The sequence below is a fragment of the Mycobacterium rhizamassiliense genome, assembly GCF_900157375.1.
Lineage (GTDB): Bacteria > Actinomycetota > Actinomycetes > Mycobacteriales > Mycobacteriaceae > Mycobacterium > Mycobacterium rhizamassiliense.
This window is the reverse complement of the sequence record NZ_LT721901.1, coordinates 993,694-1,051,364: the sequence shown is the minus strand read 5'-3', so window position 1 is coordinate 1,051,364 and position 57,671 is coordinate 993,694. Positions and strand designations below refer to the sequence as shown.

At 68.7% G+C, this 57,671-nt stretch carries 45 protein-coding genes and 1 pseudogene (2 of these 46 only partly in view); 28 read left to right on the top strand and 18 right to left on the bottom strand.

The features are described 5' to 3' along the window. From MRAB57_RS05250 to rfbA, 9 genes are all read left to right on the top strand, one after another. Positions 1-251 carry the 3' end of a VldE C-terminal domain-containing protein gene (locus MRAB57_RS05250; RefSeq protein WP_077086620.1) on the top strand. The gene continues 397 nt to the left of window position 1, outside the view, so 251 of the gene's 648 nt are visible here — the last part of the coding sequence; its start codon lies off the left edge, out of view; it ends in the stop codon at positions 249-251. Positions 252-292: 41 nt separating this feature from the next. After that, a complete protein-coding gene (gene dcd / locus MRAB57_RS05245; protein WP_077086619.1) occupies positions 293-865 on the top strand; it encodes a dCTP deaminase in 573 nt (190 codons plus the stop codon). A 132-nt stretch (positions 866-997) separates the two neighbouring features. Continuing rightward, entirely contained in the window at positions 998-2,920 is a 1,923-nt protein-coding gene (locus MRAB57_RS28740; RefSeq protein WP_245836064.1) for a DUF7159 family protein, read from the top strand. A 275-nt stretch (positions 2,921-3,195) separates the two neighbouring features. After that, a complete protein-coding gene (locus MRAB57_RS05230) occupies positions 3,196-4,575 on the top strand; it encodes a DUF7159 family protein (RefSeq protein ID WP_245835837.1) in 1,380 nt (459 codons plus the stop codon). 237 nt (positions 4,576-4,812) lie between these two features. Then, positions 4,813-6,324 (top strand): DUF7159 family protein, encoded by a 1,512-nt coding sequence (locus MRAB57_RS05225; RefSeq protein ID WP_077086617.1) that lies wholly within the window; start codon positions 4,813-4,815, stop codon positions 6,322-6,324. 97 nt (positions 6,325-6,421) lie between these two features. Next, positions 6,422-7,747: a UDP-glucose dehydrogenase family protein gene (locus tag MRAB57_RS05220; RefSeq protein ID WP_077086616.1), complete on the top strand. Its 1,326-nt coding sequence runs from the start codon at positions 6,422-6,424 to the stop codon at positions 7,745-7,747. A 24-nt stretch (positions 7,748-7,771) separates the two neighbouring features. Then, positions 7,772-8,527 (top strand): maleylpyruvate isomerase family mycothiol-dependent enzyme, encoded by a 756-nt coding sequence (locus MRAB57_RS05215; RefSeq protein ID WP_077086615.1) that lies wholly within the window; start codon positions 7,772-7,774, stop codon positions 8,525-8,527. A gap of 46 nt (positions 8,528-8,573) precedes the next feature. Next, positions 8,574-8,924 (top strand): nuclear transport factor 2 family protein, encoded by a 351-nt coding sequence (locus MRAB57_RS05210; protein WP_077086614.1) that lies wholly within the window; start codon positions 8,574-8,576, stop codon positions 8,922-8,924. A 19-nt stretch (positions 8,925-8,943) separates the two neighbouring features. After that, the gene (gene rfbA, locus MRAB57_RS05205; RefSeq protein WP_077086613.1) at positions 8,944-9,810 is read left to right on the top strand and encodes a glucose-1-phosphate thymidylyltransferase RfbA; all 867 of its coding nucleotides are present in this window, start codon (positions 8,944-8,946) and stop codon (positions 9,808-9,810) included. On the opposite strand, the gene MRAB57_RS05200 is transcribed toward rfbA, so the two are convergent. The 4 genes and pseudogenes from MRAB57_RS05200 to iniR all read right to left on the bottom strand — a co-directional run bounded on the left by MRAB57_RS05200 (position 9,761) and on the right by iniR (position 17,998). Continuing rightward, the gene (locus MRAB57_RS05200; protein ID WP_077090400.1) at positions 9,761-11,032 is read right to left on the bottom strand and encodes a YibE/F family protein; all 1,272 of its coding nucleotides are present in this window, start codon (positions 11,030-11,032) and stop codon (positions 9,761-9,763) included. The two genes, rfbA and MRAB57_RS05200, sit on opposite strands and share 50 nt — an antisense overlap. A gap of 31 nt (positions 11,033-11,063) precedes the next feature. Then, a pseudogene (locus MRAB57_RS05195) lies at positions 11,064-12,358 on the bottom strand (pyridoxal phosphate-dependent aminotransferase). Between the two features lie 24 nt (positions 12,359-12,382). Continuing rightward, entirely contained in the window at positions 12,383-15,478 is a 3,096-nt protein-coding gene (locus MRAB57_RS05190) for a 4Fe-4S dicluster domain-containing protein (protein WP_077086611.1), read from the bottom strand. A 102-nt stretch (positions 15,479-15,580) separates the two neighbouring features. Then, positions 15,581-17,998 (bottom strand): isoniazid response ATPase/transcriptional regulator IniR, encoded by a 2,418-nt coding sequence (gene iniR / locus MRAB57_RS05185; RefSeq protein WP_077086610.1) that lies wholly within the window; start codon positions 17,996-17,998, stop codon positions 15,581-15,583. A 190-nt stretch (positions 17,999-18,188) separates the two neighbouring features. Here iniR and MRAB57_RS05180 point away from each other — a divergent pair, with 190 nt between their 5' ends. The 4 genes from MRAB57_RS05180 (at position 18,189) to iniC (ending at position 24,660) form a co-directional block, all read left to right on the top strand. Further along, positions 18,189-18,737 carry an Rv0340 family IniB-related protein gene (locus MRAB57_RS05180; protein ID WP_077086609.1) on the top strand — a complete coding sequence of 183 codons (549 nt, stop codon included), beginning with the start codon at positions 18,189-18,191 and terminating at the stop codon, positions 18,735-18,737. A 238-nt stretch (positions 18,738-18,975) separates the two neighbouring features. Further along, the gene (locus tag MRAB57_RS28900) at positions 18,976-21,207 is read left to right on the top strand and encodes an IniB N-terminal domain-containing protein (protein ID WP_077086608.1); all 2,232 of its coding nucleotides are present in this window, start codon (positions 18,976-18,978) and stop codon (positions 21,205-21,207) included. Between the two features lie 97 nt (positions 21,208-21,304). Continuing rightward, on the top strand, positions 21,305-23,146 hold the full coding sequence (locus tag MRAB57_RS05155) for a dynamin-like GTPase family protein (RefSeq protein WP_077090399.1): 1,842 nt from the start codon (positions 21,305-21,307) through the stop codon (positions 23,144-23,146). Then, a complete protein-coding gene (iniC, locus tag MRAB57_RS05150; protein ID WP_077086607.1) occupies positions 23,143-24,660 on the top strand; it encodes an isoniazid-induced dynamin-like GTPase IniC in 1,518 nt (505 codons plus the stop codon). Before MRAB57_RS05155 ends, iniC begins: the two co-directional genes overlap by 4 nt. On the opposite strand, the gene MRAB57_RS05145 is transcribed toward iniC, so the two are convergent. The 6 genes from MRAB57_RS05145 to MRAB57_RS05120 form a co-directional block, all read right to left on the bottom strand. Next, positions 24,657-26,330, bottom strand: a complete 1,674-nt coding sequence (locus tag MRAB57_RS05145) for an Hsp70 family protein (protein ID WP_077086606.1) — start codon at positions 26,328-26,330, stop codon at positions 24,657-24,659. The genes iniC and MRAB57_RS05145 overlap by 4 nt on opposite strands. 55 nt (positions 26,331-26,385) lie before the next feature. After that, positions 26,386-26,847, bottom strand: a complete 462-nt coding sequence (locus MRAB57_RS05140; RefSeq protein ID WP_077086605.1) for a hypothetical protein — start codon at positions 26,845-26,847, stop codon at positions 26,386-26,388. Between the two features lie 97 nt (positions 26,848-26,944). Then, complete coding sequence (locus MRAB57_RS28735; protein ID WP_077086604.1) at positions 26,945-27,445, bottom strand: hypothetical protein; 501 nt, start codon at positions 27,443-27,445, stop codon at positions 26,945-26,947. Positions 27,446-27,473: 28 nt separating this feature from the next. Then, entirely contained in the window at positions 27,474-28,061 is a 588-nt protein-coding gene (locus tag MRAB57_RS05130; protein ID WP_077086603.1) for a superantigen-like protein SSL4, read from the bottom strand. 104 nt (positions 28,062-28,165) lie between these two features. Continuing rightward, positions 28,166-29,116: an amidohydrolase family protein gene (locus tag MRAB57_RS05125; protein ID WP_077086602.1), complete on the bottom strand. Its 951-nt coding sequence runs from the start codon at positions 29,114-29,116 to the stop codon at positions 28,166-28,168. 7 nt (positions 29,117-29,123) lie between these two features. Then, positions 29,124-30,614 carry an aldehyde dehydrogenase family protein gene (locus MRAB57_RS05120; protein ID WP_077086601.1) on the bottom strand — a complete coding sequence of 497 codons (1,491 nt, stop codon included), beginning with the start codon at positions 30,612-30,614 and terminating at the stop codon, positions 29,124-29,126. 86 nt (positions 30,615-30,700) lie between these two features. On the opposite strand from MRAB57_RS05120, the gene MRAB57_RS05115 reads away from it, so the two are divergent. Continuing rightward, a complete protein-coding gene (locus MRAB57_RS05115; RefSeq protein WP_077086600.1) occupies positions 30,701-31,642 on the top strand; it encodes a LysR family transcriptional regulator in 942 nt (313 codons plus the stop codon). Here MRAB57_RS05115 and MRAB57_RS05110 read toward each other — a convergent pair. Further along, complete coding sequence (locus tag MRAB57_RS05110) at positions 31,596-32,738, bottom strand: sulfotransferase family protein (RefSeq protein ID WP_077086599.1); 1,143 nt, start codon at positions 32,736-32,738, stop codon at positions 31,596-31,598. The two genes, MRAB57_RS05115 and MRAB57_RS05110, sit on opposite strands and share 47 nt — an antisense overlap. Then, positions 32,735-34,114 (bottom strand): cytochrome P450, encoded by a 1,380-nt coding sequence (locus MRAB57_RS05105; protein WP_077086598.1) that lies wholly within the window; start codon positions 34,112-34,114, stop codon positions 32,735-32,737. The genes MRAB57_RS05110 and MRAB57_RS05105 overlap by 4 nt, the downstream gene beginning before the upstream one ends. Positions 34,115-34,451: 337 nt before the next feature. Between MRAB57_RS05105 and dnaK the strand changes: the two genes are divergently transcribed. From dnaK to MRAB57_RS05075, 6 genes are all read left to right on the top strand, one after another. Beyond that, the gene (gene dnaK / locus MRAB57_RS05100; protein ID WP_077086597.1) at positions 34,452-36,314 is read left to right on the top strand and encodes a molecular chaperone DnaK; all 1,863 of its coding nucleotides are present in this window, start codon (positions 34,452-34,454) and stop codon (positions 36,312-36,314) included. Next, a complete protein-coding gene (gene grpE / locus MRAB57_RS05095; RefSeq protein ID WP_077086596.1) occupies positions 36,311-36,964 on the top strand; it encodes a nucleotide exchange factor GrpE in 654 nt (217 codons plus the stop codon). The genes dnaK and grpE overlap by 4 nt, the downstream gene beginning before the upstream one ends. Before the next feature lie 68 nt (positions 36,965-37,032). Further along, positions 37,033-38,214: a molecular chaperone DnaJ gene (dnaJ, locus tag MRAB57_RS05090; RefSeq protein WP_077086595.1), complete on the top strand. Its 1,182-nt coding sequence runs from the start codon at positions 37,033-37,035 to the stop codon at positions 38,212-38,214. Next, a complete protein-coding gene (locus MRAB57_RS05085) occupies positions 38,214-38,600 on the top strand; it encodes a heat shock protein transcriptional repressor HspR (RefSeq protein WP_077086594.1) in 387 nt (128 codons plus the stop codon). The genes dnaJ and MRAB57_RS05085 overlap by 1 nt, the downstream gene beginning before the upstream one ends. 100 nt (positions 38,601-38,700) lie before the next feature. Next, entirely contained in the window at positions 38,701-39,873 is a 1,173-nt protein-coding gene (locus MRAB57_RS05080) for an oxygenase MpaB family protein (RefSeq protein WP_083743307.1), read from the top strand. A gap of 39 nt (positions 39,874-39,912) precedes the next feature. Further along, the gene (locus MRAB57_RS05075; protein ID WP_077086592.1) at positions 39,913-40,755 is read left to right on the top strand and encodes a DUF5995 family protein; all 843 of its coding nucleotides are present in this window, start codon (positions 39,913-39,915) and stop codon (positions 40,753-40,755) included. Between the two features lie 15 nt (positions 40,756-40,770). Here MRAB57_RS05075 and MRAB57_RS05070 read toward each other — a convergent pair whose 3' ends face one another. The 4 genes from MRAB57_RS05070 to MRAB57_RS29060 all read right to left on the bottom strand — a co-directional run bounded on the left by MRAB57_RS05070 (position 40,771) and on the right by MRAB57_RS29060 (position 47,131). Next, a complete protein-coding gene (locus MRAB57_RS05070; RefSeq protein WP_077086591.1) occupies positions 40,771-43,965 on the bottom strand; it encodes an ATP-binding protein in 3,195 nt (1,064 codons plus the stop codon). Positions 43,966-44,067: 102 nt separating this feature from the next. Next, the gene (locus MRAB57_RS05065) at positions 44,068-44,970 is read right to left on the bottom strand and encodes an aldose 1-epimerase (RefSeq protein ID WP_077086590.1); all 903 of its coding nucleotides are present in this window, start codon (positions 44,968-44,970) and stop codon (positions 44,068-44,070) included. Between the two features lie 16 nt (positions 44,971-44,986). Further along, positions 44,987-46,153 carry an FAD-binding oxidoreductase gene (locus MRAB57_RS05060; protein ID WP_077086589.1) on the bottom strand — a complete coding sequence of 389 codons (1,167 nt, stop codon included), beginning with the start codon at positions 46,151-46,153 and terminating at the stop codon, positions 44,987-44,989. 36 nt (positions 46,154-46,189) lie between these two features. Continuing rightward, positions 46,190-47,131, bottom strand: coding sequence for a DUF3060 domain-containing protein (locus MRAB57_RS29060; RefSeq protein ID WP_245835832.1), 942 nt, complete (start codon positions 47,129-47,131; stop codon positions 46,190-46,192). 108 nt (positions 47,132-47,239) lie between these two features. Between MRAB57_RS29060 and clpB the strand changes: the two genes are divergently transcribed. Next, the gene (gene clpB / locus MRAB57_RS05050; protein ID WP_077090397.1) at positions 47,240-49,786 is read left to right on the top strand and encodes an ATP-dependent chaperone ClpB; all 2,547 of its coding nucleotides are present in this window, start codon (positions 47,240-47,242) and stop codon (positions 49,784-49,786) included. A gap of 24 nt (positions 49,787-49,810) precedes the next feature. Here clpB and MRAB57_RS05045 read toward each other — a convergent pair whose 3' ends face one another. Continuing rightward, positions 49,811-50,626, bottom strand: coding sequence for an enoyl-CoA hydratase/isomerase family protein (locus tag MRAB57_RS05045; RefSeq protein WP_077086588.1), 816 nt, complete (start codon positions 50,624-50,626; stop codon positions 49,811-49,813). Between the two features lie 99 nt (positions 50,627-50,725). Here MRAB57_RS05045 and ttfA point away from each other — a divergent pair, with 99 nt between their 5' ends. Genes ttfA through MRAB57_RS29370 form a run of 6 tightly spaced genes read left to right on the top strand, consistent with a single transcriptional unit; the run spans position 50,726 to position 56,228 of the window. Beyond that, positions 50,726-51,571, top strand: coding sequence for a trehalose monomycolate transport factor TtfA (gene ttfA, locus MRAB57_RS05040; RefSeq protein ID WP_077086587.1), 846 nt, complete (start codon positions 50,726-50,728; stop codon positions 51,569-51,571). Positions 51,572-51,617: 46 nt separating this feature from the next. Further along, positions 51,618-52,151, top strand: coding sequence for an orotate phosphoribosyltransferase (gene pyrE / locus MRAB57_RS05035; RefSeq protein WP_077086586.1), 534 nt, complete (start codon positions 51,618-51,620; stop codon positions 52,149-52,151). An 18-nt stretch (positions 52,152-52,169) separates the two neighbouring features. Next, positions 52,170-53,072, top strand: coding sequence for a hypothetical protein (locus MRAB57_RS05030; RefSeq protein ID WP_077086585.1), 903 nt, complete (start codon positions 52,170-52,172; stop codon positions 53,070-53,072). Continuing rightward, a complete protein-coding gene (locus MRAB57_RS05025) occupies positions 53,069-53,713 on the top strand; it encodes a TrmH family RNA methyltransferase (protein WP_077086584.1) in 645 nt (214 codons plus the stop codon). Before MRAB57_RS05030 ends, MRAB57_RS05025 begins: the two co-directional genes overlap by 4 nt. Before the next feature lie 45 nt (positions 53,714-53,758). Further along, positions 53,759-54,859 carry a glycoside hydrolase family 76 protein gene (locus MRAB57_RS05020; RefSeq protein ID WP_077086583.1) on the top strand — a complete coding sequence of 367 codons (1,101 nt, stop codon included), beginning with the start codon at positions 53,759-53,761 and terminating at the stop codon, positions 54,857-54,859. Positions 54,860-54,875: 16 nt separating this feature from the next. Continuing rightward, positions 54,876-56,228 (top strand): 3-oxoacid CoA-transferase, encoded by a 1,353-nt coding sequence (locus tag MRAB57_RS29370; protein ID WP_077086582.1) that lies wholly within the window; start codon positions 54,876-54,878, stop codon positions 56,226-56,228. A gap of 9 nt (positions 56,229-56,237) precedes the next feature. On the opposite strand, the gene MRAB57_RS05010 is transcribed toward MRAB57_RS29370, so the two are convergent. Further along, the gene (locus MRAB57_RS05010) at positions 56,238-56,915 is read right to left on the bottom strand and encodes a DedA family protein (RefSeq protein ID WP_077086581.1); all 678 of its coding nucleotides are present in this window, start codon (positions 56,913-56,915) and stop codon (positions 56,238-56,240) included. 92 nt (positions 56,916-57,007) lie between these two features. Here MRAB57_RS05010 and fbaA point away from each other — a divergent pair, with 92 nt between their 5' ends. Continuing rightward, positions 57,008-57,671 carry the 5' portion of a class II fructose-bisphosphate aldolase gene (fbaA, locus tag MRAB57_RS05005; RefSeq protein ID WP_077086580.1) on the top strand. 371 nt of this gene lie beyond the right edge of the window, so the window shows 664 of its 1,035 coding nt (coding positions 1-664); it begins with the start codon at positions 57,008-57,010; its stop codon lies off the right edge, out of view.

Here is a 57,671-nt window from a genome sequence, read left to right as displayed (position 1 = left end):
CGCTCGGCCTCGCCGTCGACATGATGATTCCGGACCCCGGCAGTGCGCAGGGGATCGCCTTGGGCGACGCGATCGTCGCCTACGTCATGTCGAACGCGAAGCGGTTCGGAATCCAGGACGCGATCTGGCGCGGCGTCTACTACACGCCCGACGGCGCCAAGGCGAGCAGGCTCGGCCACTACGACCACGTCCACGTCACGACGACCGGCGGCGGATACCCCACCGGCCGGGAGACGTATCTCGCCGACTGAAGCCGCGGCGACGCGAACCAGGCAGCGGTTAGGCTCTTCGCGTGCTGCTCTCCGATCGTGACCTCAGGGCCGAAATCACCGCCGGGCGGTTGGGCATCGATCCCTTCGAGGACACCCTGGTGCAGCCGTCCAGCATCGACGTGCGCCTCGACTGCATGTTCCGGGTCTTCAACAACACCCGCTACACCCACATCGACCCCGCCAAGCAGCAGGACGAGCTGACCAGCTTGGTCGAACCCGCCTCGGGGGAGCCCTTTGTCCTGCACCCGGGCGAGTTCGTGCTCGGGTCGACGCTGGAGCTCATCTCGCTGCCCGACGACCTGGCGGGTCGCCTGGAAGGCAAGTCGTCACTGGGCCGCCTGGGCCTGCTGACGCACTCCACGGCCGGCTTCATCGATCCGGGCTTCAGCGGTCACATCACCCTGGAGCTGTCGAACGTCGCCAACCTGCCGATCACGCTGTGGCCTGGCATGAAGATCGGGCAGCTGTGCATCCTGCGCCTGACGAGCGCGGCCGAGCACCCCTACGGCAGCTCGAGCGTCGGCTCGAAGTACCAGGGCCAGCGCGGCCCGACGCCGTCGCGGTCGTACCAAAATTTCATAAGTTCTACATAAGTTGCGGAGCGTGCCCGCGGCGCCTGAATGCGCAATGATTAGTTAGTCGAAAGATTTCCTCCTCGGCCCGAGCTTCGCTCGGTCGCACCGCCTTTGGAGGGGTTGGTTTTGGATATCGTGCTCGGGGTGTCGATGGCACCGGCTTCGGTCCAGATGGTTCTGGTCGAAGGCGAAAACGCCGACGGCGCTTTGGTAGAAGAGGATGGGTTCGCGGTCACCGCGATCGATGACTCGGACCCGACGGCACTGCCGGATCAGGTGATCGCCGCGATCCTGGGTACCCGCGAAGGCGCGACCGAGGCGGGGTTCGAGTTGTCCTCCGTCGGGGTCACGTGGACCGATCAGGTCCAGGCGGCCGTCCTGCGGGACGCGCTGTCCGCCCACCGGCTCGAGAACGTCATGCTGGTCTCGGCGTTCCTGGCGGCGACGGCGTTGGCCCAATCGGTCGGTGGCGCAATGGGTTACGAGCGCACCGCGGTGTTGTTCGTGGAGCCCGACGCCGCGACGCTGGCGATCGTCGAGACCTCCGACGGCTCCATCGTCGACATCTATAAGGAAGCGATCGAAGCGGAGTCCTACGACGACGCGCTCGCGCAGCTCACCGGAATGGTCTACTGGCTCGAAGAGCAGGACTATCCCGCCGGCGGCGTGTTCGTAATCGGCTCGGGTGTCGACATCACCCCGATCAAGCCGGCGCTGGAATCGGCGACCTCATTGCGCGTGAACGTGGCCGAGGAGCCGGCGACGGCGCTGGCCCGTGGCGCGGCCCTGGCCTCGGCCAACGCACCGCTGTTCGCCTCGTCCACCGCAGCGCTGGCGTACGCGCAAGACCCCGGCACCGGCACGGTCGACCCGTACGTCGTGCCCGAATACGTCGTGAATCCCCTTGCGCCCCCTGATGAATCCGCCGACGAGCTCGCCTACAGCCTGGTTTCGGACGAGGACGCGGACGCCCCGACGGTCGTCATCGACACGTCCGAGGGATTCGGTCCCGAGGGCACCCAACGGCGCAGGCCCATCCTGCTGGTCGGCAGCGGGCTGGCGGTGGTTGCCATCAGCGCGGTGGTGGCGCTGGAGATCGCGCTCGCGATCGGCATCCGCACGACGGTGGCTCTGCAGCCCAGCCCGAACCAAAGTCTCATCGTCCCAACGCAACAGGCCCCGGCCGCCCCGCGGGTCGAGGCGTCGGCGCCCACGCCCAAGATCAGTCTGCCGGCCCCGGCGGCGGTGCCCAGGCCGCCGGTCCTCGCGGCGCTGCCCGCGCCGGCTCCCGTCGCGCCTCCGTTGCCCGCGGCGCCGGTGCCGGTGCCGGTGCCGATTGCGCCGATCCTGCCCGTCCCGGTGCCGGTCCATCTGCCCGTTCCCGCGCCGATGATCAGGCCCCCGGTGATCGAGTCCCCGCCGGTGCTTTCGCCCCCGCAGCGTGTGCTGACCGAGCCGCCGCCGGTGCGCATGCCGGAACCTCCGTCGCCGCCCGAAGGCACGGGGACGATTCCGCACTCGCCGCCGCACCAGGTTCCGCCGTCGCAGGGCTGGCCGCCCAATCCCGGTGAGGGTGCGGGGCACACACCGCCGCCCGGCACGGGAGTCGGCGGGTCCAATGGCGGTGCGCCGGGCCATTTCCCGGGTAACGGCCCCGGTGGCATTGCTGGCGAACCCGGTGGCCAGCCACCCCTCGGCGGCGGCCACGGCGGTGGTCCGCTCGGCGGCGGGCCCGCCGGTGGCGCCGTCGGCGGTGGCCATGGTGGTGGCCCGCTCGGTGGCGGTCCCTTCGGCGGTGGTGGGCCCGCGAGTCCGCCCCCGCTCGGCGGTGGTCATGGCGGTGGCCCCTTCGGTGGCGGCCCGCTCGGCGGGGGCCCGATCGGCGGCGGAGGACCGTTCGGTGGCGGTGGCCATGCGGGCGGCGGCCCGATCGGCGGCGGATTGGGCGGCTTCGGCGGCGGCCATGCCGGCGGCGGTCTCGGCGGCTTCGGCGGCGGCGGCCACGCGGGCGGCGGCTTTGGGGGTGGCGGCGGTCACAGCGGCGGCGGCTTCGGCGGCGGCGGGCACCACTAATCGCCTACCGGTGGCGCCACGCCACTGGGTGTTCTCCTCCAATTGGCCTTGTTTACCTGGTGTTTCCCGTCTTTGGTGCTGCGCGAGTAGGGTCGAATCATTGGGGAGGGTCACGGATCTACGGCCGAGTTCGCGCCGCCGTGGCAACAAAACACTGGGATGACCTGGTGGCGCGCTGTCCGCGTGATCGACGGACGTGATGGCGAATTGCAGGGGGTGTTGGCGAGGTGGAAGGCGTCGTACTTGGCGTCTCGACGGGGGCGACACGGCTCCGCATGGTCCTCGTCGAAGGCGAAAGCGCCGACGGCGTCATCGTCGACCAAGACCACTTCGACGTCTCCGGCGGGGCCTCGCCTTCCACCATGCCCAATCAGGTGATCTCCGCCATCCTGGGCACCCGCGAAGGTGCGGTCGAGGGCGGCTATGAGCTGCTGTCCAGCGGGGTCGCCTGCGCCGACCATGTGGAAGCCGCGCAGCTGCGTGACGCGCTGATCGCCCACAAAGTCGAAAACGTCATGCTGGTTTCGGCTTTCATGGCCGCGGCCGCGCTGGCCCAGGCGGTCGGCGACGCGACCAACTACGCGCGCACGGCGTTGCTCTTCGTCGAGCCGTACAGCGCGACGCTGGCGGTGGTCAACACCTCCGACGGGTCGGTCTCCGAGGCGCACCGCCAGCTTCTCTCCGACGACGAGGATCGGGCGGTGGCCGAGCTGGCCCAGATGGTCTCCGGCATCGAATCGCTGGAGACGGTCCCCGACGGCGTGTTCGTCGTCGGTTCCGGCGTGGACGTCCCGATGATCAAGCCAGCCTTGGAAGCCGCGACCTCGCTTCAGCTCTCGGTGCCGCACGAGCCGGAGATGGCCCTCGCCCAGGGCGCGGCGCTGGCGTCGGCGCATGCGCCATTGTTCGTCTCGTCCACGGTCGCGCTGGCCTACGCGCAGGATCCCGGCACCGGCGAGGTTGACCCGTTGGCGTTCGCCGGCCAATGCGTGGGCTACCTGCCCGAATATCAAGGTGCCGCAGCGCTTTCCGCCGACGCCCCGACCGGCGGGATCAACGTTGCCTACAGCGCGGTGCCGGACGAAGACGCCGACGCCCAAACCACGATCGGCTTGGACGAGCGCACGCATCGACGCAAGTCGGTCCTGCTGGTGGGCAGCACGCTGGCGGTGATATTCATCAGTGCGGTTGTGGCCCTTGAGATTGCGCTCGCGATCAGCATTCGGCCCACGGTTGCCTTGCGGCCCAATCCCGACCAAAACATCGTCGCCCCGGCCAATCCCGCGCCGGCTCTGCCGCGGGCCGCGGTACCCGTGCCGCGAGTCCCGGCGCCGAGGCCGCTGGCGGTGCCGCATCCCCTCGCCCCGCCCGCGGTCGCGGCCCCGGTGCCGCTGCCTGCGATTCCGCCGCCGGTGTTCATCCCGTTGCCGCACGCGCCGATGGGCCCGCCCGGATTGCCCGGCGGCCCCGGACCGCGCGGTCCGTTCGGGGGCGGGCCGTTCGGCGGCGGTCCCGGCCCCTTTGGGGGTTCGGGGGCGGGCCGTTCGGCGGCGGTCCCGGCCCCTTTGGGGGCGGCCCGTTCGGTGGTGGGCATGGTCCGCCCGGGTTGCCCGGCGGCCACGGTCCGTTTGGCGGCGGTGGTCATGGCCCCTTAGGCGGCGGACACGGGTTCGGCGGCCTCGGCGGTGGTCATGGCTTCGGTGGGGGCCATGGATTCGGTGGCTTCGGGCACCGCTAGCGGGCGCTGTCGGGCCCGGGCCGGGTCTGCCAGCGGGCGTAAAATTTAAGAAATTGGGGAATACGGGGGGTATTCGAATAGTCCGGCCTGGGGCTGGCGTTTGGGATGAAGACGCTCCCGATCTCACTGGCTAGCGAACGATTGGGGAGGAGCTATGGACACCGTACTTGGTGTTTCGATGGCGCCATCAGCAGTCAGAATGGTGCTGGTTGAAGGGGAAAACGGCGACGGAGCCACCGTCGATGAAGACAACTTCGCCGTCGCCGCCGACGATGACGCTGCAACGATTTCCGCAGCCGACCAGGTGGTCTCGGCGATCCTGGGCACCCAGGAAGGTGCTGCTCAGGGGGGCTACCAGCTGACCTCCACGGGAGTCACCTGGACCGACCCCATCGAGGCCGCCGCGCTGCGTGATGCGCTGGCTGCCCACAAGGTCGAGAACGTGATGTTGGTCTCTGCCTTCCTGGCCGCGGCCGCGCTCGCACAGGCCGTCGGGAACCAGACGAACTACGCCCAGACCGCGCTGCTGTTCATCGAGCCCGATACCGCGACGCTGGCTGTTGTCGACACTTCCGACGGCTCGATCGCCGACGTGCATCGTTTGCCCCTGCCCGCCGACGACGACGCCGCGGTAGCTCAGCTGGCGACCATGGTCTCCGGCGCCGAGTCGATGCAGGCGCGCCCCGACGCCATCTTCGTCGTCGGCTCCGGCATCGACATCCCGCTGATCAAGCCGGCCCTGGAGGCCGCGACCACCCTGCCGGTCACGGCGCCCGAGGAGCCGGAGACCGCGCTCGCCCGGGGTGCGGCCCTGGCTTCGGCCGGCGCACCCCTCTTCTCGTCGTCGACCGCGGCGCGCGCCTACGCCCAAGACCCGGGCACCGGGGCGCTGGACCCGTTCGCGGTCGCCCCGGGCTACTTCGACATCCCGGATTCGGAGGACGGCGCCCTCGCGTACAGCGCGGTCGGCGACGACGCCTTCGCCGAGCCCTACACCGGCTCGCAGACCGCCGCGACCGAGCTCGTCGACGCCGACTACCGCGAGCGAAAGTCGTTCGGGCTGGTCGGGACTGCGCTGGCCGCGATCTTCATCGTCGGCGTCAGCGCGCTGGTCGTCTCGCTCGCGATCGCTATCCGGCCAACGTCCGGGGTCCGGCCTATTCCAGGTCAGAACGTCGTCGCACCCGCTCAAGGGGTGCCGGCCCCCGCGCCCGCGGCGCCCCCGGCGCCCGCCGCTGCTCCGGCACCTGCGCCCGCGGCTGCTCCGGCCCCGGCACCCGCTCCCGAGGCGCCCGTCCCGGCGGCCGCGCCGCCCGCGCCTGCTCCGGTGCCCGTCGCACCCGCGCCCATCCCGGAGGCGCCCATGCCGGCGCCGGTTCCCGCGGCCCCCGTTCCGGCTCCGCCGCCGGTGGCAGCGCCGATTCCGGTGCCGATCCCGCTACCCATACCGCCGATCATCGGCGCGCCGGGTGGCCCGTTCGGGCCCGGCGGCGGCGGTGGCTACCCAGGTGGCGGTCCCGGCCGCGGCGAGTTTCCCGGCGGCCCGGGCCACGGCGGTGGCGGCTTCCCCGGCGGCGGCGGTGGCGGACCGTTCGGTGGTGGCGGCCACGGCGGGTTCGGCGGCCCCTTCGGTGGCGGCGGACACGGAGGGTTTGGACACCGCTAACGATTTGGTGGCAGCAGGGACACCTCGTCACCTCCCGTTTGCCTCCCGCTCAGCGCGGCGATGCAGTTAGCTCATCGCGGCCACCTACACCAGTTGTATGCGATGCACTGTTTTCGGCACCGGCTACCTGGGCGCCACGCACGCAGTCGGCATGGCCGAACTGGGGCACGAGGTCATCGGGGTCGACATCGATCCCGGCAAGGTCGCCAAGCTCGCCGCGGGTGACATCCCGTTTTACGAACCAGGCCTGCGAAAGCTGTTGACCAACAACCTGGCGGCCGGGCGGCTGCGGTTCACCACCGACTACGACATGGCGGCCGACTTCGCCGACGTGCACTTCCTGGGAGTGGGCACGCCGCAGAAGAAGGGTGAATACGGCGCCGACCTGTCGCATGTCCACGCCGTCATCGACAGCCTGGTGCCCAGGCTGAGCAGATCGGCCGTGCTGGTGGGCAAATCGACCGTTCCCGTCGGGACCTCGGCGGAGCTGCGGCAGCGGGCGGCCGCGCTGGCCCCCGCCGGGGTCGACGTCGAAATCGCCTGGAACCCGGAATTTTTGCGCGAGGGCTACGCGGTACACGACACGCTGCACCCCGACCGCATTGTGCTTGGCGTGCAAGATGATTCGGAGCGCGCCGAAGCGGTGGTCCGCGAGCTATACGCGCCGCTGCTCGACGCCGGTGCGCCGCTGCTGGTGACCGACCTGCAAACCGCGGAACTGGTCAAGGTCTCTGCCAATGCCTTTCTGGCGACCAAGATTTCGTTCATCAACGCCATCTCCGAGGTGTGCGAGGCGGCGGATGCCGACGTCACGCTGTTGGCCGACGCGCTGGGATACGACCCCCGGATCGGACGCAAATTCCTCAACGCGGGCTTGGGTTTTGGTGGCGGCTGCCTGCCCAAGGACATCCGCGCGTTCATGGCTCGTGCCGGTGAACTGGGCGCCAACCAGGCGCTGACGTTTCTGCGCGAGGTGGACAGCATCAACATGCGGCGGCGCACCAAGATGGTCGAGCTGGCCACCGCCGCCTGCGGGGGTTCGTTGCTGGGCGCCAACATCGCCGTGCTCGGCGCCGCCTTCAAGCCCGAGTCCGACGACGTCCGCGATTCCCCCGCGCTCAACGTGGCGGGTCAGCTGCAGCTCAACGGCGCGGCCGTCAACGTCTACGACCCGAAGGCCCTGGAAAACGCCCGCCGGCTGTTCCCGACGCTGAACTACGCCGTGTCGGTGACCGAGGCGTGCCAGGGGGCCGACGCCGTCCTGGTGCTCACCGAGTGGAGTGAGTTCACCGAACTCGACCCCGATGACCTGGCCGACGGGGTGCGCGCGCGGGTCGTGGTCGACGGCCGCAACTGCCTGGATGTCGACCGCTGGAAGCAGGCCGGCTGGCAGGTGTTCCGGCTCGGTGCCCGCCGGCCGTAGCGCCCGGGCGGGTAGCCTGACCACGTGGATTACGCGGCCGCATTTCTTGCCGAAAACCGTGCCTTCTCGGAGCTTTTCCACGACGCGGACGGCGCGACACCGGTGCCGACGTGCCCGGGCTGGGGACTCGAGCAGGTGTTCCGCCATGTCGGTCGCGGCGATCGCTGGGCGGCTCAGATCGTCCGCGACCGGCTCGACGAGCCGCTCGATTTCCGCAGCGTCGAGGCGGGCAAGCCGCCGCCGGGCCGGGCCGACGCCATCTCCTGGCTGCACGGCGGGGCGCAGCGTCTGGTGGATGCCGTAGAGCTGTCGGGCGTGGAAACGCCGGTGTGGACGTTCCTCGGCAACCGCCCGGCGAACTGGTGGATCCGGCGCCGGCTGCACGAGACGGCCGTGCACCGGGCCGACGCCGCGCTGGCGCTCGGCACCGATTTCGCGCTGGCCCCCGACGTCGCGGCGGACGCGATCACCGAATTCCTGGAGCGCATCGCGGTCCAGGCCGGCGACAAGGGCGCGGCGCTGCCGCTCGACGACGGCACCACGCTGCACCTGCACGCCACCGATCCGGACCTGGGCGAGGCCGGGGAGTGGACCGTCGCCGTCGACCAGGGGCGCATCGCCTTTGCACACGAGCACGGCAAGGGCAGCGTGGCGCTGCGCGGCGGCGCCACCGAGCTGCTGCTGGTGCTGTCGCGCCGAACCACTGTCGACGACACCGGCGTCGAGGTATTCGGCGACGACGCCGTCTGGCGGAACTGGCTGGAGCGCACGCCCCTGTAGGCAGGAAACGACATGCTGAAAAAGGCCACACGGTAACTTTCAGACCATGACCACTTCGGAGATCGCCACCGTCCTGGCTTGGCACGATGCCCTCAACGCCGCCGACATCGAGACGTTGGCGGCGTTATCCAGCGACGACATCGACCTGGGCGACGCGCACGGGGCCCAGCAGGGTCACCAGGCGCTGCGCCAATGGGCCAGCTCCCCCCGCGAGACCACCGAGCTCGGTCCGATGTATGTGCACGACGGCGTCGTGGTCGTCGAACAGAAGGGCAGCACCAACTCCGCGCTGGCGTTCCGGGTCGTCCACGACCACGTCACCTCGGTGTTCCGTCACCAGGACCTGGCGTCGGCGCTGGCAGCCACCGAACTCACCGAGAGCGACCTCGTTACCTAAGGCTTAGGAGCCACACGCAATGCGCGGAATCATCTTGGCCGGCGGTTCGGGCACCCGCCTGCACCCCATCACCATGGGCATCAGCAAGCAGCTGCTGCCGGTCTACGACAAGCCGATGATCTACTACCCGCTGTCCACCCTGATGATGGCCGGGATCCGCGACATCCTGGTGATCACCACCCCGCACGACGCCGAAGGATTTCAGCGACTGCTGGGCGACGGCTCACAATTCGGCATCAATCTGAGCTACGTCAAGCAGGAGAGTCCCGACGGCCTGGCGCAGGCTTTCATATTGGGCGAGAACCACATCGGTAAAGATCCTGTGGCTTTGGTGTTGGGAGACAACATCTTCTACGGCCCGCGACTGGGTACCAGTCTCGATCGATTTCAAACCATCAGTGGCGGAGCGATTTTCGCCTACTGGGTGGCCAACCCGTCGGCCTACGGTGTCGTCGAATTCAGTCCCGATGGCCTGGCGCTGTCGCTGGAGGAGAAGCCGGCCACGCCGAAGTCCAATTACGCGGTGCCCGGCCTGTACTTCTACGACAACGACGTGATCGAGATCGCCAAGGGCCTCAAGCCGTCGGCGCGCGGCGAGTACGAGATCACCGACGTCAACCGGATCTACCTCAACCGCGGGTGCCTGTCGGTCGAGGTGATGGCTCGCGGCACGGCCTGGCTGGACACCGGCACCTTCGACTCGCTGCTGGACGCCAGCGACTTCGTGCGCACCCTGGAACGCCGGCAAGGCCTGAAAGTCAGTGTGCCCGAGGAGGTCGGGTGGCGGCGCGGCTGGGTCAGCGACGATGGCCTGGCAGAGCGGGCGCAGACCATGGTCAAGTCGGGGTATGGCGGCTACCTGCTGGAGCTGCTGGAACGGGGCTAACTGCACGGGGTTTGGCGAGCACCGCGGCGATCGCCGTCGTCAACGGCACCGATAGCGCCAACCCGATGCCGCCGATCGCCGAGCGGACGATCTCGATGGCCACGCTCTCGCTCATCAACACGTCGCCCAGCGAGCGGTTGGCCACGCTGAACAACAACAGCAGCGGTAGCGAACTGCCGGCGTAGGCCAGGACCAGCGTGTAGACCGTGCTGGCGATATGGTCGCGCCCCACCCGGATCGCGCTGACGAAGATCGCGCGCCGTGACGTGTCGCCGCCCACGCGCGCCAGCTCGAAGACGGTCGACGCCTGCGTGATGGTCACGTCGTTGAGCACACCCAGCGAGCCGATGATGAACCCGGCCAGCAGCAGGCCGCTGATCGACACGCTGCCCAGGTATGCGCTGACGGTGGAGTTCTGTTCGTCGGCCAGGCCGGTCAAATGGGTCAATTCAATTGCGGCCCAGGATAATCCGCCAGCCAATAACAGCGACGACAGGGTTCCCAGCAGGGCGGCGCTGGTGCGCAGGTTGACGCCGTGGGCGAGATAGATCACCGCGTAGAGGATCGCCGCCGACGCCACCAGGGCCACCGGCACCGCGGGCGCGCCGTCGCGCAGGGCCGGCAGCAGGAACACCACCAGCACCCCGAACGCCACCACGATGCCGACCAGCGCCAGCAGCCCACGCCAGCGGGCCACGGCGACGATCACCAGTGCGAAGACGACGGCGATCCCGACCAGCGGCCAGCCGCGCTCGAAGTCGTAGAACGCGTAACTGGTGCCGCCCTCCGGGTCGACCTGCCGGGAGACGCGGATGCGATCACCGACCGCGAATTGCGGCTGGCCGGGCCCGGGGGAGGATTCCAGCAAGGTGTTGGCGCCGGCGTTCGGCCCGGAATCGACGGCGACCAGGGTCTGTATGCAGCGGCCCGAGCCCGGCATCCCCGGCTGCGGCGCGGTGGTCAACACCTGATTGGCCGACGGGCTGCCGCAGTCGCCCAGTGCGCTGGACAGCACGTGCCCGCGCTGGGTGCTGACGGCACCGCCGGCCGCGTTCTGGAACGGCATCGGGATGTCGACGTGCTGCCGGCTCGGCCACAGCAGCGCCGCGCCGGCAATCACGGCCACCCCGATCGCGACCAGCAGCCCGACCACGATCTTGGCGGGCAGCGGTCCCAGCGGGGACGGGCCGGACGACAAGTTGTGCGAGTGCGCGTGGGTCACCCGGTCCACCGTAGAGGCGGTGCCTTGCGGCTTACTGTCGGTAGCTGGTCAGGAAGTTACCCAGCCGGTCGATCGCGGCCGACAGGTCGCGGGCCCAGGGCAGCGTCACGATGCGCAGGTGATCCGGGGCCGGCCAGTTGAAGCCGGTGCCCTGGGTGACCAAGATTTTCTCCTGTAGCAGCAGGTCCAGGACGAGCTGCTCGTCGTCGTCGATGTCGTAGACCTCAGGGTCCAGTCGCGGGAAGGCGTACAGCGCGCCGTCCGGCTTGACGCAGGACACCCCCGGAATCTCGTTGAGTTTGGTCCAGGCGACGTCGCGCTGCTCGAGCAGCCGGCCGCCGGGCAGGACCAGGTCGTCGATGCTCTGGTAGCCGCCCAGGGCGACCTGAATCGCGTGCTGCGCCGGGACGTTCGGGCACAACCGCATGTTGGCCAGCAGGTTGATGCCCTCGATGAAGCTCCCCGCATGCTCCTTGGGGCCGGTGATCGCCAGCCAGCCGGCGCGATAGCCGGCGACGCGGTAGGCCTTGGACAGGCCGTTGAAGGTCAGGCACAACATGTCGGGGGCCAGGCTGGCCACGCTGATGTGCTTGGCCTCGTCGTAGAGGATCTTGTCGTAGATCTCGTCGGCGAGCAGCAGCAGCTGATGCTTGCGCGCCAGTTCGACGATCTGGGTGAGGATTTCGCGGCTGTATACGGCGCCGGTGGGGTTGTTCGGGTTGATCACCACCAGCGCCTTGGTGCGCTCGGTGATCTTGGATTCCATGTCGGCCAGGTCCGGCTGCCAGCCCTGCGTCTCGTCGCACAGGTAGTGCACCGGGGTGCCGCCCGCCAGCGACGTCGACGCCGTCCACAGCGGGTAGTCCGGCGACGGGATCAGCACCTGATCGCCGTTGTCCAGCAGGGCCTGCAGCGTCATCGTGATCAGCTCGGAGACGCCGTTGCCCAGGTACACGTCGTCCACGTCGAACCGTGGGAAGCCGTCCACCAGCTCGTAGCGGGTGACGACCGCGCGGCGGGCCGGCAGGATGCCCTGCGAGTCCGAGTAGCCCTGGGCATACGGCAGCGCCTGGATCATGTCGCGCATGATCACGTCGGGCGCCTCGAAGCCGAACGGCGCCGGGTTACCGATGTTCAGCTTGAGAATCCGATGCCCCTCGGCCTCCAGCCGCGACGCATGCGCGTGCACCGGGCCGCGGATTTCGTACAGGACGTCCTGAAGCTTGGACGACTGCGCGAAGGCGCGCTGCCGGTGATGGCCGGTCAGGTGCGCGGGCACCTGGTGAGTAGTCACGTACCTATGGTGCCATCAGTGTCTACCGAAATTTGCTGGTAGATCCCAATCTGTGATCAACGCTTGCCGGGCGGGCGGGCGCCGCGAGCGATGCCCAGCCCCTTGACCGGCGGTTGCTCCGCGGCCCCGTTGCCTTCGTTTTGCTCTTTGGGCTCCGGCTTTGGCTCTGGCTTGGCCTCGGCCTCTGGCTTGGCTTCGGTTTGCTCCGCGGTCGGAGCCGCGGGGGCTTCGGCCTTTGCTGCGGGGGCGGCCGGAGCCGCGGGGGCGGATTTCTTGGCGCCGGGCCGCTTGGCGCCGGCGGCGATGCCCAGCCCCTTGACGGGCGCGGCGGGCGCCGCGGGCGCGGCCGGTTCGGCGGATTCCTCCGCCTTCGGGGCCTCTGCCGTCTCTGCCTCGGCCTTCGCCTCGGCTGGCGCCGGCTCGGCCTTGGCAGCCGGTGCAGCCTTCTTGGCGCCCGGGCGCTTGGCCCCGGCGGCCATGCCCAGCCCCTTCACCGGGGCTTCGGTAGCCGCCGCCTTGGGGGTCTCGGCCGCTTCCGGCTCGGCCTTGGCCTCTGTCTCGGCCGCGGGAGCCGCCTTGGCCGCGGGAGCCGCCTTCTTGGCGCCGGGTCGCTTGGCCCCCCCCGCAATACCCAGGCCCTTGACCGGCGCCTCGGGCGCCTTGGCCGCCGCGCCGTCCCCGGTCTCTTCGGCCTCTTCGGCCTTGGCGGCAGGTTCGGCCGCTGCTTTCTTGGCGCCCGGCTTCTTGGCGCCGCCGGCGAGACCCAGCCCCTTGACGGGCGCGGCAGCCGCCGCGGGCTTCGCCGGGGCTTCGGGTTCGGCTTCCTCGGCCTCCGCGGGCGCCTCGACGGTCGCGGTCGCGGCGGCCTTGGGCTTGGCCTCCTCGGCCTTGGTGGCCCGCTCCTCGGCCTCCTTGGCGGCCGTTCCCTTCTCGGGCAGGATCGCCTTGTCGTAGTCGAGGGACGCGAGCAGCACCTGGGAGACGTCGAGCACCTCGGCGCTGTGGCCGGCCTCCTCCTGGCGGTCGTTGACCCCGTCGGTGACCATCACCCGGCAGAACGGGCAGGCGGTGGCGATGGTCGTGGCCTTGGTGGCCAGCGCCTCGTCCACGCGCTCGTGGTTGATCCGCTTGCCGATGTGCTCTTCCATCCACATCCGGGCGCCGCCGGCGCCGCAGCAGAAGCTGCGTTCGGCGTGCCGGGGCATCTCGGTGAGCTTGGCCCCGGCGGCGCCGATCAGCTCGCGCGGCGCCTCGTACACCTTGTTGTGCCGGCCCAGGTAGCACGGGTCGTGGTAGGTGATCTCCTGCGAGACCGAGCTGACGGGGACCAGCTTCTTGTCGCGCACCAGCCGGTTGAGCAGCTGCGTGTGGTGCAGCACCGAGTAGTTGCCGCCCAGCTGCCGGTATTCCTTGCCCAGCGTGTTGAAGCAGTGCGGGCAGCTGACGACGATCTTGCGGTCGACGGTCTCCACACCCTCGAACAGCCCGTCCAGCGTCTCGACGGCCTGGGCGGCCAGCTGCTGGAACAGGAACTCGTTGCCCGAGCGGCGGGCCGAGTCGCCGTTGCAGGATTCGCCGGTGCCCAGCACCAGGTACTTCACCCCGGCCACGGCCAACAGTTCGGCGACGGCCTTGGTGGTCTTCTTGGCTTTGTCGTCATAGGCGCCCGCGCAGCCGACCCAGAACAGGTACTCGAAGCCGTCGAAGCTGTCGACGTCCTCGCCGTAGACCGGGACGTCGAAGTCGACCTCGCTGATCCAGTTGGTGCGGTCCCCTGCGTTCTGGCCCCACGGATTGCCCTTGGTCTCAAGGTTTTTGAACAGCGTCGACAGCTCGGTGGGGAACTCCGACTCCATCATCACCTGGTAGCGGCGCATGTCGATGATGTGGTCGATGTGCTCGATGTCCACCGGGCACTGCTCCACGCAGGCGCCGCAGGACACGCAGGACCACAGCACGTCGGGGTCGATGACGCCGCCCTGCTCGGCGGTGCCGACGAGCGGACGGGTGGCCTGCTCAGGTCCGGACCCGGTGATGCGGCCGAACCCGGATTCCGGAACGTGGTGCTCCTCGGCGTGCTTCTCGCCGGTCAGGTCCTCCGAAATCCCGCCCTCCGGCGTGCTTTCCAGGGGAGTTTCCTTGTCGCCCAAGATGTATGGCGCCTTGGCCATCCAGTGGTCGCGCAGGTCCATGATCACGAGCTTGGGCGACAGCGGCTTGCCGGTGTTCCAGGCCGGGCATTGCGACTGGCAGCGCCCGCACTCGGTACAGGTGGCGAAGTCGAGCATGCCCTTCCAGGTGAAGTCCTCGATCTTGCCGCGACCGAAGACGTCGTCGTCGCCCGGATCCTCGAAATCGATTGGCTTGCCGCCGGACTCGACCGGCAGCAGCGGGCCCAGGCCGTCGGGCAGCCGCTTGAACGTGACGTTGATCGGCGCCAGGAAGATGTGCAAGTGCTTGGAGTGCAACACGATCAGCAGGAAGATCAGCGCCACAGCGATGTGGGCGAGCAGCGCGAAGGTCTCGATCCACTCGTTGGCCGTCGTGCCCAGTGGATGCATCAGCGCGCCCATGGCGTGGGAGAAGAAGGCGCCCGAGCCGTAGGGGAAGTTACCGGTGTCCACCGAGGCGCCGCGGACGATTGCGTAAGTGAAGATGACCATCGAGATCATGAACAGGATCAGCCAGGCGCCGCCGGTGTGTGAACCGTAGAAGCGGGATTGGCGGCCGTATTCCTTTGGCTCGCTACGCAACCGGATGATCGCGAACGTGATGATGCCGGCCAGCACGGCCAGGGCGATGAAGTCCTGCAGGAAGCCCAGCGCGTCCCACCGGCCGACGATCGGGATGTGGAAGTTGGGTTGGAACAGGGTGCCGTAGGCCTCGATGTACACCGTGATGAGGATGAAAAAGCCCCACATTGTGAAGAAGTGGGCCAGGCCGGGGATCGACCACTTCAGCAGCTTGCGCTGACCAAACACCTCGGAGACCTGCGCCCAGATCCGGGCGCCGACGTCGTTGGTGCGTCCGCTGACCGGCTGGCCGGACATCACCAATCTGTACAGCCACCAGACGCGTTTGAGTGCCAACAGGACCACGACGGCGGTCAAGCCCAGGCCCAACACCATTCTGATGAGCGTCTGCGTGTCCACAGAAGGTCTCTCCCCAATGCCTCGTCACACAACGAAAATTCATTCGATCTTTGCCCTGCTCATAGTGACATCTGCGCCGCTTTCGGCGCGAGAAAGGCTGCCCTAACTGCCCGGGGCCAGCATGGCCCGCAGCATCGACAGCATTTCCGAGCGCGAGCCGGCGCCCAGCCGCCGCCTAATCCGGGCGACGTGGTGCTCGACGGTCTTGGCCGAGATGAATAGCTGGCCACCGATGTCCCGGTACGGCAACCCCAGCAGCAGCAGCTCGGCGACCTCGCGTTCGCGATCGGACAGCGGCGACCCCGACGGTGGCTGGCGGGGGGCCGTCGGGGCGGCGCCTTGCGGTTCGCCCCCGGGCGGCTCGCCGGGGACCTCGCCCGGGGCAGCCCCCAGCTTGAGGTCGCGGGCCAGTTGCAGCATGGCGCCCGAAACCCGGCCGTCCGACGTCTGCAGCGCGGCCTGACCGGCCAGCCGCGTCGCGTCGGAGGTCAGCCCGACGTGCGACAGCGACCGGGCGGCGGCGATGACTTCGTCGGCGTCGACCTGGTTGCCCAGCACCCGCAGCCAGGTCCGGCCGGCCGCCGACAACGCCCGCGCCATGGTGCTGTCACCCGCCGCCGCGGCCAGGGCCTGCCCGTGCGGCGCGACCGACTCCGGTGAGTTGGCGAGGATGCCCGCGTGCACCCCCGACCAGTGCAGGGGTACCGCCCACAACGTGGGGTTGCCCAGCGATTCCAGCAGGGCGAAGGCCTGCTCCAGGGTGTGGCGCAGCTGGTCGGCCTGGCGCATCCGGGCGGCCGCCACCCACAGCTCGCCGACCGGTAGCAGCGCAAACAGGTCGACGGAGTACTCCGCCAGCACCTCCATGGCTGCGTACCAATGCTTCTGCAGCGCGCCGCTGTCGCCGCTGCGACGCGCGATCGCGGTGTGCAGCGCCGCCGCCCACAGCGCGTCGCGCGGGTGCAGCTCGGCGGCGCCGGCCGCGACGGCGTCCGCACTCGCCGACGGCAGCTGACCGTCGTGCATCTTGATCCAACCGGACAGCAGGGTGTGCCGGGCATCGAAGAGCGGGACGCCGCCGGCCCGCACGGCGCGGCCGATCACGCTGCGCGCCCTGACGGGGTCGCCGCCGTGGATCGCGGCCAGGGTGACCAGCGCGGCCGGGCTGTCCGGCAGGGCGTCCCCCATCGGCTGCTCGGCCGCGATGGCCTGCCCGAGCTTCGCCATCGCCGCCGGATACGGCCGATCCATCGTCAGCAGCAGGCCCTCGGCGAGGCCACGCGAGGTGCGCGCCGCCATCGTCGGCGGGCCGGCGTTGGTCGGCTCGAGGGCGTCGCGGGCGGCGCCCAGATCGCCGGTGGCGACGAAGGTGATGGCCGCGGCCGCGCCGACGACCGCGTCGGGCTGCGGGCCCAGCCAGCCGAACAACTCCGCCGCCTGGTTCGCGTTGCCGTCGTGGGCGGCGACGCTGGCCGCGATGCGCACGGCCGCGGCGCGCTCGGCAGGATCCGCGGAGCCGAGCAGACCGTCGGCCAATGCCGCCGCGGCCGCGCAGCCGCCGGTGAGCGCCAGCGCGTCGGCGACCTGCGCGGTCAGGGCTTGGGCGCCGGCGTCGACCGCGGCCCGATACAGCCTCGCGGCTCGGACGGCGTCGCCACGGGCGGCTGCGGCCTGCCCGGCGAGGATGTCGGCCAGCCGGTCGTCGCGTAGGCCGTGCTCGGCGAGCCGCAGCGCGAGGCCGGGCGTCATGGTCGACATGTCGAGCTGCGACCGCACCAGCGCGGCTTCGATCTCGCGGTGGTGGGCGTTGCCGACGATCTGGGCGAGAGCGTCGTGTAGCAGCCGCAGGAAGGCCGGGCGGTGCGACGGCTCGCTGAGCCCGCTGGCGCGGGCCCGATCGACCAGCTGCCGCGCCTGCGCCGCCGGGACGCCCAGGGCCGCGGCCACGTCGGCCGCCCCCAATTCGGGGGTCAGCGACACGATCAGCAGGGCGTCCACGGTCGGTTCGTCGAGCCGGCGCAACCGCTCGATCAGCGCGAACGTCGCCGCCTGCGCCTGCGCCGGCGCCGCCGCGTCGGCGGTCGCGTGCACCAGGAACGGAAGGCCCGCGGTGCAGTCCAGCAGGTGCTCGGCGACGGGCAGTGGACCGAGCGCGATCCGGGCCCGCTCACGCTCGATGGCGACGGCCAGATCCCGGAGTTGCTCCTGGGGTTCGGCGGCCACGACGACGGTCGCGCCGGGTTCGGCGGCGCGCTCGGCGACCTCCCGCAGCTCGGCCTCGCTCAGCAGGTGGGCGTCGTCGACGACCAGCGCCGCGTCGGGTGGATCGCCGGCCCGGGGCGGGCGCGCCAGGACCGCGAGTCCGGCGCTGCGGAGCGAATCGCGCACGGCGGCGACGACCGTGCTCTTGCCGGCGCCGATACCCCCCGTGATCAGTACCTTCGCCGGGAAGGACGCGGCATTCGCGACGGCGTGAACGGCCTCGCGCGCGCCCGGCAGGGCCTCGGAAGTCGTTGTCACGGGCGCAGCCGGCCGATCATCCCCGTAACGCTACCGTTCCCCTAACGGACCACCCCCTAATGGCGCCGCGAGTCGGGTGGGTTTCGCACCGATCACACGGGCGATCGCAGCCGATAGCATCGTGATAGTTGCCTGGGGTCTCGTCGTTGGACCCGGGCGGGATCGCACCGGGGAAGCAAGGAGGTGTGCGGTGGCAAACTCATTGCTCGATTTCGTGATCTCGCTGGTGCGCGATCCCGATGCCGCGGCGCGCTACGCCGCCAACCCGGCGCAATCGATTGCCGACGCGCACCTCACCGATGTGAGCAGCGCCGATGTGAATAACTTGATCCCTATGGTATCGGATTCGCTGTCCATGTCCGGCCCGGGCGGCAGCGGCGCTGCAACACCCGTCGCCGATCACGGCAATGTGTGGGCAAGCGGCGCCGCCGCGGCCGCACTCGATTCGTTCACGCCGCACGTCGCCCCCGGACCGGCCGGAATGGTCCACCCGCACGGAACCGCGGGCGGCGTGATCAGCCAGCCGCTCACCCCGCCGCCGGCGGGGGCCCCGGCCGAACCCCGTCCGCTGGGCATCGATTGGCACGGGCCATCGACGCAGCTCACCGGCGCGGAGCTGGCTGACCCCGCGCTGGACCACAGCGCGTTACCCCCCAATGATCCGGGCATCTGGGACCATTCGGTTCCCCACCCGCATCCAGCCGACCCCGAGCACCACGATTTCGGGATCCACGGCTAGAGTCCTTTCGCTCATCACGCCCTGACGTGCGCAAATGCCGCTTGTCCGGGTGCCTCAAGGCACCCGTTAGGGCTCCCCGAATATCCCCTAACCCCCTAACGGGGTGCCCCGATCGATCCCGAGGCGGGCCCTATCGGCTGGGGGATCGCGCCCCGATTCCGGGGGGCCTCGGGACCCATAGCGTGGATTTCAGACGCCGGCAGTCCGGCGGGCTTCGAGAACTCGGAGGGAATCAATCATGAACGCGCTGATCCAATACATTCTGGGCCTGTTTACCGATCCGGCGGCCGCGCAAGCATTCGTGTCCGGCCCCAACCAGGCCATGATCGACAACGGCCTGGTGAACGTGGCGCCCGACGAGTTCTCGTCCGCGTTGGCCAGCGCGATGCCGGGCATGGACCTCGGTCCCGGCAACCCGATCGGCGGGCTGCAGCAGGTGCTGACCGACCAGTACGGCTTCGACCCCGGTTACGGCGGATACGACGCGGGCTATGGCGGATACGACGCCGGTTACGGCGGATACGACCCGGGCTATGGGTACGCGTCCAACCCGATCGCGGCGGTGGCCGAGGACGGCGCGGCCCTGGTGGGCGACGCCGGCGCCGGAGTGATCGGCGCGGTGGAGGGCAGCCTCCTGGGTCCGATCGGTGGATTTGGCGGGCAGCCGGGCTGGGGCGGATTCGGACCGGGTACCGGTGACTTCGGCCCCGGTTGGGGTCGGCCAGGCTGGGGTGAGCACCGACCGGGTTGGGGTGACTTCCGGCCCGACTGCGGCCCGGGCACCGGCGAGTGCGGACCCGGCTTCGGGCCGGGCTGGGGTCGGCCGGGCTTCGGTTTCGGCGAGCGTGCGGGTTTCGGCGTTGGCGAGCGTGCCGGGTTCGGTGTTGGCGAGCGGGCTGGCTTTGGCGTTGGTGAGCGGGCTGGCTTTGGTGTTGGTGAGCGCGCCGGGTTCGGTGTTGGAGAGCGTGAGGGCTTCGGTCTCGGTGCCCAAACCGGCTTTGGCGTTGGCGAGCGCGCAGGTTTGGGATTCGGCGAGCGTGCGGGTTTCGGTGTTGGTGAGCACGCCGGTATCGGTGGCGGCGTGGGCCTGCGCGGGGAGGCCGGCGTGGGCGGCGGCGCGGAGTTGGGCGGCCGCGCCGGTATTGGCGCCGGCGCCGGGCTGCACGGCGAGACGGGGATTGGCGGTGGCTTCGGCGCGGGTTCCGGCGGCCGGGCTGGCGTCGGCGTTGGGGGTCACGCGGGCGTCGGCCTAGCGGGCGGGGCCGGTAGCGGCTTCGGCGCAGGGGCCGGCTCCCGGCTTGGCGGCCGTGCCGGGCTGGGCGAGCAGGCCGGCCTGGACGGCGGATTCGGCGGTGGCGCCGCCTTGAGTGCCGGTGGGGGAGCCGGACTCGGCGGCGTCAACCAGGCCGGTTTCGCCGGCCAGGCCGGCGGCGGTTTCGCGGGCCAGGCCGGCGGCGCTTTCGGCGGCCAATCGGGTGCCGGGGCCGCACTCGGCAGCCAAGGCGGCTTCGCGAACGGCGCCGGCCTGAACGGCGCTGCCGGTCTTGGCGGCCAGGCGGCCTTGGGGGCCGGTTTTGCCGGTGGCGGCAATGCCGGCGGGCTGGCTGGTGGCAATGCGGCGCTCGGCGCGAGCGGTCAGGCGGGGTTGATCGCTAGCGAGGGCGCCGCGATGAACGGCGCCGCCACTCCGCATGTGGCGGGCCCGCTCGCCGGTGTCGGTGTCGGCGGTCAAGCCGGCGTCGGTGCCGCGGGCGGTGCCGGCCTGGGCATCGGGAGTGAACGCGGCGCCGCAATGTTGAGTGGCAACACCGCGTTCGGCGGCCATGCGACGGCGCAATCCGGGACCCCGGCCCTCGCGGGCGGGGCCGGCCTGGGCGGTCACGCCGGTGGCGGTGCTGCCGGTGGAGTCGGGCTGGGCGGCCAGGCCGGCGGCGGGGCCGCCGGTGGTGCCGCGGGTGTCGGCGCAGGCGGCGCTGCGCACGGCGGAGGCATCCTCGGTCAGGAGGGCACTGCGTTGGGCGGTGGCGGTTCAGCGGCCGGGGCTGGCGCTATCTCGGGGCCGCACAGCCCGGGTGCGCCGGTCGGACAGGGTCCGACCATTCAAGGTGGCGCGGGTGCCGGGGGCAACGTCGGTGGCCATGTCACGCCGCCGTCGAACCCGGGCCCCGTCATCCAGGGTGGGGCCTCGGGCGGCGCAGCCGGCCACGGCGCCGCTGGCGGACCGGTGATCCACGAGCCAGCACAGCAGTCGCCGGTTCCGGTTCAGCATTCGCCGGCGCCCGTTCAGCATTCGCCCGCTCCGGTTCAGCACGCGCCGGCCCCGGTTCAGCACGCGCCGGCTCCGGTCGAGCACGCGCCGGCCCCTGCGGCGCACACGCCGTCGGTGTTCGAGGGCACGCCGCACGCGCCCGCGCCGGTACACGCACCGGCGCCCGAACCCCACCCGGCCGCCCCGGCGCCGCACCACTGATAGATCGAGGACGCAGCGAGTCGGCGGTGACCTGATGGTCCTCGCCGATTCGCGCGCCTACGGTGATCAGATCGCTGCGAGAAAGTGGAGTAGCACGGTGACTCAACCCAGTGACCCGCGAAAGGTCGGTGTGATCGTCGAGCTGATCGACCACACCATCGCCATCGCCGAACTCAACGACCGCAATGACCTTTCGGAGCGACTGGCCCGGGCCCGCCGCCGCATCACCGATCCGCAGATCCGAGTGGTGATCGCCGGCCAACTCAAACAGGGCAAGAGCCAACTGCTCAACTCGCTGCTGAACCTGCCCGTGGCGCGGGTGGGCGACGACGAGGCCACCGTGGTGGTCACCGTTGTCGGTTACGGCGAACAGCCGTCGGCCCGGCTGATCGTCGCGGCGGGGCGCGACGGTGAATCCGTGGCCGTCGACATCCCGATCGACGACATCAACACCGACCTGCGCCGCGCACCCCAAGCCGGCGGCCGCGAGGTGCTGCGCGTCGAAATCAGTGCGCCCAGCCCGCTTTTGCAGGGCGGGCTGGCGTTCGTCGACACCCCCGGGGTGGGCGGCCACGGTCAGCCACACCTGTCCGCGACCCTTGGGCTGCTGCCCGACGCGGACGCGTTGATCATGGTCAGCGACACCAGCCAGGAGCTGACCGAACCCGAGATGTGGTTCATCCGGCAGGCGCACCGCATCTGCCCCGTCTCGGTGCTGGCCGCCACCAAGACCGACCTCTATCCGCACTGGCGCGACATCGTCAACGCCAATGCCGGACACCTGCAGCGCGCCGGGGTGCCGATGCCGATCGTCGGCGTCTCGTCGCTGTTGCGCAGCCACGCCGTCACGCTCAACGACCAGGAACTCAACGAGGAATCCAACTTTCCGGCGCTCGTCAAATTCCTCAGCGAGAAGGTGCTCTCCCGCCAGACCGACCGGGTACGCGACATGGTTCTCGGTGAAATCCGTTCGGCCGCAGACCAATTGGCGATGTCCGCGGGGTCGGAGCTGGCGGTCGTCAACGATCCGGGGCTGCGTGAACGGCTCACCGAAGAACTGGAGCGACGCAAGCGCGAGGCGCTGGACGCGCTCGAGCAGACCGCGCTGTGGCAGCAGGTGCTCAACGACGGATTCAACGATCTGAGCACCGACGTCGACCACGACATGCGGGCCCGATTCCGTTCTCTCACCGAAGACATCGAGCGCCAGATCGATGCGTGCGACCCGACGCGGCATTGGGCCGAGATCGGCGCCGGCGTGGAAGACGCGGTCGCCACTGCGGTCGGCGACAACTTCGTATGGGCCTACCAACGTGCCGAGGCGCTCGCGGACGACGTGGCGAATTCGTTCGCCGACGCGGGCCTGGATTCGGTGGTGCTGCCCGCGCTGAGCCCACACGAAATGGGCGGCGACTTCGCCGGGCTCAGCTCGCTGTCCGAGCTCGACTCCAAGCCTGCGGGCAAGGGGCAGAAGGTGGTTACCGGCCTGCGCGGTTCCTACGGCGGTGTGGTGATGATCGGCATGCTCTCGTCGGTGGCCGGGCTCGGCCTGTTCAACCCGCTGTCGGTGGGCGCCGGGCTGCTGCTGGGCCGCATGGCCTATAAGGAGGACAAGGAGAACCGCCTGCTGCGGGCGCGCGCCGAGGCGAAGACCAACGTGCGGCGTTTCGTCGACGACGTGTCCTTCGTGGTGGGCAAGGAATCCCGCGACCGGCTCAAGCTCATCCACCGCGCGTTGCGCGACCACTACCGCGACATCGCCAACGAAATCACCCGTTCGCTCAACGAATCGCTGCAATCCACCGTCTCCGCGGCGCACATCGAGGAAGCCGAACGCGACAACACGGTCCGCGAACTCGAGCGGCAGTTGAATATCTTGAGCCAGGTCACCGACAATGTGGACAAACTGACGCCGCAGGTGACCATAGGACGGGTGTGAGCACAAGCGATCGGGTCCGTGCGATTCTGGGCGGCACCATCGAGGCCTATCGTGGCGAGCCGGCATTCCGGCAGCGGCCCGAGGTCTTCTACGAGCTGGACCGCATCGGCGCCCGGCTGAACGAACCGATCCGCATCGCGCTCGCCGGCACGCTCAAGGCCGGGAAGTCCACCCTCGTCAACGCGTTGGTGGGCCAGGACATCGCCCCGACGGACGCCACCGAGGCCACCCGGATCGTGACCTGGTTCCGGCACGGGCCCACCCCGAGGGTCACCGCAAACCATTGGGGCGGAAGGCATTCCAACGTGCCGATCAGTCACAACGGTGGCTTGTCCTTCGACTTCCGCTCGCTCAATCCGGCCGAGGTCGCCGACCTGGACGTGGAATGGCCCGCCGAAGAGCTCGCCGAGACCACGATCATCGACACGCCCGGCACGTCGTCGTTGACCCGCGACGCGTCCGAGCGCACCCTGCGGCTGTTGGTCCCGAGCGACGGCGTGCCACGAGTCGACGCGGTGGTGTTCCTGCTGCGCACGCTCAACGCCGCCGACGTCGCGCTGCTCAAGCAGATCGGCCAGCTCGTCGGCGGGTCGACGGGGGCGCTCGGCATCATCGGGGTGGCCTCGCGCGCCGACGAGATCGGCGCTGGGCGCATCGATGCGATGCTGTCGGCGGCCGATGTGGCGAGGCGCTTCACCGGCGAGATGAATCAAACCGGTATCTGCCAGGCGGTCGTCCCGGTGTCCGGCCTGCTGGCGCTCACCGCGCGCACGTTGCGCCAAAGCGAGTTCATGGCGTTGCAGAAGCTGGCCGGCGCCGACCCCGCCGAACTCAGCAAGGCCATGCTCAGCGTCGATCGCTTCGTGCGGACCAACGACCAGCTACCCGTGGATGCGGCCACGCGCGCCGAATTGCTGGAGCGCTTCGGCATGTTCGGCATCCGGATCTCGATCGCCGTGCTGGCGGCCGGAGTCACCGACGCGGCGGCGCTGGCCGACGAACTGCTGGAGCGCAGCGGGCTGGTGGCGTTGCGCGAGGTCATCGACCAGCAGTTCGCCCAGCGCTCCGACATGCTCAAGGCGCACACCGCGCTGGTGTCGCTGCGCAGGTTTGTCGAGGCGTTCCCCATCGTTGCGACGCCGTACGTCATCGCCGACATCGACCCGCTGCTGGCCGACACCCACGCCTTCGAGGAGCTCCGGCTGCTCAGTCAATTACATTCGCGCACAACGACACTGAACGACGACGAGGTTGTCTCGCTGCGGCGCATCATCGGCGGCTCGGGCACCCGCCCGGCCAACAGGCTTGGCCTGAACCCCGAGGACCTGCGGGCCGGCGCACACGAGGGCCCGCGTGCCGCATTCGCCGCGGCGCAACGCTGGCGCCGGCGCGCCGAGCATCCGCTCAACGACCCGTTCACCACCAGGGCCTGTCGCGCCGCGGTCCGCAGCGCCGAGGCGATGGTCGCCGACTTCGCCGCGCGCGGTTACGACTTCAACGCCCCGCCGCGCTAGCGCCAGCGGGGGAACAGGCGCGGTCTTTCGCGCGTGGGCGGCGGCTCGGTGGTGATCACCGGCGGGACCGTCGTGGTCGGGGTGATCGGAGCCTCCGTCGTCGTGACCGGGGGCGCCGTCGTCACCGGCGGCTCAGTGGTGGTCGGCGGCGGCGCCGGTGTCGACGTTTCGGTGGGGGTGTCGGTCACGGTCACCGTCTGCGGCGACGGCGTCGGCGTCGGCGCAGACGTGGACTGGGTCGGCGGGGGGACCGGTACGGTCTCCGGGCGGTCGAGGGTCAGCGCCAGCACCACGCCCAGCAGCAATAGCGCCACGCCCGCGCTGACCACACTCACGATCAGCGCCGTGCGCTTGTACCAAGGCAGGCGGCCGACTTCGGCGGCGTAGCGATTGTCCTCGGGGTCGTCGAAATCCATTGCTTCCCGGGCATATTGGCCGCTGTGCTCCGGCCCGGTGTAGGGGACGGGCTCGTCTGCGTCGGGATCTTCCGACCACGCGAGGGGGTGATCCTCCTCGATGCGCGCACCCGGGATCGCCTGGGTCATATCGAGGGGGGCGGCGGCGGCCATTTGCGTCGGGTTGTCCAGGACCGCGGCCGCCATTTGCGTCGGGTTGTCCAGGGCGGCGCCCGCCTCCGGGGGCGCCGGGGGCCGCAGCTCACCGAGCAGGGCCGCGCCTGCCGCGGCGCTGAGCGCGGGCGCGGCGGCGGTGTGGACCCGGACACCGAGGCGCTCGGAGAGCCGGGCGACGAGCAGCGGGATGCTTGCGCCGCCACCGACGGCGGCCACGGCGGCCAGGCTTTCCGTCGCAATGTCGTTGCGCTGCAATATCTCCTGGATCGTGGCGATCAATCCGTCCACCGGCTCGGCGATGAGGCCTTCGAATTCGTTGCGGGACAGCTCGACGTCCTCGCGGGTGCCTCCCGCGACGGTGGCCACCTCGGCCGTCGACAGCTGTTCTTTGGCGTGCCGGCATTGCTCCAGCCGGCGGGCCAGCGACCCCATCCGGGTGGTGCTGGCCAGGCCGCCGGTGGTGTCCGGGTTGGAGCCGTTGTCCCGCACGTGATTCAGGACCAGCTGATCGATCGCGTCGCCGGAGAACTCGGCGTAGCGAACCGACGCGCCGATCTGCGCCTGGTCCGGTCCGGCATTGGCCAACGTCACCGTCGTGCCGCCGGCCCCGAAATCGCACAGGGCGACCACGCCGTCAGCCGGGAACTCCGGCTCGCCCCGCAGCGCCGCGAGCGCGGCCGTTGCATCGGAGATCAACGTCGGCGGCGCGCCGTCGGACGTCAGCCCCGGCTGGGCGAAGAACTCCTCGCGCAGCGCCTCGGACTGGCCGTCGGACCAATACGCCGGCACCGCGATGGTGATCGGCGTCCCGTAACCGACCGAGCGGGCCATCACCTCCAGCGCCTCGACCGTCAACGCGTCGCCGAGGTACTTCGTCCCGTCGGATGCCACCAACGGGGTCCGGTCGCCGACGCGCTCGACGAAACCGCGGATCACCAACCCGGCACCGGCGGGGTTCGAATGTTCTTCTGGCAGGCCGACTTCGGAAGGCTGCTGGTCGAACAGCGTCAGCACGGATCTGCGAGCTACCGGATCGCCACCGGCGCGCGCTGCGACCAGGGTGGCCACCCCGATCGACAACCCGAGCGACTCGCTCATCTCGTGTACCCCTACTGGTGACTATGGATCCCCGTGAGTCTAGGTGGGCGAGCGCTCACAGACCCGGGGGCAACGTGATTTCGGTGGGCAACCCCGGAATCGCCGGCAGCGTGATCACCGACGGCAGCTGGGGCAGAGGAAACGCCCCGGGCGACCCGGTGCTGGTGGTCAGCGGTGGGGCGGTGTCCACGTCGGTGGTGGACGGCGCCGGAATCTCCGCGGTGGTGGTCGGCGTCTTCTGCTGAAACGTCCCACGGTGGCTGGGTGGAGCGACCGGCGCGGCGCTCGAGGGCGTCGTCGGAGTGGTGATGACGATGACCGGTTCCGGCGGCGGGTTGCCGCACGCGAGTTGGAGGATGCCCCAGACGATCAGCGCGATCAGGATCGCGATCAGCGCACCCCAGCCGGCCAGCGCGAGTGGGGTGCGCCAGCCCGGAATCGGATCCTCGGGCTCGCACTCGTCGCACCACACCGTCGAATCGGTGACGCCGTAGTCCGGCGGCGCGAGCCTGGCCATGGTTGCTGAGCCTATCGGCGCGGGTCTCACCTAGTCGGTAGCCACACCCACCGCCGCCGGGCAGCAGTCAAACGTTGATCCGGTCGCAACCAAACCGTTAGGGCAGTTGCGGAACGGTCGTCGGCAGCCACGACGGCCAGTGATGCCGGCGCGTGGGCTGTGGCTGGGTGGGCTGGCGCGTCGGCTGCTCTGACGGCGGTACGACCTCGGCGCTGGTCGTCGTGGTGGTGGTCGGCGTCGTCGTTGTGGTGGTGGTGGTGGTGGTGGTCGTGGTGGTAGTCGTCGTGGTGGTGGTACTGGTCGGCGTCGTCGTGGTCGTCGACGTGGTGCTGGGGGTATTGGTCGTGCTCTGGTCGTGCACCAGCTGGGTGATGCCCCAGACGATCAGCGCGACCAGGATCAGAACCGACAGCGCCCAGAGGATGAGCACCGCCGGCCTGCGGTACCACGCAATGGGCACGGTCTGCCCGTCGAACGGGTCGGGCGATTCGGGCGGCCCGGGTGGGTCAGTCGGGGGTGGTGTCCCAGGTTGCCCGGCGGCGTTGGCATGCCGGGTCTGCTGCTCGTTGAAGTCATCCGGCGGACCGTTGGGTGCCACGGCACCGATCGTAGGTGAAACCCCGCGCTTAGAACGTATTGACCTTCTCGACGCTGACGTACATGCCGTGGCCGGTGTGGTCGTTCGTGAATCGAGTGCCGCCCTCAGAGGCGTTGATGGTCCAGCCCTGCGCGCCGTAGGTCTTGTAGTCGATGGTCACCGTGGGGATGGCGCCCAGGTTGCCCAGCACCCACTGCACCGAACCGGTGGAGGTGATGCTGACGCCGTTGGCGTGCTCGCCGTCCTGCAGCGGGGAGTCGGTGAAGGGCGCCTCGCACCCGACGGTGTCCTTGTTGATCTGGCAGCGCGTGATGCCGGACTTGGTCTCGATGAAGACGTAGCCGTTCTGGTCCGGCGACAGCGGGATGGTGCCGGCCGGGGAGGTCGGGCCGCCGGGTGCCGGGTTCGGGCTGACGCCGGTCGGCGGCGGCAGCGCCGTGGCGCTGGGCCTCGGCGTCGGAAAGACGGGCTCGGTCGGCCCGGCCCCTGGCGCCGCGACCGGCCTGCCGTCGATCTTCGTGGCGCAGCCCGAAACCAGCATCGGACTAGCCAGCACGGCCGCGAGTACCAGCGAACCGCCGGCCATGCCGCGTCGTGCATTCTGCGATAACCGCACGCGTTGCTCCCCGAAATCTTTGAATATTCAGTGGTCAGGGTACGCAGCCGGAGGCCAAAGTTGCGAGGCCGAAGCGGTTTTGAAATATGGCCGATAGCAAAGTGTTACAGGCCGAGCAGGCGCTCGGCGTTGCGGTGGCTGATCCTCGCCCGATCGTCGTCGGAGAGCGGCAGGTTGTCCAGGAAGACGCGCGCGGCCTTCATCGACCCGAACGGGTAGTCGGCCGAAAAGGCCACGCGCTCAATGCCGACGTGGGCGACCAGGTTCGTGTAGGTCGCTTCGGCGTTGAAGTTGGCGAACGTGTAGTGCAGGTTGTGCCGAAGGTAGGTGCTGACCGGATATTCGAGCCCCGTCAGCTCCGGGGTCAGCGTGGCATCGAAGCGCGGCAGCATGAACGACAACCCTTCGCCCATGTGCCCGATGATGACCTGCAACTCGGGGTACCGGTCGAAGACGCCGCCGAGGATCAGCCGCAACACGTGCGTGGCGGTGTTGATGTGCCAGCCCCAGCCGACGGTCGCCAGCGCGAAGGTGACCTCGTCGGAGAAACCCGCGTAGCTGGACTCGATCACGCCCTTCGGCGGGATCGTCGGATGCAGGTAGATCGGAACGCTCAGCGCCGCAGCGCGATTGAGCACCGGTTCGAAGAAGGGATCGTCCAGGTAGCGACCTTGGCTGTGCCCGTTGATGACCGCGCCGAGAAACCCGAGTTCGCGAAACGCCCGCTCCAGCTCGTCGGCCGCCTGGTCGGGAGCGCTGATCGGCACCGTCGCGAAACCGGCCAGCCGACCGGGGTAGCGCGCGACCGCGGCCGCCAGCTCGTCGTTGCAATCACGCGCCAGCGCAACGGCTTTCGGGCCGTCCAGCTGCTCGACACCCGGCGCGGCCAGCGACAGCACGGCAAGGTCGACGCCCGCGTCGTCCATGGCCGCGATACGACCGTCACCCAGGTCCGAGATCGGTTCGAGGATTCCGGCGCGGGTGGTGAGCCAGCTGCCCGGCCCGCGCAGGAATGCCGCTGTGGCGTAATGCTCTTCGAGTGCGATCGTCCGCATCCGGGGGCTACCCCTCCAGCACCCGGGTGGCGGCCGACCAGTAGGCCAGCTCGTCGCGCCTGGCGGGCAGCCGAATTGTCTTGGTATAGCCGTATTCCGCCAACGTCTCCTGCGCGTGCTCGCGGCCGAACCCGCTGTGGCCGACCCCGCCGAATCCGGTGCCGACCGACACCCGCTGGTAGTTGTTGACGAAGACGGCTCCGGCCCGGATCTGACGGCTGACGCGCAGCGCCCGGTCGCTGTCCTGCGTGTACACGGCGGCAACCAGTCCGTACGGCGTGCTGTTGGCGATCCGCACCGCCTCGTCGTCGTCGCCGAACCGGATCACGCTGACGACGGGGCCGAAGATCTCTTCGCGGGCCACCCGCATGCGGGGGTGCACGTCGGTCAGCACCGTCGGCGCGACGTAGAAGCCCGCGGCCAATCGCGGGTCGTCGGGCAGCGCTGCCTGGGCGGCGATCCGCGCGCCCTCGGCCACGCCGATCTTGAGGTAATTCAGCACCTGTTGCTGGTGTGCCCGGGTGACCAACGGCCCCACGTCGGTCGCGGGGTCGGCGCCGTCGCCCACCCGCAGCCGTGCCACCGCCGCGCACAGCTTGTCGGTGAATTCGGTATACACGTTGTCTTGCACCAGGATTCGCGACGCAGCGGTGCATGCCTCGCCCTGATTGAAAAACCCGCCGTCGATGGCGGCCAGCAGCGCTTCGTGCAGATTCGCGTCGTCGAACACCATCAGCGGATTCTTGCCGCCCAGCTCCATCAATGCGGGCGTGAGGTTGTTGGCCGCGGTACGCAGCACCGCCGAGCCGGTCCTGGGCGATCCGGTGAACGACACCTTGCCCACCAGTCGATGCCCGGCGAGCGCGGCGCCCACGTCGCCGCGGCCGGGCACGGTGTGCACCACGCGCTCGGGCAGCACGGACTGCATCAGCTCGACCATGCGCAGCACTACCGACGGCGCCTGCTCCGGTGGCTTGAGCACGACGGCATTGCCGACGGCCAGCGCCGGTGCGACCTTCCCGGCGGTGTGAATGGGGGGCCAGTTGAACGGCACGATCCCGGCGATCACCCCGTACGGTTCCAGCGTGGTGACGTCCAGCACCGGGCCGTAGTCGCGGGCCTGGCTGGGCAGCGCCTCCACCACGCCGGCGAAGTACTCGAATATGGCGATCGCCGTTTCGATGTCGGTCCTGCGCGCCTGGGTGACGGGCTTGCCCATTTCCAGCGACTCGAGCTCGGCGAGTTCGTCCGCGTGAGCGCGGATCAGCTCGGCGATCCTGCGCAGGTATCCGCCGCGTTCCCGCGCCGGCCGCAGCTTCCAGCGCAGGTGTGCGAGGTGGGCTTTGCGCACGGCCTGGTCGACCTCGATGGGGCCGGCGCCTTGGACAACGGTGATGGTCTGGCCGGTGGCGGGGTTCTCCACCACGAACTGATCATCGGTGGACGCGGAAGACCAGCGCGTTCTGGTCCGCGTGAGGGGGAGAGTTTGCTGAGACATACTGCGCTCGACGCTACGCTGACCTGCGCAATCGGGGCCAACGAAAGCTTTTGATGGATTCCAGCATTAGCGGTGATAATGGCAGGGTGGAGCTGCGCCACCTGGAGTACTTTCTCGCGGTCGCGGAGAACCGGAGCTTCACCGAGGCCGCGAAGCGGTTGCACGTCGTCCAATCCGGGGTATCGGCGACCATCAAGGCGCTGGAGCGCGAGCTCGGCGCGGAGCTGTTCGTCCGGGGTCCGGCCGGCGTGGCGTTGACCCCCGCCGGCGAGGAGCTGCGGCCGCGCGCCCGCGAAACCCTGGACGCCGCCCGGGCGGCCAGGGACGCCGTCAACGCCACTCGCGGCTCCGTTCGGGGCACGGTCACGGTGGGCACCCTGACCTCCATCAACGTCATCGACCTGCCCCAGCTGCTGGTCGACCTGCACGTGCGGCACCCGGACGTGGTGGTGCACCTGCGCGCCGCCGCCGCCGGATCCGACGGCCTGCTGCGCCAGCTCCGCGACGGCGACCTCGACGTCGCCCTGCTGGTTTTCACCGGCGCGGTCCCGGCCGACCTGCAGGCCCGGCTCGTCGCCGCCGTGCCGCTGCTTCTGGTCGTACCCGTCGATCACCCTCTGGCGCAACGGGATTCGATGGCTTTGGGGGAGCTGGCCGGAATGTCGTTCGTGGACAGCCCGCCCGGGTACGGCACCCGGACGGTGATCGACAACGCGTTCGCCGCGGCGGGCATCCAGCGGACCGTCGCGGTGGAGGTCGCCGACCTGGGCACCGCCGCGACCTACATCCGAAACGGTCTGGGGATCGGCTTTTTGAGCTGGTCCATCCTCGACCACATCGACGACTCCGGCGTGACGACCGTCCGCATCTCCGATTACGACCTGCAGTGGCGCCTGTTCGTCACGACGTCAGCACTTCGCCCGCCGAGCGCGGCCACCCGCGCCTTGCTCGCGCTGCTCGAGGAGAAGTCCTATCCGCTCGCTAGCGCCGCGCCTCGTCTGCCGTCCGATAACCGTAGCGATCGATGACGGCGCCCCAGTTTTCGTCCACCGCCGCGCGCTGCGCGGCCGTCAGCTCGTAGCTGTTGGTGCGGTAGTCCTGGTGGTCGGCGAGGTATTCGCGCAATCTCGGTAGGTACTGCTCGAATTGGCCGAGTTCCAGGTGCTCGTAGAGGCGGCCCAGCTGGCCCTCGGGGTCGGCGATCAGATCCTCGTAGCGCAGTTCGTAGAAGCGGGACGGGTCGACGAGTTCGCGCCCCTCGTCGACCTTGCGATACAGGTCGACGTACGTCTCCAGCACCCGCTCGTCCAGCCCCTCGAACGTCGGTCGTTGCAGGCTGTGCACCCGCGACAACGACTTCAGCAGGTGAATGCTGGACGGGTAGACGACATAGGGATCCCGGACGATGTGGACGAACTTGGCTTGCGGAAATACGTCCAGCAGCACCTTGATTCGGAAGCTGTGGTTCGGGTTCTTCAGGACCACCGTCTTGCGGTGGCGGAAGTACAGCTGCGCAACGAAGCGCAGCAGTGGCCGCTTCCACGCCGCCAGCTCCTGCGGCGTCAGCTGTTCCAGATCCAGGTACCGCTCGTGCTCGGGCGGGCGGTTCGGAAACGCCAGCGTCAGATACGGCGACGGCTGACCCTGCATGACCCACACGAACTCGTCTTCCTGTGGGTGGTAGAGGCTGGAATCCATGTTGTCCATGGCCCGGTGTTTGGACACCATGAAACCCGCCAGCGGCGCGAACCGCTCGGTCAGCAGGAAATGTTGCGGCGCAACGCATTCGAAGCCGGTCGGGCCGACGAAGCGCTCGTCGAGAACCAGCAGCTCGTGCAGCAAGGTGGTGCCGGTACGCCAGTGCCCGATGACGAAGATGGGCGCCTCGGCCATCACCGTGTTGGCCACCCGCCTGCCGAACACGAGCCGCTGCAGTAGCCCTAGGGCCGAATTGCCAACGCTGACAAAGGTATACAAGACGGCGTAGTGCCAGCGGCTCGGATGCACCGCGAAGCGATTGCGGATCAGCAGCCGCGCCCATGCCGAGAAATTGCAGCCGATCCAGACCGGTGCCGCCCACTCACGCCACCGGGAAGTCAGCGACGCCGAGCCGGCCGCCCTCATCGGGGCGCGACAGCGACCCGAAGCCGGGTCAGGCCACGGAGATTGGCGTTCGTCGTCCATGCCGGTGGTTCGAGAACGTCGATCCGGCCGACGCTGGCGACGATCTCGCGCAACACCGCCTGGCCCTCCATCCGCGCCAGCTGAGACCCGGGGCACCCGTGGATCCCGGTGCCGAACGCCAGGTGACCGGCCGAATCGCGGTCGGCCCGAAAGACATCCGGGTCGTCGAATTGCTGGGGGTCGCGGTTGGCCGCCCCCCACGCCAGCAGCACCAGCGAGCCGGCGGGGATGACGGCCTCGCCGACGCGATAGTCGGCGCGCGTGGTCCGGCAGATGTTCTGCACCGGGGACATGAAGCGCAGTTGTTCCTCGACGGCCGATCCGATCAGTTCCGGCCGTTGCCCGAGCAGCCGGAACTGCTCGGGATAGTTGGCCAGCGTCAGGAACAGGGTGCTGATCATGTTCGCGCTGGTCTCGAAGCCCGCGACCATGAGCAGCACGGCGAACAAAGACAATTCGCTATCGCTGAGCCGCCCGTGCTCGGCGTGCGCGGCGAGCTGTCCGAGGATCGTGGAGTGGTTCAGCGTCCCGTTGTCGCGGCGATGCGTGAAAAGAGCGCGCAAGCGCCGGAATCCGGTGATGCCCTGCGCCAGTGAAACCAGCCCCGGCACCGAGAAGCTGACATCGGTGATGCGGATCGCCTGGTTGGACAGCCGGCGGAACGCGTCCTCGTCGCCGCCGGACACGCCGAGAACGTTGGTGATCGTGCGCATCGTCATCGGGGTGGCCACGGTGGAGACGACGTCCGCGGTCCTCTTGGTCAGCAGGTCGCCGACGACCTCGCGGGCGATTTGGTCCACCAGCGGGCGCCAAGCCTCCAGCGCGCTGCGCGTCATGCCCGGCGACAGCTGCCTGCGCATCCGGGTGTGGGCCGGCTGATCCGATGTGGGCAGAAAGGGCGGCGACCCCTGGGAGAACGTGACCCCGCGGGCGCTGGATAGCACCTCGTGGTTGCGCGCGGCGGCGTGGACGTCGTCGTACCGGGCAAGGATGTAGACGTCGCGCCTTGGGTTGTAGTGCACCCGCTCGCCCGCCAGCAGCTCGCGGTAATGCGGATACGGGTCGGCGGCGATCGCGGGGTTCAACGGGTCGAAGTCGGTGATCTGCACGTGCTTGTGCACGTTTGCCCCGGCCAGCCTCGTCCGGGCCTTCTTGGCGGTGGTCAGTGCGAGGACTTTGGCGACCATCGGCGCCGATACCCGGGCCAGCTGGGCGTCGCGCTTCATGGTGGTGGCGGGCGAGGCGCTGTTAGCGGCCCGATATGGGCAACCAGCGACCGCACCTTGTGCTGCTGCGGATTGCCGCATAGCTGCCATGACGCTGCGCCCTTCCCCACGGAGTTTCGATACGACCGTACTAATTTGGCCGCACCCCCACACTTAGTTAACGGAAATGCCATTAATAGCTGGTTGCCTGCAGGCCACAATTCTGGGAACCCAGCCTGGGCGCTGGCTGTGGGGACTGTGAGTATCGCCACAGTAAGTCGGGGCCCCGGGAACAAGACCGGCAGGCGGCCCGTTAGCATGATCAACAAGTTGAGCGCATCAGACTCAATCCCGGGTTGACAGCATGAGGTCGCCGGTAGCAGACTTGAGCGAGGTTCACTCAGCATAGTGGCACCAAAGAAGCTCTAGGAAATCAGGAGGAATCACTATGGCTCGTGCGGTCGGTATCGACCTCGGGACCACCAACTCCGTCGTCGCAGTTCTCGAGGGTGGCGACCCTGTAGTCGTCGCCAACTCCGAGGGCTCGCGGACCACGCCGTCCATCGTCGCCTTTGCGCGCAACGGTGAGGTGCTCGTCGGTCAGCCCGCCAAGAACCAGGCGGTGACCAACGTCGATCGCACCATCCGTTCGGTGAAGCGGCACATGGGCACCGACTGGTCCATCGAGATCGACGACAAGAAATACACCGCTCAGGAGATCAGCGCCCGAGTGCTGATGAAGCTGAAGCGCGACGCCGAGGCCTACCTGGGCGAGGACGTCGCCGACGCGGTTGTCACCGTGCCGGCGTACTTCAACGACGCGCAGCGCCAGGCGACCAAGGAAGCCGGCCAGATCGCCGGCCTCAACGTGCTGCGGATCGTCAACGAGCCGACCGCGGCCGCGCTGGCCTACGGCCTGGACAAGGGCGAGAAGGAACAGACCATCCTGGTCTTCGACCTCGGTGGCGGTACGTTCGACGTCTCGCTGCTCGAGATCGGCGAGGGTGTGGTCGAGGTCCGCGCCACCAGCGGTGACAACCACCTCGGTGGGGACGACTGGGATGACCGCGTCGTCGAGTGGCTGGTGGATAAGTTCAAGGGCACCAGCGGAATTGACCTGACCAAGGACAAGATGGCGATGCAGCGGCTGCGTGAGGCCGCCGAGAAGGCCAAGATCGAGCTCTCGAGTTCGCAGAGCACCTCGATCAACCTGCCGTACATCACCGTCGACGCGGACAAGAACCCGCTGTTCCTCGACGAGCAGCTCACCCGCGCCGAATTCCAGAAGATCACGCAGGACTTGCTGGACCGCACCCGTGCTCCGTTCCAGTCGGTCATCAAGGACGCCGGTATTCCGGTCTCCGATATCGACCACGTGGTGCTGGTGGGTGGTTCCACCCGCATGCCCGCGGTGTCGGAACTGGTCAAGGAGATGACCGGTGGCAAGGAGCCCAACAAGGGCGTCAACCCCGACGAGGTGGTGGCCGTAGGTGCCGCGCTGCAGGCGGGTGTCCTCAAGGGCGAGGTGAAAGACGTTCTGCTGCTTGATGTTACGCCGCTCAGCCTCGGTATCGAGACCAAGGGTGGCGTGATGACCAAGCTGATCGAACGCAACACCACGATCCCGACCAAACGGTCGGAGACCTTCACCACGGCCGATGACAACCAGCCGTCGGTGCAGATCCAGGTGTTCCAGGGTGAGCGCGAAATCGCTTCGCACAACAAGCTGCTCGGCTCCTTCGAGCTGACCGGCATCCCGCCGGCTCCGCGCGGCGTGCCCCAGATCGAGGTCACCTTCGACATCGACGCCAACGGCATCGTGCACGTCACGGCCAAGGACAAGGGCACCGGCAAGGAGAACACGATCAAGATCCAGGAGGGCTCCGGCCTTTCCAAGGAGGAGATCGACCGGATGATCAAGGACGCCGAGGCGCACGCCGACGAAGACCGTCAGCGCCGCGAAGAGGCCGACGTTCGCAACCAGGCCGAGTCGCTGGTCTACCAGACGGAGAAGTTCGTCAAGGAGCAGCGCGAGGCAGAGGGCGGGTCGAAGGTTCCCGAGGAGACGCTGTCCAAGGTCGACGCCGCGGTGGCGGATGCCAAGTCGGCGCTCGCAGGCACCGACATCTCCGCGATCAAGTCCGCGATGGAGAAGCTGGGCGAGGAGTCGCAGGCTCTGGGTCAGGCCATCTACGAGGCGACCCAAGCGGCCGGTGAGCAGGACGGCGCCGGCGCGGCCGGCGGCGCATCCGGCTCGGCTGACGATGTCGTGGACGCGGAGGTGGTCGACGACGACCGGGAGTCCAAGTGACCGAAGCGAATCAGGAACCGGTGACGGTCACCGACAAGCGGCGGATCGACCCCGAAACCGGCGAGGTGCGCAACGTCCCTCCCGGCCCCCAAACACCAGGGGAGCCGGGAGGGGACGCGCCGGCCGGTGACGAGTCCGACAAGGTCGCCGAGCTGACCGCCGACCTGCAGCGGGTGCAAGCCGATTTCACGAACTACCGCAAGCGTGCGCTACGCGACCAGCAGGCCGCGGCGGACCGGGCGAAAGCCGGTGTCGTCGGCCAATTGCTGGGCGTGCTCGACGATCTCGAGCGCGCGCGCAAGCACGGCGACCTGGAATCGGGCCCGCTGAAGTCGGTAGCCGACAAGCTCGACGGCGCGCTGTCCGGCCTCGGCCTGACGGCCTTCGGCGAGGAAGGCGAGGGCTTCGACCCGGTCTTGCACGAAGCCGTGCAGCACGAGGGTGACGGCGGAGAAGGCTCCAAGCCCGTGATCGGCACCGTGATGCGTCAGGGCTACCGGCTGGGTGAGCACGTGCTGCGGCACGCTCTGGTCGGCGTCGTGGACACCGTGCCCGGCGACGGCGAAGAGGCCGGCGCGACGGTGGGCGCCACCGGCGGCGCGGCCGACACGGGCGACACCGATGAAAATGCCGACACCTCCGGCGATTAGGGCAGAGAATCAGGTTCAAGAGACGAAGACACACAAAGGAATAGAGAAAGGTGAGGGGGTGACGCGACATGGCCCAGCGTGAATGGGTCGAAAAGGACTTCTACAAGGAGCTGGGCGTCTCCCCCGACGCCACTCCCGAAGAGATCAAACGCGCCTACCGCAAGCTGGCGCGCGACCTGCACCCGGACGCCAACCCCGACAATCCCGCCGCCGGCGAGCGATTCAAGGCGGTGTCAGAAGCGCACAACGTCCTGTCGGATGCCGCAAAGCGCAAGGAATACGACGAAACCCGCCGGCTGTTCGCCGGTGGTGGCCTCGGTGGGCGCAGGTTCGACACCAGTGGATTCGGCGGCTTCGGTGGTGCGGGCGGCGACGGCGCCGAGTTCAACCTGAACGATTTGTTCGATGCGGCCGGCCGTAGCGGGGGCACCAACATCGGTGACCTGTTCGGCGGGCTGTTCGGGCGCGGCGCCGGCACCCGTCCCAGCCGGCCGCGACGCGGCAACGATCTCGAGACCGAGACCCAGCTGGATTTCGTCGAGGCCGCCAAGGGAGTGGCCATGCCGCTGCGGCTGACCAGCCCGGCGCCATGTACCAATTGCCATGGCAGCGGGGCACGCCCGGGCACCAGCCCCAAGGTGTGTGCCACCTGTAACGGCTCCGGCGTGATCAGCAGTAACCAGGGCGCGTTCGGCTTCTCCGAGCCCTGCACCGATTGCCGGGGCAGTGGTTCGATCATCGAAAACCCTTGCGACGAGTGCAAAGGCACCGGTGTCACCACGCGTACCCGCACGATCAACGTGCGGATCCCGCCGGGTGTCGAAGACGGACAACGGATTCGGCTGCCCGGGCAGGGTGAAGCAGGGTTGCGTGGCGCCCCGTCGGGTGACCTGTATGTGACCGTGCACGTGCGGCCGGACAAGGTCTTCGCCCGCGACGGCGACGACCTCACCGTGACGGTTCCGGTCAGCTTCAGCGAACTGGCTTTGGGCTCAACGCTTTCGGTCCCCACGCTGGACGGCAAGGTCGGTGTTCGGGTGCCCAAGGGCACCACCGACGGCCGCATCCTGCGGGTGCGCGGGCGTGGGGTGCCCAAGCGCAGCGGCGGCAGCGGCGACCTACTGGTCACCGTGAAAGTGGCTGTGCCGCCGAACCTGGAGGGCGCCGCACAGGAGGCGCTCGAGGCGTACGCCGAGGCCGAGCGCTCCAGCGGCTTCAATCCGCGGGCGGGATGGGCAGGTAATCGCTGATGGCCAAGAACTCCAAACGGGAAGACGCCCGGACCTTCTTGATCTCGGTGGCTGCCGAACTGGCCGGCATGCACGCCCAGACGCTGCGCACGTATGACCGCCTGGGACTGGTGACCCCGCGCCGGACTTCCGGTGGGGGGCGCCGGTATTCGGAGCACGACGTGGATCTACTGCGCGAGGTGCAGCGGCTGTCGCAGGACGAGGGCGTCAACCTGGCCGGCATCAAGCGCATCATCGAGCTGACCAACCAGGTCGAGGCGCTGCAGTCCCGGCTCCAGGAGATGGCCGAGGAGATAACGCTGTTGCGTTCCAACCAGCGCCGCGACATCGCGGTGGTGCCCAAGAGCACCGCGCTGGTGGTGTGGCAGCCGCGCAAGGGTCGCTGACGCTTCCGACTGAGTAGCCGCCTACCCCTATTCGCGTGATCACTACGTTAACTGACGGTTTGCCCTAGCAGCGCCGCCGCCAATCTGCCATGCTGCCTGCATGACGGGCGCACCTGGGGGCTCCCGGTGGACGGACGAGCTGCTCAATGGCATGCGGGAGCAGGGGGATCCCGTGGCAGACGATGTCATGGAGGCTGTCCTCAAACACGGCAATGCCGACGCGATCAACGCGGTCATGCGCACCCTGGTGAGCAATGACCAGCTGGTGCCCGGGACTCTGCCACACGACATCGAGGACTACCTGGCCCAGAACGTGACTCTGCCCCCGTGGGCCGACCCGGCCAAGATCGAGCGCGGGCAGCGACTGTTCGAAGCATGGGGACTGGAGATCTCACTCTGCCTGTTCTGCGCATCTCTGCCGTCGGCGTATGCGGCGGCCAAGGGCGTGAAGGTGCTCTCCCGGACCGCCCAGCTCGAAACCAACACGCGCCGGCGAATCATGGAGACCGGCCAGTTCTTGATCAATGTGCTTGCCGTTGGCAGCTTCGAGGCGACGGGCAAGGGCTTTCGCACGATTCAGCACGTCCGCCTGATGCATGCCGCCGTGCGCCAGCTGATCGAGGACCACGCCTCCCAGCAGCCCGGCCTCTGGGATCTCAACTGGGGCAAACCGATCAACCAGGAAGACCTCGCCGGCACGATGCTCTCGTTCTCCTACGTGCCTCTCGATCCGTTGCGGCGCTTGGGTTTGGACGTGTCCGACTTGGATGCCGAGGCCTATCTGCATTTGTGGAACGTCATCGCGCACCTGCTCGGTGTGCAGGACAAGCTGCTCGTCGACGGTATTGACGACGCCACCGCCCTGGTAGAGACGATCCGCCGCCGGCAGTTCAGGGCATCGCCCGAAGGGCGGGAGATGACCGCCGCCCTGATGGAACTGCTCGACCAGATGACCCCGGGGCACGAGTTCGACAAGACGATCCCGCCGTTGATCCGTCACCTGATCGGCGACAAGATCGCCGACATGCTGGATGTGCCACCGTCGCGTTTCACCGACGACCTCGGGCGGCTTACCCGCGTCACCAATTGGTTCTGGGTGCGCATCTTCGGCCGAAAATTCCGCAATTCTCCCCGTTATCAACTGGTTTCGGATCTGGTCCGCCCGTTCGGGCGCGAACTGATGCAGGGGATGTTCGCGCTTCAGCGGGGTGGGCGGCGAGCGTCGTTCGACATACCGACCCATCTAGCGCAACGCTGGGAACTGTCACCGTGACATCGCGCCAATTCGGTTGAAAAGGAAGGTGTTCGGAAGATGTCTGCTCTCCCCGTTGGCGGCCCGGGACCGCGGCTGGATCGCCTCGACGAGCCAAAAACCATCGATGACGTCCTGCGTACCCTCGACCAGATCATTGAATGGTGCAAGGAGGCGCAAAGCGGCATCGGCTACTTCGCCGTTCTGTACCGACGAATAACCCTTGCCATACGCGAAGCCATCATCAGTAACGTCTTCGACAACGGACGTGTTATCGGAGACCTCGACGTCGCCTTCGCCACACGCTATTTCAACGCGCTGAATGCCTACTTCTATCCCGATGAGTTCGACGGGCCGACGCTGCCCTGGCAGGTCGCTTTCGTGGGGGACCAGGACCGCCAGGCACTCATTTTGCAGCACATGCTCGCCGGACTGAACGCGCACATCACCTACGATCTCGGCCTCGCCCTCCTCAAGGTTGCGGGTCAATCGATGCGCGACCTGAAGCCGGATTACGATCGCGTCAACGTCATCTTGTGCGATCAGGTACCCGACATCCTCAAAGTCGTCGACAAGCTTTCCCCCGAAATCCGCTGGACCCGCTACCTGATACCCGGCGAGATCAGCTTGCTAAAACGATCGGTAACGCGATTGCGCCGGGGGGCATGGCTTTTCGCCTTCTACATGGCCACGCACCCGGAGAACGCGGAGCCGAGGTCGCTGCACCAGGAGGCGTGGACGTCGGCGTTGAGTTCCTGGTATCTGCAACCGTCGGGGTGGATCAAACTGCTCCCATGGGTTGTTCGTTTCATCGGCGAGCACGAGAGCCGCGACGTGGCATACAACCTCACGCAGCTGGACGTTGTTTCGAAGACCCCGCAAAAGTCGGACAAGATTCGTTGATCGCGATGCCGCGGGTCACGCCAGGATAGCTTGTGCCCGTGCGAATTCCGGCCAGCGAGCGTCACCGGCGAACCGGCGCACCACGTCCGAGATCTCTGGCCGATCTCCATCCTCAAGATGGTCGAGAAGATCTAGGAGAGAACGTAATTCGAATAGTGTCGCGCCTTGGTGCCGTGCGAGGCGGAGCGCGGTAGCCAGGGCGTTAAGACGTTCCTGCGGGTTGGTGAGCGTCTGTGCGAGTAGGCGCGTCAGCTCGGCATCATAGAAGTGCATTCCCGTTTCTTCCGCGTGCCGCAGTGCCATCTGCAAGCGTTCTCGTGCCCTGGCCGGCTGGCCGGCCGCGATGAAGAGCCGGCCGATAACCGCGTCGTGAAATGTCAGGTAGCTGTACAGGTTCAGCTGGCGCGCCCCATCCACCATGCGGACAACCTTCTCGGCCCGGGTTGCGAGCGCGTCCGCGTCGGCGCCGGCATCGAGCGCGGCCAGTGCCTTGACCGTGGTGTGCTGGGTCGCACCGACCAGACGCCATAAATCGAGTCCCGATTGCTCGCTTTGCTCGCGAAGTTCGGCGGTCAGGGTCGCGGCATCCGAGATCTGGTTGCTCTCCAGCCTGGCCCAGATCTCCATGAAATACGTGTGTGCCCGGTTGTGGGCATTCTGCGGGAAACCCAGCTCGGCGCAACGCTGGATCGATTCGCCCAAAGCGTCGTTGGCCCGGTCGAGGTCTCCGCAGACCAGGTGCGTCAACGCGAGGAAGTTGTGCGCGTTGGAGATCGGATCGACGGGTACCCACCAGGCGGTTTCCAGCACGCTTGGGTCCGCGGCGGAACGATCGGCGAGAGCCCCGAGCAAATGCTCACGGGCACTGGCGAAGTCACCTTGCAGCCAGACGACGGAACCTAACGAGGACGCGATGACCGGATGACTCCAGGCCCGATCGCTGGTTATTCGGGCGGACAGCGAGTCGAGCAGTCCACGGGCGCGGCGGAGTTCGGCCCGTGGCACGTAGTAGCCGATCAGGGCGGCGAGCGTGGTGAGCAATTCGGCCTCGTAGTTGCCGGTGCTCACCAATTCCAGACACCGTTGGAAGTCCACGGGTGCCGAACCACTCGTGCTGCCCTGTGCGGCGGCGACCAAGAAGCCGCGCTCCAGCCGGATGGCGATTTCTTTGCGGTCGCGTCCCGGCCCCGCCGGACTCCGGTCCAGCTGGTCGAGAGCCTTGGTCAGGCACGCGGCCGCCTCGTTCACCGCGCCGCGGCGCCGGGCGTTGACTGAGGCCTTCTGGTAGCCATCGACGGCTGACTCGAAATGCTCTGCCTGCTCGAAATGGCTTGCTACAACTCGCCAGTCGGGCTCGACCAATGGTGCCGCGTCCACGAGGGCGTGGGCAGCCCGCGCGTGCAGGTCGCGAACGAGGGATGGCGGGGCCAGTTCGCTCGCGACCTCGCGCAACAACTCGTGTCGGAATCGCCAGCCGTCATCCCCGCGACGTTGCAGGACGCGCGCACGGACGAGTTTGGTGACGACGTCGTCGACGTCCGTGGCGTTGGGCCCGACCACCGAGCGGAGCAGGGCGATATCGCCAGCCCGCCCGATGACGGCGGCCGCTTCCACCACCGGCACCACATCGACGTCGGGGTGGTTCAGCCGTGCGAACAGCGGCTCGTACAGTGCCTCGGGCACCCCCGCCGAAGCTCCGGCGACGTCAAGCTCACCGACGACGTGCTCTATGTAGAACGGCACCCCGTCGCAGCGGTTGCGCACGGCGGTCCGCTGGTCGTCGGTCAACGACGGGTTCAATGCATCAATCAGCGCATCGGACTGCTTGTCGGACAGTGGTGATATCTCGAAATATGTTGCCGGCCAATCAGTTCGCAGCCAATCCCCGTCACGTCCGGTCAAGACGACCAGGAGATGTCCGTCGGCGCGGGTCAGCAACGAGTTGATGAGCTCAAGACTCGACCGGTCGAACCAATGTAAATCCTCTGCGACCACCAATCCGGGTTGATCGCCGATGCAGGCCAGCACGTATCGGCGAGCGGTCGCACCGATCGACTCGTAAAGAGTGTGGCCTTCCACAGCGGCTGGGTCGTATCCGTGTTCGGGGCCGACACCAATGATCGGCGCGAACAAGGGCACGACGCTGTCGGGATCCATCCCGCAGGCGTGCAGTTCGGCTCGGAGCAACCGCAGCCGTTCCCGGCCGTGCGTGAGTCGGGTTATGCCGCATCGGCGCTCGACGAGCCGTCGCACCGGATGCAAGCCGATGTCGGTATGCAGCGGGGAGCCAAACAGATTGATCACGGGTGCGCCCGAATTCCGAACCAATTCGGTCGCCTCACGGGCGAGCCGGGTCTTACCGATGCCTGCCTCACCCCAGAATCCGATACCCGGACTGGTCAGCGTCCCCTCGCGCGCCTGCTGCCAGCTCAGCTGCAGCCAGGCCTGCTCGCGATCGCGCCCGATCAGTGGTGTTCGCCGCGGGGGGGTCAATTCCGGTCGCTCACCGACGACCCGGTGATGACCGAGCAGGCCTTCGATGCCCTTCGCCGGCGCCGCCGGGCGCGTGTCGAGCTCGAACAAATGGCTCACCAGGGGCGCGATCACATCTGATACCGCCACCGAGCCCGGCTCGGCCAAGCCGCAAACACGGGCGGCCAGGTTGGCGGCGAACCCGTAGACGTCGTCCTGGTCGGTGTCGAGATAGACCAGCCCGCGGTGAATGCCGATCCGCACGTTGACGGTCACGCCGAACTTGCGCTCGGCTTGCTCGCTGAGCCGAGCCACGGCGCGGGCGATGTCCAGCCCGGCCGTGACGGCACGTCGCACGTCATCCTCGTGCGCCTTGGGGTGACCGAAGACGGCCAACAATCCATCGCCCTTGATCGAACAGACATGGCCCTCATACTCATTGACCACCCGAAGGGCCTGATCGCGGTAGTGGCCGACCAGGGTGCGATACGTCTCGGGTTCCAAGCGGGTCGACAGCGCCGTCGAGTCGACCAGGTCGGCCACCATGATTGTCAGCCGGCGGATTTCGCCGAACCGCGCGGGCGCAGTGAGCAGATCTTCGGCTTCGGGATTGCCGCGGTCGACGGCGAGAACCTGGCCGGCCAGCGAGGTCGCCGTCGCGCGGTCGCCGTCGTTGATGGCCCGCACAGCGCGTTCCAGCAATACGTCGATCGAGGCAACGCTGTCGCCAGCGCTCAACCTGCTCCTCCTGCCGTAGCCCCAGGATTCGCTAAGAATAGCCGTCAGCCCCGCTGATTTCAGCAGATGCGTGACTAGCCAGTTAACTAAGGCGAGGCATAGCTAAACGTGGATGGAGAACACCATGACGGCGGGCTCACCGGGCCGTGCGGTGCGGTAGCCGCCGCGGCTCAGCGCGTCGGTCGGGGCGGTCATCGGCTCGAAGCACACGATGGCTTGCTCCGGGTCGTCGACGGGCGGCGCGAAAATCTGTGCGGCGGGGTATCCCTGCTCGAAATGGACCTCCAGGCGGCGCCCGCCGCCGGACACTGCGAACACCGCACCGTCGTCGACGTTGTCATACGCGTCGTCAAAGGCCTTGTCGCCCAACGGCTCCGAGCCAGCCGGCTGGGCCTGGGTGTCTCCGGCGGGCAGGCCGCGGTCGTCCAGGCTCAGGTGTCGCAGGCCGGGCGTCTCGATGAGCCACTCGCCGCGGGGAACCCCCGGCAGTCGCAGGTACGGGTGAAAGCCGAAGCACAGCGGGACCGCGGTGTCGCCGGTGGCGGTGACAGTGGTGCGCACGGTCAGCGCCCGGTCGGCCAGGGTCACGCTGACCGTCAGCACGTGGGGATACGGAAAGGCGGCCAGCAGCCGCGGCTCGGCGCCGAAATCCACCTCGGCGGTCAGCTCGTTGTCCGTACTCGCCGTCACCCGCCAGTCCGGGTAGGCCGCCAGCACGCCGTGGATGGGCAACCCATTGGGATCGGCGCGAACCCCGTTTTCGCCCGGCGTCAGCGTCACCGTCACACCCTCGGCCGTATAAGTGTTGCCGCCCAACCGGTTTGCCCAGGGATACAGGATCGGGATCCCCATCGTCTTGCCCGCCTGGACGTAGGCGTCCAGCCCGCGCCGTTGGCCGAGCAACTCCACCCCGGAGTCGGTCAGCGAGCTGCCGATCATGCCCGCGTCCGGGACGAACTGCGCGGCCACCGACGAGGACGGGTCGCGCAGGGTGACTGGATGCACGCGGTCAGCCTAACCGCTAACGGGACAGCGGGTCGTGCTGAATGCGCTCGGGCGGCGCACCTTTGGCGATCAGGGCGGCCTTCGTCGCGCGCACCATGGCCGGCCCGCCGCAGATCAGGATCTGCCGGTCGCCCCAGCCGCCGTACTTGGTCACCACCTCGGGCAGCAGCCCGGTCTGATGCACGTGCAGCCCGCGCGGCGGAGTCACGTCGGGGTAGTCGGCGGCCCATTCGGGGTCGCGGTTGTATTCCGACACCGGCGACACCGACAGCCACGGGTTGTGCGAGGAGACCTGCCACAGCGTGGGCAGGTCGTAGAGCTCGCAGCGATAGCGCGCGCCGTAGAACAGGTGGATCCGCGGGTTCTCGGCGTAGCGGGCCAGGTCCATGATCAGCGAGCGCAGCGGCGCCAGGCCGGTGCTGCCGGCCACCATCAGGATGTCGCCGCCCTCGCGGTCGATGTGCAGGCCGCCGTGCGGGCTGGACATCCGCCACCGGTCGCCCGTGCGGGTTTCGTTGACGATCGCGGTGCTGACCAGGCCGCCGGGGACCTGGCGGATGTGGAATTCGACGCCGGCTTCCGGATCGGCCGGAATCGCGGGGGACAGGTACCGCCAGCGGCGCGGGCACTGCGGGATGTGGACGTTGACGTACTGGCCGGGGTGGTAGTCCATCGGGCGGTCCAGGCGCAGCCGCACCACCGCGAGGTCGCGGGAGACGCGCTGGTGCTCGACGACGGTGCCGTCCCACCACGCGGGCCCCTCCTCGGCGTCGGCGGCGCCACTCATCACCCCGGTGATGAGGTTCAGCGAGGACACCGCGGCGGCGTCGACGGCATCGGTCCACGCCTCGCGCAGGTGGCCGCGCAGTGTCACGTACAGGGCGCGGCGCAGCGTCTCGTAATGGGTTGGCAGCACACCGTATTTGCGGTGGTCCCGGCCGAGCTGGGCGAGGAAGGCCACCGGCTCGGCGGCGCGCTGCTCCACCAGCTCGCCGTAGACCCAATGCATCGCGTGGCCGAAAGCCGCTCGCTGAGCGGCCATTTCGGGTGGAAACAGGTCGCGCACCGACACATCGAGGGCAAACCAATGGTCGTAGAACCCGTGCACGAGTTGGCCGCCCGGGTCGTCGGGCCGGAACGCGTCGCGCAGCACCCGCAGCGCGTCGGCGTCCTCTAGGCTCACGGAGCCCGATTCTAGGCTCGCGCGGGGCCGCGACCGTCAGCCCTGCGCAACGCTGTTCCCCGTGCCCACGTCGTCGATCTTGGGTGAGCCCCAGTGGTACCTGACCACGTTGTCGCGCCCCGCCGCGCTCACCGCGTCGGTGCTGTCGACCGTGACGTGATTGCCGTTGCCGGACACGCTGACGCTGGTGCAGTGGCCGGTGACGGTGACGGTGTTGTCGACGCCGCTGACCGACAGGTAGCCGCCGTTGCACGGCACCGTTTTCGCCTTATGGGCGCCGCTGACCTGCAGCGTTCCGGCCTGCGGCACGGGCGCGGCCGGGGTGTCGTCCACGCCGGGGGTGCCCAGCCCGGTCGCCGCGAAGGCGGCCAGCGCCAGCCAGGCGATCACGACGAGCGACCAGCAGGCCATCCCCGCCCACACCCGTCGCGGCAGGGCCCCGACCCAGTTGCCGGCGTCGTCGCGGTCGAGGTCGTAGGAGAACGCGGTGACGCAGCGGGCCCGCGCCGGCCTGCGCTGGTCGGCCAGGATCACCCCGTCGACGTAGTCGCGCCCGCGCAGCACCAACTCGCTCTGCTGGCCGTCGAGCGAATAACGGATCCGGGTCTTGGTGACCTGGCCGCTGTAGCGCTGCCGGGTGACCCTCCATGCACGCGCCCGCGGCGGGTAGGCATTGAAAAGTGTTGCTCGCGAGAGGATTTCGGTGTCGACGACGTCGGCGACCCGGCCCCACCGCAGCAACCCCAGCCGGACACCGGCGCCCCACAGTTGCACGGCGTAGATGCCCGCCATGGTCAGCACCGCCACGGCGGCGAAGGCCCGCGGCCGCTGGAGCCACAGCGCGATCGGCGGGATCGCGACGATCAGCGGCGCCAAGAGATACCACCAGCGCAGCGGCAGCAGTTCGGCCAGCCAAAATGCCGCCGGAACCCGCCGCGGCGCCGGCGCCAGCCCGGATGGGCCGCTTCCCCTGTGCAAAATTCCTCCAAAAAATTTAAACTTGAGCGGAACAGACTCAACCTTGACGGCGTTGAACAACCCGACAAGCATTTTGCATACCCTTTTAGACCCATGATGGAGGGCGGAGTGGACTCTTTTAACCCGACAACCAAGACGCAAGCGGCCCTGACGTCGGCTCTCCAGGCGGCAAGCGCTGCCGGAAACCCCGAGATCAGGCCCGCTCACCTACTGCTGGCGCTGCTGACGCAGAACGACGGGATCGCCGGGCCGCTTTTGGAGGCTGTCGGCGTCGAGCCCGCCACTATTCGCGCCGAAGCCGAGCAGCTGCTGGAGCGGTTGCCCCAGGCCAGCGGGTCCAGCTCGCAACCGCAGCTGTCCCGCGAATCGCTGGCGGCCATCACCACCGCCCAGCAGCTGGCCACCGAGATGGACGACGAATACGTCTCCACCGAACACCTGATGGTCGGCCTGGCCACCGGCGACGCCGACGTCGCCAAGCTGCTGACCGGGCACGGCGCGTCACCGCAGGCGTTGCGCGACGCATTCGTCAAGGTCCGCGGCAGCGCTCGGGTCACCAGCGCCGACCCCGAGTCGACGTATCAGGCGCTGGAGAAGTACTCCACCGACCTGACCGAGCGGGCCCGTGAAGGCAAGCTCGACCCGGTCATCGGGCGCGACAACGAGATTCGCCGCGTCGTGCAGGTGCTGTCGCGGCGCACCAAGAACAACCCGGTGCTCATCGGCGAGCCCGGCGTCGGCAAGACCGCGATCGTCGAGGGCCTGGCCCAGCGCATCGTGGCCGGCGACGTGCCGGAAAGCCTGCGCGACAAGACCGTCGTCAGCCTGGACCTCGGCTCGATGGTGGCCGGCGCGAAGTACCGCGGTGAATTCGAGGAACGACTCAAGGCCGTGCTCGACGACATCAAGAACTCCGCCGGGCAGATCATCACGTTCATCGACGAGCTGCACACGATCGTCGGTGCCGGCGCCTCCGGCGAGGGCGCGATGGACGCCGGCAACATGATCAAGCCGATGCTGGCCCGCGGCGAGCTGCGGCTGGTCGGCGCCACCACGCTCGACGAGTACCGCAAGTACATCGAAAAGGACGCCGCGCTGGAACGCCGCTTCCAGCAGGTGCTGGTCGGCGAGCCGTCGGTCGAGGACACCGTCGGCATCCTGCGCGGCCTGAAGGACCGCTACGAGGTGCACCACGGTGTGCGCATCACCGACTCCGCGCTGGTGGCCGCGGCCACGTTGAGCGACCGCTACATCACCGCGCGCTTCCTCCCGGACAAGGCGATCGACCTGGTCGACGAGTCCGCCAGCCGCCTGCGCATGGAGATCGACTCGCGGCCCGTCGAGGTCGACGAGGTCGAGCGGCTGGTGCGCCGGCTCGAGATCGAAGAGATGGCGCTGGCCAAGGAGGAGGACGACGCGTCCAAGGAGCGGCTGGAGAAGCTGCGCGCCGAGCTGGCCGATCACAAGGAGAAGCTGGCCGAGCTGACCACCCGCTGGCAGAACGAGAAGAACGCCATCGACGTCGTTCGCGAGCTCAAGGAACAGCTGGACACGCTGCGTGGGGAGTCCGAGCGCGCCGAGCGCGACGGCGACCTGGCCAAGGCGGCCGAGCTGCGGTACGGGCGCATTCCCGAGGTGGAGAAGAAGCTCGACGCCGCGCTGCCGCAGGCGCAGGTCCGCGAGAACGTGATGCTCAAGGAGGAGGTCGGTCCCGACGACATCGCCGACGTGGTGTCGGCGTGGACGGGCATCCCGGCCGGGCGGCTGCTGGAGGGCGAGACCGCCAAGCTGCTGCGGATGGAAGACGAGCTGGGCAAGCGCGTCGTCGGGCAGCGCAAGGCCGTGCAGGCCGTGTCCGACGCGGTGCGCCGCAGCAGGGCCGGCGTCGCCGACCCCAACCGGCCGACCGGTTCGTTCATGTTCCTCGGCCCCACCGGTGTCGGTAAGACCGAGCTCGCCAAGGCCCTGGCCGACTTCCTGTTCGATGACGACCGGGCCATGGTCCGCATCGACATGAGCGAGTACGGCGAGAAGCACTCCGTCGCGCGGCTGGTGGGTGCGCCCCCCGGCTACGTCGGTTACGACCAGGGCGGTCAGCTGACCGAGGCGGTGCGCCGCCGGCCCTACACGGTGGTGCTGTTCGACGAGGTCGAGAAGGCCCACCCGGACGTGTTCGACGTGTTGCTGCAGGTCCTCGACGAGGGCCGGCTGACCGATGGGCAGGGCCGCACGGTCGACTTCCGCAACACGATCCTGATCCTGACGTCCAACCTCGGTTCGGGCGGCAACGAGGAGCAGGTGATGGCCGCGGTGCGCTCGGCGTTCAAGCCGGAGTTCATCAACCGCCTCGACGACGTGCTGGTCTTCGACGCGTTGAACCCCGAGGAGCTGGTCGAGATCGTCGATATCCAGCTCGAGCAGCTGGCCAAGCGGCTGGCGCAGCGACGGCTGCAGCTCGAGGTGTCGCTGCCGGCCAAGGAGTGGCTGGCTCAGCGCGGATTCGATCCGGTGTACGGCGCCCGGCCGTTGCGGCGGCTGGTCCAGCAGGCCATCGGCGACCAGCTGGCCAAGATGCTGCTGGCCGGGGATGTGCACGACGGCGACACCATTCCGGTGAACCTCAGCCCCGACGGCGACGGGCTGATTCTCGGCTAACCCGACGGTTGTTTCGGTACCCGGTTATTTCGAGCCCAGCTCGAATTCCCGGGTCTGGGCGCCCGCCGAGACGATCGCCTGCAGCAGTTTGCGGGTGGCCGGGCGGGCCACCGTTTCGCGCAGCAGCTGATCCTCGATCAGCAGGCCGGTCGTCATGTCTATCCGCTCGTCCAGCGCGGTGTCGACCGCCCGCTTGGCCGCCGCGATGGCGGCCAGCGGGCTCGACGCGATGTGCGCGGCCAGCCGGTCGACGTACCGGCGCAGCGTGTCGGCGGGCAGCGCTCGGTCGATGTAGCCCCACGCCTCGGCGGTCGCGGCGTCGACGTCCATGCCGCCCAGGATGACTTCGAGGGCCCGGCCGCGGCCCACCATCCGCGGCAGCCGCTGGGTGCCGCCGCCGCCGGGGATGATGCCGACCGACACCTCCGGGTGGCCCAGCACCGTGGTGCCCAGCGCGGCGTAGCGCATGTCGAACGCCATCACCAATTCGCAGCCGCCGCCGCGGCACACCCCGTCGATCACGGCGATGGTGGCCTTGGGCAGCGTCCGAACCCGCTCGGTGATGGCGTGAAAGAGGGACAGCTCGTCGCGCAACCCGACGTCGTCGGGCGGCAGGTTCTCGATCAGCGAGATGTCGGCGTGCGCGATGAAGACCTCCGCATCGGCCGAGTCGACGATCAGCACCCGCACCTCGTCGTCGGCCGCGACCTCGCCCAGCAGCCGATCGATCTCGGTGAGCAGCGGCACGTCCAGCAGATTGATCGGCGGATTGTCGATCGTCGCCCGGCAGATGCCGCCATGCGCTTCGACGCGAATGAGCTGGTAGTCCTCGTAGACCATGCGCGGAACGCTACCGCCTGCGCGGTCCAGCAAACCTTAATTCGGTTGTGACCTGGTCGCATTCTCGCTTCGGGGGCAAGAACAGATACCCTGTTTGGGATGGTCCCCCTATGGTTCACGCTCTCCGCGCTGTGCTTTGTCGGCGCGGTGGTGCTGCTGTACGTCGACGTCGACCGGCGTCGCGGCCGCAGCAGGCGTCGCAAATCGTGGGCGCGATCGCATGGCTTCGACTACGAGCGTGAATCGACCGACATCCTCAAGCGGTGGAAGCGCGGCGTCATCTCGACGGTGGGCGATGTTCCCGCCTACAACGTCGTGCTGGGCCAGATCCGCGGCGAAGCCGTCTACATCTTCGACCTCGAGGAAGTCGCGACGGTGATCGCGCTGCACCGCAAGGTGGGCACCAACGTCGTCGTCGATCTCCGGCTCAAGGGGCTCAAAGAGCCACGCGAGAGCGACATTTGGCTGCTCGGCGCCATCGGGCCGCGGATGGTGTACTCCACCAACCTGGACGCCGCCCGGCGGGCGTGCGACCGGCGCATGGTCACCTTCGCGCACACCGCACCCGACAGCGCCGAGATCATGTGGAACGAACAGAACTGGACGTTGGTCGCGTTGCCGGTCGGCAGCACACGCACCCAGTGGGACGAAGGTCTGCGCACGGTGCGCCAGTTCAACGACCTGCTTCGGGTGCTGCCGCCGATGGCCTCCGACGCCGAAGAGGCCCCGGGCCCGCGCAGCGCGGCGCCGAGCCGTCCGCTGGCGCCGGCCGGGCGCGCGGAGCTGCCGCCCCGGCGCGAGGGCCAGGACGTGGCGGGACTGATCGGTGATGCCGCTCGCCGCAACCCGGAGCCGGTCCGCCGCGAGGAGGCGCGCCCGGATGCGCTGCGCCGCCAGCCGCCGCCCGGACGCAACGGCCATCAGGCCTCGAACTACCAGCACTGAAAACCTCTGCACCGCAATCGCGGGACCCTTCGCTACGCTGTCGGTCATGTCTGACCGCGACGAGCTGGCTGACCTGGTGAGCCGGCTGTCGGTGGTGCACGGACGCGTCACGCTGTCGTCGGGCAAGGAAGCCGACTACTACGTGGACCTGCGCCGCGCCACCCTGCAGCACCGGGCGTCCGCACTCATCGGCAAGTTGATGCGCGAGCTCACCGCCGACTGGGACTACGCGGTGGTCGGGGGCCTGACCCTGGGCGCCGACCCGGTCGCGACCGCGATCATGCACGCGCCCGGCCGCCCGATCGACGCCTTCGTGGTCCGGAAGTCGACCAAAACCCATGGGCTGCAACGGCTTATCGAGGGCTCCGAGGTGTCGGGGCAACGGGTGCTGGTGGTGGAAGACACCAGTACCACCGGCGGCTCGGCCCTGACGGCGGTGCACGCCGTACAGGAGGCGGGCGGTGACGTGATCGGCGTGGCCACCGTGGTGGACCGCGCCACTGGCGCCGCCGAGGTCATCGAGGCCGAGGGGATCGCCTACCGCAGCGTGCTGGGCCTTGCCGATCTCGGGCTGGCCTAGGCCGTCAGCGGGATCATCGTGCGCACCTTCCTCGCGGTAACCGCCTGCTTGGCGGTTGTGCTCGCGGGCTGCTCGAACTCGCACGATCCCGGGCGCCCCTACGGGGCACAGCGAGCGCGGATCGGCGAATCGCTGGCGCTGCTGGGCTGGAACATGGCGGTGGCGAATCTGCGCTGGGACGGCGACTACGTGCTGGTCGACGTCGACGCGTCCCCGGCGGATCCCAAGGCGCCGCACGCCAAGCCGGACGACATACGGTTCGGGTTCTACGGGGCGCTGGCCCACCCGATGGAGTCCGCCGCCGTGGGCAGCTGCGAGATGGCGATGACCACCGTGCACGACATCCGCTCCCCGCTGCTGTCCGCGCAGCCCGACCGGCTGACCGGCACCGTGTGCCTGGGCCCGCTGAAGGACCGCAGCCAGGTCCGCGGGGTGTACGGCTACTCGCCGCGCGACCGCATCGCGGACACCTCGGCGGCCTATCCGGCGGCGTTCCCGGTCGGGTTGATGCCGACCAACGTCAACGACACCGGCCTGGTGGTGAAGACCACCAGCCTGTCGGCCTGGCGCGCCGACGGAACCCCGGTGACCAAGGCCCAGCTCGGCGACCCCGGCGCGTTCTCCGGCAACGGCTACATGTTGCTGGGTCTGGAGGCCGACGCGGTCGCCCAGCGCTATCGCGACGACTCCGCCAAGCGCGGCGGCCCGATGATGCTGCTGACCGCGCCGACGCTGCCCGGCCGCGGGCTGAACCCGGCGTGCGCGACGTACGGTGCGTCGGTGCTGGTGCTGCCCGACGCATCGCTGGACGCCGTGCATGTCGACGCGTCGATGTGCACCCAGGGCGAGATCAACGACGCGCTGCTCTACGCGACCGTGGCGATCGTCGGCACCCATGCCGGCGTCTGGACGACGCGGTGACCGAACCGGGGCCCACCGAATGGGGGGCATCGGTGAGCGGCGTCGGGCCGTGGGAGGGCGATCCGCCCGACGACCCGCGGTATGACCCAATCCTGTTGCGCGACGGCGATACTCGCAATGTCGTCGACGCCTACCGCTACTGGACCCGCGACGCGATCATCGCCGACATCGACACGCGCCGTCATCCGCTGCACGTCGCGATCGAGAACTTCGACTACGACGCCAACATCGGTTCGGTGGTACGCACCGCCAACGCCTTTGCCGTGGACACCGTGCACATCGTCGGCCGCCGGCGCTGGAATCGCCGCGGCGCCATGGTGACCGACCGCTACCAACGGCTGTGTCATCACGACACCATCGCCGAATTGCTGGGCTTCGCAACCGATTCCGGGTTGACGGTGGTCGCGGTGGACAACGTGCCTGGGGCGGCGCGACTCGAGCAGGCGGCGCTGCCGCGGGAGTGCCTGCTGGTGTTCGGGCAGGAGGGCCCCGGCATCACCGGGGACATCCGCGCGGGCGCGGCGCTCACGGTGTCGATCGCCCAGTTCGGTTCGACGCGCAGCATCAACGCCGGCGTCGCCGCCGGGATCGCGATGCACGCCTGGGTTCGCCAGCACGGGGACCTCAGCCGCGCCTGGTGAAGGCCGACCCCCCGCCCCGCACGGCGTGGGGCAGGATCGACAGGTATGGACCAGCTATGGGGGAACCGGGCGGCCAGCTCCGAAGCCGCTGTCGCGCAACGACACCTGCGGCGACTGTGGGGGTTGCCGGAAACGCAGCTGGGCGTGGTGGCCTGGCCGGCGGCGCGCCGGGAGCGGCTGTTCGGCACCTGGCACTACTGGTGGCAGGCGCATCTGCTGGATTGCCTGATCGACGCGCAAATGCGCGACCCGCAGCCGCAGCGGCACGCCAGGATCAAACGGCAGATCCGGTCGCATCGATTGCGCAACACCTTCCGCTGGACCAACGGCTACTACGACGACATGGCGTGGCTGGCGCTGGCGCTGGAACGCGCCGCGCAAGTGGTCGGCGTCGAACGCACCGGTGCGCTGGCCAAGCTCACCAAACAGCTCCTCGACGCCTGGGTCCCCGATGACGGCGGAGGCATCCCGTGGCGCAAGCATGAGCAGTTCTTCAATGCCCCGGCCAACGGTCCGGCCGGTATCTTCCTGGCCCGCCGCGACGGCCAGCTGCGGCGGGCCCAGCAGATAGCGGACTGGATCGACGAAACGCTGATCGACCCCGAAACCCACCTGGTGTTCGACGGCATCAAAGACGGCTCGTTGGTGCGCCCGCAGTACACCTACTGCCAGGGCGTGGTTCTCGGACTCGAAACAGAGCTCGCCGCGCGCACGACGGCCGACCGGCACGCCGCGCGGGTGCACCGCCTGGTCGCGGCCGTCGGCGAGCACATGGCGCCGGCGGGCGTGCTGCGCGGCGCCGGCGGCGGCGACGGCGGCCTGTTCGCCGGCATCACCGCGCGCTACCTCGCGCTGGTGGCCACCACGCTGCCGGGCGAGTCCGCCGATGACGTCGTGGCCCGCGACACCGCGCGCAGCATCGTGCTCGCCTCGGCGAAGTCGGCGTGGGACTACCGGCAGACGCTCGAGGGGCTGCCGGTCTTCGGGGCCTTCTGGGATCGCGATGCCGAGGTGCCCGCGGAGGGCGGGCGGCGGGCGCAGTTCGTCGCGGGTGCGGTGAACGCCTCCGCGGTCGCCGAGCGGGATCTGTCGGTGCAGCTGTCGGGGTGGATGCTGATGGAGGCCGCAGGTAAGGTCACCGCGTGAACGCAGAGGAGCTTCGATGACCCGCAGCAAAGTCCACCCGGATGCCGAGTCGGCCCTGCAGGGCCTACTGAAGGACGGCATCACGATCGCCGCCGGTGGATTCGGGCTCTGCGGCATTCCGGAGAACCTGATCCAGGCCCTCGTCGACAGCGGCATCAAGGACCTGACGATCGTCGGAAACAACGCCGGCGTCGACGATTTCGGCATGGGGCTGTTGCTCAAGGGGCGGCAGGTCAAGAAGGTCATCGCCTCGTACGTGGGGGAGAACAAGGAGTTCGAGCGCCAGGTGCTGGCGGGCGAGCTGGACCTGTCCCTCACTCCGCAGGGCACGCTGGCCGAGAAGTTACGCGCAGGCGGCGCAGGCATTCCCGGCTTCTACACGCGGACCGCGTTCGGCACCCAGCTCGCCGAGGGCAAGGACATGCGCGTCTTCGACGGCACGGAATACGTGCTGGAGGAAGGCATTCGGGCCGATATCGCGATCGTCAAGGCATGGAAGGGCGACACCGCGGGCAACCTCATCTACCGAATGACGGCGCGCAACTTCAACCCGATGATCGCCACCTGCGGCCAGGTGACCGTGGCCGAGGTGGAGGAGCTGGTGGAGGTCGGCGAGCTGGATCCCGACCTGATCCACACCCCCGGCATCTACGTCGACCGCATCATCGAGGGCCCCGCCTACGAGAAGCGGATCGAATTCCGCACCACCAGCGATGGCGCGGCGGCCAAGAAGGACAGCCCCGTCCGGGAGCTGATGGCCAAGCGCGCCGCCCAGGAACTGCGCGACGGCTACTACGTGAACCTGGGCATCGGGATCCCGACGCTGGTCGCCAACTACATCCCCGACGACATCAACGTCACGCTGCAGTCCGAGAACGGGCTGCTCGGCATCGGGGCGTATCCGCCCGACGACGATGTCGACCCGGACCTGATCAATGCGGGCAAGCAGACCATCACCACGATCAGCGGCTCCAGCTTCTTCAGCAGCGCCGACTCGTTCGCGATGATCCGCGGCGGCCACATCGACCTGTCCATCCTGGGCGGGCTGGAGGTCGCCGAGAACGGCGACCTGGCCAACTGGATGGTCCCGGGCCGCATGGTCAAGGGCCCAGGCGGGGCGATGGACCTAGTGTCCGGCGTCAAGCGCGTGATCGTCGTGATGGATCACACCGCCAAGGACGGCAGCCCCAAGATCCTGAAGCAATGCTCGCTGCCGCTGACCGGAAAAGCGGTGGTGGACATGATCATTACCGACCTGTGCGTCTTCGAGGTCGACCCCGAACGCGGCCTCATCCTCACCGAACTGCACCCGGGCGTGACGGTCGCCGACGTGCGCGCCAAGACCGGCTGCGATTTCCTCGTCGCATAAAGCCGGCGATCAGTCGGGAACCCGCGTCTCCTCCGGGTCCTCCTCGGTTGCGCGCCGGCGCGCGAGATAGCCGCGCCCCGCGGCGATAAACGCCGGCAGCATGGACACGAACAGGATGGCCAGGATGATCTTTTCCAGGTTCTGGTGCACGAACGGCACGTTTCCCAGGAAATAGCCGGCGATCGTCACGCCGCCGCCCCACAGGGCGCCGCCGACGATGTCGAACGCCAGGTACACGGGGTAGCGCATGTACGAGACGCCCGCGACGACCGGCGTGAACGTCCGGATGAAGGGCATGAAGCGAGCCAGGATGATGGCCGCGGGTCCGTACTTCTCGAAGAAGGCGTGTGAATCGGTCACGTAGTGCTGTTTGAAGAAGCGCGAGTCTTCCTTCTTGAACAGCGCCGGGCCGATCCGGCGGCCGATGAAATACCCGGTCTGATCGCCGGCCACCGCAACCACTGCGACGGCGGGGGCCAGTACCCAGATGTTGAGCGTTCCGTGGGCGGCCAGCAGGCCACCGGTGAACAGCAGCGATTCGCCCGGCAGCAGCGGAAACAGCAGCCCGGTCTCGACGAAGACGATGACCAGGATGGTCGGCAGCACTGCGGAGGCGAAAAGGCCCTGGGGACCGATCCAGAACATCGGATCGATGATGTCGGGCAGGGCCGTCACGGCGGTGCTCATGTCGTCACAACTTACCGGTCCCCGGGCGGCTGCCCGCCGGCAACGCGGTGTTGCGATACTTAGCCGATCGCAGTCCGTCCAGGAGGAACGTCATGCCCATCGCAACGCCCGAGATCTACGCGGAAATGCTGGGCCGCGCCAAGGAGAACTCGTACGCCTTCCCGGCCATCAACTGCACGTCGTCGGAGACGGTCAACGCCGCCATCAAGGGTTTCGCCGACGCCGGCAGCGACGGCATCATCCAGTTCTCCACCGGGGGTGCGGAATTCGCGTCCGGGCTGGGGGTCAAGGACATGGTGAGCGGCGCCGTCGCGCTCGCTAAGTTCACTCGTGCCATCGCGGCTAAGTACCCGATCAACGTGGCGTTACACACCGACCACTGCCCGAAGGACAAGCTGGACACCTACGTGCGCCCGCTGCTGGAGATCTCGGCGCGCCGCGTCGCGGCCGGCAAAGACCCGCTGTTCCAGTCGCACATGTGGGACGGCTCGGCGGTGCCGATCGACGAGAACCTGGTGATCGCCAAGGAGCTGCTCAAGGAGGCGTCGGCCGCCAAGATCGTGCTGGAGATCGAGATCGGCGTGGTGGGCGGCGAGGAAGACGGCGTCGACAACGAGATCAACGACCAGCTCTACACCACGCCCGAGGACTTCGAGGCGACCATCGACGCGCTGGGCGCCGGCGAGCACGGCAAGTACCTGCTGGCCGCGACATTCGGCAACGTGCACGGCGTCTACAAGCCGGGCAACGTCAAGT

Excerpts from the sequence above, each read along its gene's own strand:
- MRAB57_RS05075 (WP_077086592.1), top strand. The coding sequence starts at position 39,913 with ATGTCTGCTCTCCCCGTTGGCGGCCCGGGACCGCGGCTGGATCGCCTC.
- MRAB57_RS05080 (WP_083743307.1), top strand. The coding sequence starts at position 38,701 with ATGACGGGCGCACCTGGGGGCTCCCGGTGGACGGACGAGCTGCTCAAT.
- MRAB57_RS28740 (WP_245836064.1), top strand. The coding sequence starts at position 998 with ATGGCACCGGCTTCGGTCCAGATGGTTCTGGTCGAAGGCGAAAACGCC.
- ttfA (WP_077086587.1), top strand. The coding sequence starts at position 50,726 with ATGGTCCCCCTATGGTTCACGCTCTCCGCGCTGTGCTTTGTCGGCGCG.
- MRAB57_RS05145 (WP_077086606.1), bottom strand. The coding sequence starts at position 26,330 with ATGAGCGAGTCGCTCGGGTTGTCGATCGGGGTGGCCACCCTGGTCGCA.
- MRAB57_RS05230 (WP_245835837.1), top strand. The coding sequence starts at position 3,196 with ATGGTCCTCGTCGAAGGCGAAAGCGCCGACGGCGTCATCGTCGACCAA.
- rfbA (WP_077086613.1), top strand. The coding sequence starts at position 8,944 with ATGCGCGGAATCATCTTGGCCGGCGGTTCGGGCACCCGCCTGCACCCC.
- MRAB57_RS05045 (WP_077086588.1), bottom strand. The coding sequence starts at position 50,626 with ATGGTCTACGAGGACTACCAGCTCATTCGCGTCGAAGCGCATGGCGGC.
- MRAB57_RS05105 (WP_077086598.1), bottom strand. The coding sequence starts at position 34,114 with ATGGCAGCTATGCGGCAATCCGCAGCAGCACAAGGTGCGGTCGCTGGT.
- MRAB57_RS05120 (WP_077086601.1), bottom strand. The coding sequence starts at position 30,614 with ATGTCTCAGCAAACTCTCCCCCTCACGCGGACCAGAACGCGCTGGTCT.
- dnaK (WP_077086597.1), top strand. The coding sequence starts at position 34,452 with ATGGCTCGTGCGGTCGGTATCGACCTCGGGACCACCAACTCCGTCGTC.
- MRAB57_RS29370 (WP_077086582.1), top strand. The coding sequence starts at position 54,876 with ATGACCCGCAGCAAAGTCCACCCGGATGCCGAGTCGGCCCTGCAGGGC.
- MRAB57_RS05225 (WP_077086617.1), top strand. The coding sequence starts at position 4,813 with ATGGACACCGTACTTGGTGTTTCGATGGCGCCATCAGCAGTCAGAATG.
- MRAB57_RS05125 (WP_077086602.1), bottom strand. The coding sequence starts at position 29,116 with ATGCGGACGATCGCACTCGAAGAGCATTACGCCACAGCGGCATTCCTG.
- dnaJ (WP_077086595.1), top strand. The coding sequence starts at position 37,033 with ATGGCCCAGCGTGAATGGGTCGAAAAGGACTTCTACAAGGAGCTGGGC.
- MRAB57_RS05010 (WP_077086581.1), bottom strand. The coding sequence starts at position 56,915 with ATGAGCACCGCCGTGACGGCCCTGCCCGACATCATCGATCCGATGTTC.
- MRAB57_RS05140 (WP_077086605.1), bottom strand. The coding sequence starts at position 26,847 with ATGGCCAGGCTCGCGCCGCCGGACTACGGCGTCACCGATTCGACGGTG.
- pyrE (WP_077086586.1), top strand. The coding sequence starts at position 51,618 with ATGTCTGACCGCGACGAGCTGGCTGACCTGGTGAGCCGGCTGTCGGTG.
- MRAB57_RS05210 (WP_077086614.1), top strand. The coding sequence starts at position 8,574 with ATGACCACTTCGGAGATCGCCACCGTCCTGGCTTGGCACGATGCCCTC.
- MRAB57_RS05085 (WP_077086594.1), top strand. The coding sequence starts at position 38,214 with ATGGCCAAGAACTCCAAACGGGAAGACGCCCGGACCTTCTTGATCTCG.
- MRAB57_RS05220 (WP_077086616.1), top strand. The coding sequence starts at position 6,422 with ATGCGATGCACTGTTTTCGGCACCGGCTACCTGGGCGCCACGCACGCA.
- MRAB57_RS28900 (WP_077086608.1), top strand. The coding sequence starts at position 18,976 with ATGAACGCGCTGATCCAATACATTCTGGGCCTGTTTACCGATCCGGCG.
- MRAB57_RS05020 (WP_077086583.1), top strand. The coding sequence starts at position 53,759 with ATGGACCAGCTATGGGGGAACCGGGCGGCCAGCTCCGAAGCCGCTGTC.
- MRAB57_RS05110 (WP_077086599.1), bottom strand. The coding sequence starts at position 32,738 with ATGAGGGCGGCCGGCTCGGCGTCGCTGACTTCCCGGTGGCGTGAGTGG.